Source organism: Pseudomonas sp. B6002 (assembly GCF_013385985.1).
In the GTDB taxonomy this organism is placed as follows: Bacteria; Pseudomonadota; Gammaproteobacteria; order Pseudomonadales; family Pseudomonadaceae; genus Aquipseudomonas.
This window is the reverse complement of record NZ_JACAOY010000012.1, coordinates 288,064-345,734: the sequence shown is the minus strand read 5'-3', so window position 1 is coordinate 345,734 and position 57,671 is coordinate 288,064. Positions and strand designations below refer to the sequence as shown.

General features: G+C 61.8%; 49 protein-coding genes and 2 pseudogenes (1 of these 51 running past the window's edge). 32 read left to right on the top strand and 19 right to left on the bottom strand.

What is annotated here, in order from left to right; translation table 11 throughout:
- Positions 1–617, top strand: the 3' portion of a protein-coding gene (gene typA, locus HX792_RS17645) for a translational GTPase TypA (protein ID WP_176997276.1). It extends 1,204 nt beyond the left edge of the window; 617 of the gene's 1,821 nt are visible here — the last part of the coding sequence; its start codon lies beyond the left edge, outside the window; the stop codon is at positions 615–617.
- Positions 618–803: 186 nt separating this feature from the next.
- On the opposite strand, the gene HX792_RS17640 is transcribed toward typA, so the two are convergent.
- On the bottom strand, positions 804–1,238 hold the full coding sequence (locus HX792_RS17640) for a YkgJ family cysteine cluster protein (protein WP_176997275.1): 435 nt from the start codon (positions 1,236–1,238) through the stop codon (positions 804–806).
- Between the two features lie 235 nt (positions 1,239–1,473).
- Here HX792_RS17640 and HX792_RS17635 point away from each other — a divergent pair, with 235 nt between their 5' ends.
- From HX792_RS17635 to HX792_RS17610, 6 genes are all read left to right on the top strand, one after another.
- The gene (locus HX792_RS17635; protein WP_176997274.1) at positions 1,474–3,924 is read left to right on the top strand and encodes a glycogen/starch/alpha-glucan phosphorylase; all 2,451 of its coding nucleotides are present in this window, start codon (positions 1,474–1,476) and stop codon (positions 3,922–3,924) included.
- A 154-nt stretch (positions 3,925–4,078) separates the two neighbouring features.
- Complete coding sequence (locus tag HX792_RS17630) at positions 4,079–7,609, top strand: DUF2339 domain-containing protein (RefSeq protein WP_176997273.1); 3,531 nt, start codon at positions 4,079–4,081, stop codon at positions 7,607–7,609.
- On the top strand, positions 7,609–8,964 hold the full coding sequence (locus HX792_RS17625; protein WP_176997272.1) for a DUF3999 domain-containing protein: 1,356 nt from the start codon (positions 7,609–7,611) through the stop codon (positions 8,962–8,964). The genes HX792_RS17630 and HX792_RS17625 overlap by 1 nt, the downstream gene beginning before the upstream one ends.
- Before the next feature lie 95 nt (positions 8,965–9,059).
- On the top strand, positions 9,060–10,070 hold the full coding sequence (locus HX792_RS17620) for a class 1 fructose-bisphosphatase (RefSeq protein WP_060754592.1): 1,011 nt from the start codon (positions 9,060–9,062) through the stop codon (positions 10,068–10,070).
- Positions 10,071–10,246: 176 nt separating this feature from the next.
- A complete protein-coding gene (locus HX792_RS17615) occupies positions 10,247–10,501 on the top strand; it encodes a hypothetical protein (protein WP_176997271.1) in 255 nt (84 codons plus the stop codon).
- 30 nt (positions 10,502–10,531) lie between these two features.
- Positions 10,532–11,101, top strand: a complete 570-nt coding sequence (locus HX792_RS17610) for a lipocalin family protein (protein ID WP_017734862.1) — start codon at positions 10,532–10,534, stop codon at positions 11,099–11,101.
- 130 nt (positions 11,102–11,231) lie between these two features.
- Here HX792_RS17610 and HX792_RS17605 read toward each other — a convergent pair whose 3' ends face one another.
- Positions 11,232–12,596 (bottom strand): formimidoylglutamate deiminase, encoded by a 1,365-nt coding sequence (locus tag HX792_RS17605; protein WP_176997270.1) that lies wholly within the window; start codon positions 12,594–12,596, stop codon positions 11,232–11,234.
- A gap of 147 nt (positions 12,597–12,743) precedes the next feature.
- Between HX792_RS17605 and hutC the strand changes: the two genes are divergently transcribed.
- The 22 genes and pseudogenes from hutC (at position 12,744) to HX792_RS17495 (ending at position 39,576) form a co-directional block, all read left to right on the top strand.
- Positions 12,744–13,454: a histidine utilization repressor gene (gene hutC / locus HX792_RS17600; protein ID WP_256349867.1), complete on the top strand. Its 711-nt coding sequence runs from the start codon at positions 12,744–12,746 to the stop codon at positions 13,452–13,454.
- On the top strand, positions 13,451–14,011 hold the full coding sequence (locus HX792_RS17595) for a HutD family protein (RefSeq protein ID WP_176997268.1): 561 nt from the start codon (positions 13,451–13,453) through the stop codon (positions 14,009–14,011). The genes hutC and HX792_RS17595 overlap by 4 nt, the downstream gene beginning before the upstream one ends.
- A 385-nt stretch (positions 14,012–14,396) precedes the next feature.
- On the top strand, positions 14,397–16,067 hold the full coding sequence (gene hutU / locus HX792_RS17590) for a urocanate hydratase (RefSeq protein ID WP_176997267.1): 1,671 nt from the start codon (positions 14,397–14,399) through the stop codon (positions 16,065–16,067).
- A 153-nt stretch (positions 16,068–16,220) separates the two neighbouring features.
- Positions 16,221–17,669 carry a cytosine permease gene (locus HX792_RS17585; RefSeq protein ID WP_176997266.1) on the top strand — a complete coding sequence of 483 codons (1,449 nt, stop codon included), beginning with the start codon at positions 16,221–16,223 and terminating at the stop codon, positions 17,667–17,669.
- A gap of 69 nt (positions 17,670–17,738) precedes the next feature.
- Positions 17,739–18,704: an ABC transporter substrate-binding protein gene (locus tag HX792_RS17580; protein ID WP_176997265.1), complete on the top strand. Its 966-nt coding sequence runs from the start codon at positions 17,739–17,741 to the stop codon at positions 18,702–18,704.
- Between the two features lie 72 nt (positions 18,705–18,776).
- Positions 18,777–19,628: a proline/glycine betaine ABC transporter permease gene (locus HX792_RS17575; RefSeq protein WP_176997264.1), complete on the top strand. Its 852-nt coding sequence runs from the start codon at positions 18,777–18,779 to the stop codon at positions 19,626–19,628.
- Positions 19,625–20,449 carry a glycine betaine/L-proline ABC transporter ATP-binding protein gene (locus tag HX792_RS17570; protein ID WP_050572407.1) on the top strand — a complete coding sequence of 275 codons (825 nt, stop codon included), beginning with the start codon at positions 19,625–19,627 and terminating at the stop codon, positions 20,447–20,449. The genes HX792_RS17575 and HX792_RS17570 overlap by 4 nt, the downstream gene beginning before the upstream one ends.
- Positions 20,450–20,655: 206 nt before the next feature.
- Positions 20,656–22,179, top strand: a complete 1,524-nt coding sequence (gene hutH / locus HX792_RS17565; protein ID WP_176997263.1) for a histidine ammonia-lyase — start codon at positions 20,656–20,658, stop codon at positions 22,177–22,179.
- A gap of 114 nt (positions 22,180–22,293) precedes the next feature.
- On the top strand, positions 22,294–23,832 hold the full coding sequence (gene hutH / locus HX792_RS17560; RefSeq protein ID WP_176997262.1) for a histidine ammonia-lyase: 1,539 nt from the start codon (positions 22,294–22,296) through the stop codon (positions 23,830–23,832).
- Between the two features lie 141 nt (positions 23,833–23,973).
- A complete protein-coding gene (locus HX792_RS17555) occupies positions 23,974–25,383 on the top strand; it encodes an amino acid permease (RefSeq protein WP_176997261.1) in 1,410 nt (469 codons plus the stop codon).
- A gap of 15 nt (positions 25,384–25,398) precedes the next feature.
- Positions 25,399–26,604: an imidazolonepropionase gene (hutI, locus tag HX792_RS17550; protein ID WP_176997260.1), complete on the top strand. Its 1,206-nt coding sequence runs from the start codon at positions 25,399–25,401 to the stop codon at positions 26,602–26,604.
- Between the two features lie 12 nt (positions 26,605–26,616).
- Positions 26,617–27,417, top strand: coding sequence for an N-formylglutamate deformylase (hutG, locus tag HX792_RS17545; protein ID WP_176997259.1), 801 nt, complete (start codon positions 26,617–26,619; stop codon positions 27,415–27,417).
- Positions 27,418–27,645: 228 nt separating this feature from the next.
- The gene (locus tag HX792_RS17540) at positions 27,646–28,581 is read left to right on the top strand and encodes a choline ABC transporter substrate-binding protein (RefSeq protein WP_176997258.1); all 936 of its coding nucleotides are present in this window, start codon (positions 27,646–27,648) and stop codon (positions 28,579–28,581) included.
- Between the two features lie 137 nt (positions 28,582–28,718).
- On the top strand, positions 28,719–29,654 hold the full coding sequence (locus HX792_RS17535) for an alpha/beta hydrolase (protein WP_176997257.1): 936 nt from the start codon (positions 28,719–28,721) through the stop codon (positions 29,652–29,654).
- A 103-nt stretch (positions 29,655–29,757) separates the two neighbouring features.
- Entirely contained in the window at positions 29,758–30,729 is a 972-nt protein-coding gene (gene pip / locus HX792_RS17530) for a prolyl aminopeptidase (RefSeq protein ID WP_176997256.1), read from the top strand.
- Positions 30,726–31,163, top strand: coding sequence for a D-aminoacyl-tRNA deacylase (dtd, locus tag HX792_RS17525; protein ID WP_078740275.1), 438 nt, complete (start codon positions 30,726–30,728; stop codon positions 31,161–31,163). The genes pip and dtd overlap by 4 nt, the downstream gene beginning before the upstream one ends.
- Positions 31,164–31,487: 324 nt before the next feature.
- Positions 31,488–33,176, top strand: a complete 1,689-nt coding sequence (locus HX792_RS17520) for a glucan biosynthesis protein G (RefSeq protein ID WP_218172715.1) — start codon at positions 31,488–31,490, stop codon at positions 33,174–33,176.
- Positions 33,169–35,741: pseudogene (gene mdoH / locus HX792_RS17515) on the top strand (glucans biosynthesis glucosyltransferase MdoH); the annotation flags it as partial. The gene HX792_RS17520 and the pseudogene mdoH, both read left to right, overlap by 8 nt.
- Positions 35,742–35,925: 184 nt before the next feature.
- The gene (locus HX792_RS17510; protein WP_176997253.1) at positions 35,926–36,726 is read left to right on the top strand and encodes a transporter substrate-binding domain-containing protein; all 801 of its coding nucleotides are present in this window, start codon (positions 35,926–35,928) and stop codon (positions 36,724–36,726) included.
- 219 nt (positions 36,727–36,945) lie between these two features.
- Positions 36,946–37,743: a transporter substrate-binding domain-containing protein gene (locus tag HX792_RS17505; protein ID WP_060767882.1), complete on the top strand. Its 798-nt coding sequence runs from the start codon at positions 36,946–36,948 to the stop codon at positions 37,741–37,743.
- 146 nt (positions 37,744–37,889) lie between these two features.
- The gene (locus HX792_RS17500) at positions 37,890–38,849 is read left to right on the top strand and encodes an amino acid ABC transporter permease (RefSeq protein ID WP_176997252.1); all 960 of its coding nucleotides are present in this window, start codon (positions 37,890–37,892) and stop codon (positions 38,847–38,849) included.
- A complete protein-coding gene (locus HX792_RS17495) occupies positions 38,842–39,576 on the top strand; it encodes an amino acid ABC transporter ATP-binding protein (RefSeq protein ID WP_176997251.1) in 735 nt (244 codons plus the stop codon). The genes HX792_RS17500 and HX792_RS17495 overlap by 8 nt, the downstream gene beginning before the upstream one ends.
- A gap of 3 nt (positions 39,577–39,579) precedes the next feature.
- Here HX792_RS17495 and HX792_RS17490 read toward each other — a convergent pair whose 3' ends face one another.
- The 12 genes and pseudogenes from HX792_RS17490 to ubiE all read right to left on the bottom strand — a co-directional run bounded on the left by HX792_RS17490 (position 39,580) and on the right by ubiE (position 49,748).
- Positions 39,580–41,487, bottom strand: coding sequence for a methyl-accepting chemotaxis protein (locus HX792_RS17490; RefSeq protein ID WP_176997250.1), 1,908 nt, complete (start codon positions 41,485–41,487; stop codon positions 39,580–39,582).
- A gap of 147 nt (positions 41,488–41,634) precedes the next feature.
- Positions 41,635–42,348, bottom strand: coding sequence for a methyl-accepting chemotaxis protein (locus HX792_RS30665; RefSeq protein WP_371319366.1), 714 nt, complete (start codon positions 42,346–42,348; stop codon positions 41,635–41,637).
- Between the two features lie 144 nt (positions 42,349–42,492).
- Positions 42,493–43,551, bottom strand: a pseudogene (locus tag HX792_RS30660) (methyl-accepting chemotaxis protein); the annotation flags it as partial.
- Positions 43,552–43,752: 201 nt separating this feature from the next.
- Positions 43,753–44,460: a 16S rRNA (uracil(1498)-N(3))-methyltransferase gene (locus tag HX792_RS17480; RefSeq protein ID WP_176997248.1), complete on the bottom strand. Its 708-nt coding sequence runs from the start codon at positions 44,458–44,460 to the stop codon at positions 43,753–43,755.
- Positions 44,457–45,248: a twin-arginine translocase subunit TatC gene (gene tatC, locus HX792_RS17475; RefSeq protein ID WP_176997247.1), complete on the bottom strand. Its 792-nt coding sequence runs from the start codon at positions 45,246–45,248 to the stop codon at positions 44,457–44,459. The genes HX792_RS17480 and tatC overlap by 4 nt, the downstream gene beginning before the upstream one ends.
- Positions 45,245–45,670, bottom strand: coding sequence for a Sec-independent protein translocase protein TatB (gene tatB / locus HX792_RS17470; protein ID WP_176997246.1), 426 nt, complete (start codon positions 45,668–45,670; stop codon positions 45,245–45,247). The genes tatC and tatB overlap by 4 nt, the downstream gene beginning before the upstream one ends.
- A gap of 10 nt (positions 45,671–45,680) precedes the next feature.
- Positions 45,681–45,959: a twin-arginine translocase TatA/TatE family subunit gene (locus HX792_RS17465; RefSeq protein ID WP_105695034.1), complete on the bottom strand. Its 279-nt coding sequence runs from the start codon at positions 45,957–45,959 to the stop codon at positions 45,681–45,683.
- Positions 45,960–45,984: 25 nt separating this feature from the next.
- Positions 45,985–46,317 (bottom strand): phosphoribosyl-ATP diphosphatase, encoded by a 333-nt coding sequence (locus tag HX792_RS17460; protein ID WP_003209299.1) that lies wholly within the window; start codon positions 46,315–46,317, stop codon positions 45,985–45,987.
- Positions 46,318–46,319: 2 nt separating this feature from the next.
- The gene (hisI, locus tag HX792_RS17455; protein WP_176997245.1) at positions 46,320–46,712 is read right to left on the bottom strand and encodes a phosphoribosyl-AMP cyclohydrolase; all 393 of its coding nucleotides are present in this window, start codon (positions 46,710–46,712) and stop codon (positions 46,320–46,322) included.
- Positions 46,713–46,753: 41 nt separating this feature from the next.
- On the bottom strand, positions 46,754–48,358 hold the full coding sequence (gene ubiB / locus HX792_RS17450; protein ID WP_176997244.1) for a ubiquinone biosynthesis regulatory protein kinase UbiB: 1,605 nt from the start codon (positions 48,356–48,358) through the stop codon (positions 46,754–46,756).
- Positions 48,355–48,978: an SCP2 domain-containing protein gene (locus tag HX792_RS17445; protein ID WP_176997243.1), complete on the bottom strand. Its 624-nt coding sequence runs from the start codon at positions 48,976–48,978 to the stop codon at positions 48,355–48,357. The genes ubiB and HX792_RS17445 overlap by 4 nt, the downstream gene beginning before the upstream one ends.
- On the bottom strand, positions 48,978–49,748 hold the full coding sequence (gene ubiE / locus HX792_RS17440; protein WP_003171186.1) for a bifunctional demethylmenaquinone methyltransferase/2-methoxy-6-polyprenyl-1,4-benzoquinol methylase UbiE: 771 nt from the start codon (positions 49,746–49,748) through the stop codon (positions 48,978–48,980). Before ubiE ends, HX792_RS17445 begins: the two co-directional genes overlap by 1 nt.
- A 145-nt stretch (positions 49,749–49,893) precedes the next feature.
- Here ubiE and HX792_RS17435 point away from each other — a divergent pair, with 145 nt between their 5' ends.
- The 3 genes from HX792_RS17435 to HX792_RS17425 all read left to right on the top strand — a co-directional run bounded on the left by HX792_RS17435 (position 49,894) and on the right by HX792_RS17425 (position 51,699).
- Positions 49,894–50,169: a polyhydroxyalkanoic acid system family protein gene (locus HX792_RS17435; protein WP_176997242.1), complete on the top strand. Its 276-nt coding sequence runs from the start codon at positions 49,894–49,896 to the stop codon at positions 50,167–50,169.
- A 105-nt stretch (positions 50,170–50,274) separates the two neighbouring features.
- Positions 50,275–50,697: a phasin family protein gene (locus tag HX792_RS17430; RefSeq protein WP_176997241.1), complete on the top strand. Its 423-nt coding sequence runs from the start codon at positions 50,275–50,277 to the stop codon at positions 50,695–50,697.
- A gap of 12 nt (positions 50,698–50,709) precedes the next feature.
- Positions 50,710–51,699: a phasin family protein gene (locus HX792_RS17425; protein ID WP_176997240.1), complete on the top strand. Its 990-nt coding sequence runs from the start codon at positions 50,710–50,712 to the stop codon at positions 51,697–51,699.
- Positions 51,700–51,887: 188 nt separating this feature from the next.
- Here the strand turns inward: HX792_RS17425 and HX792_RS17420 are convergent, their stop codons facing one another.
- The 5 genes from HX792_RS17420 to HX792_RS17400 form a co-directional block, all read right to left on the bottom strand.
- Positions 51,888–52,508 (bottom strand): TetR/AcrR family transcriptional regulator, encoded by a 621-nt coding sequence (locus HX792_RS17420; protein ID WP_176997239.1) that lies wholly within the window; start codon positions 52,506–52,508, stop codon positions 51,888–51,890.
- A 27-nt stretch (positions 52,509–52,535) separates the two neighbouring features.
- On the bottom strand, positions 52,536–54,218 hold the full coding sequence (gene phaC, locus HX792_RS17415; protein WP_176997238.1) for a class II poly(R)-hydroxyalkanoic acid synthase: 1,683 nt from the start codon (positions 54,216–54,218) through the stop codon (positions 52,536–52,538).
- Between the two features lie 89 nt (positions 54,219–54,307).
- Complete coding sequence (gene phaZ / locus HX792_RS17410; RefSeq protein WP_025858688.1) at positions 54,308–55,153, bottom strand: poly(3-hydroxyalkanoate) depolymerase; 846 nt, start codon at positions 55,151–55,153, stop codon at positions 54,308–54,310.
- A 165-nt stretch (positions 55,154–55,318) separates the two neighbouring features.
- Entirely contained in the window at positions 55,319–56,998 is a 1,680-nt protein-coding gene (phaC, locus tag HX792_RS17405; RefSeq protein WP_176997237.1) for a class II poly(R)-hydroxyalkanoic acid synthase, read from the bottom strand.
- Between the two features lie 248 nt (positions 56,999–57,246).
- Complete coding sequence (locus HX792_RS17400; protein ID WP_101265685.1) at positions 57,247–57,624, bottom strand: gamma-butyrobetaine hydroxylase-like domain-containing protein; 378 nt, start codon at positions 57,622–57,624, stop codon at positions 57,247–57,249.
- Positions 57,625–57,671 lie beyond the last annotated feature (47 nt).

The following is a 57,671-nucleotide window of genomic DNA, read 5'->3' as shown; positions in this document are numbered from 1 at the left end:
ACGTCACCATCGACACCCCGGAAGAATCCCAGGGCAAGGTGATGGAAGAGATGGGTCTGCGTAAAGGCGACCTGACCAACATGGTGCCGGATGGCAAAGGCCGTGTACGTCTGGAATACAACATCCCTGCTCGTGGTCTGATCGGTTTCCGTAACCAGTTCCTGACCCTGACCAACGGTGCTGGCATCCTGACCTCGATCTTCGATCGCTACGACACCATGAAGTCCGGCGACATGTCCGGCCGTCAGAACGGTGTTCTGGTATCGGTAGAAACCGGCAAGGCACTGACCTACTCCCTGGAAACCCTCCAGGCGCGTGGCAAGCTGTTCGTTGAACACGGTCAAGAGATCTACAACGGCCAGATCGTTGGTCTGAACAGCCGTGACAACGACATGGGCGTCAACCCAACCAAAGGCAAGAAGCTCGACAACATGCGTGCTTCGGGTAAAGACGAAACCATCGCCCTGGTTCCACCTGTTCGCTTCACCCTGGAACAGGCTCTGGAATTCATCCAGGACGACGAGCTGTGCGAAGTGACACCTAAGTCGATCCGCCTGCGTAAGAAGATCCTGGACGAAGGCGAGCGTACCCGCGCTGCCAAGAAAGCCAAGAACTGAGTTAACTCAGGCTGAATGAAAAACGCCCCCGGTCGAAAGGCCGGGGGCGTTTTTTTATGCCTGTGATGAGTGTGTTGTTTGTACCGGCCTCATCGCGGGCAAGCCCGCTCCCACAGGGGAATGCATTCCAAGTGTGGGAGCTGGCTTGCCTGCGATGGGGGCCGCACAGTCGCCAAAGACGTTGGATCAGAATTTATCGAGTGTGCGCAAATTGGTCTCGCGCACCACTTCTTTCGGCTTGTACGCGCAATACCCCGGGCGTGGCCCGATTTTCGGGTGGTTGCGGCACGTGTCCGGGCGCTTGTCATAAATAGTGCAGAAGCGCGTCTTACGATCCAGGTACAGGCAATCGTTGTTGCTCATGCGCTGCAGGGTAAAGATCTCGGACTTGGAATTGAAACGCTCGACGATGCCTTCCTTCTGCAAACGCTTGGCGATGTTCTTCGGCGGGTCGCCACGCTCGAACTCATCGACGATGCCAATGCGGATCAGGTCTTTGATCTTCACTTCCACCGGCAGCGTGCAGCAGCTGGACACGCAGCCCCCACACATGTGGGCGGAGTATTTCTGCCAAGTCTCGAGACGGTCGAGTTCCGCGGCGGCGATCAGTTGAGGCTTCATCAGGGTTCCAAGGTGGGGCGTTATCCGGGCGCGCGATCATACCGGGATTGGTGGTTTTTTGAACAATATTTTGCGGATTTCCGCTGCAAGGCGGCGCGAACGGTGATCGGGCACGAGCCCTGCATCTAAAACCCCAAAGGTAAATGCGTTAAAAAAGTGCCGAACCAGAGCGTCTACCGTCTGTCAGACCGACTAGGCTCTAGCCACTCCTTCTATCTCGCCCGAGGTCGCACCGATGTCTCAGGAACCGCTTGCACGAGAAGCAGAGGTAGCCGCATTTCGCGATGCCGTCTTGACCAAACTCACCTACGCGGTGGGCAAGGACCCGGATCACGCCTTCGACCACGACTGGTTCGAAGCCATTGCCCTGGCCGCGCGCGACCAGATGGTCGACCACTGGATGAACCATACGCGGCATATCTACCGCAAAGGTCAGAAGCGGGTTTATTACCTTTCCCTGGAATTTCTTATCGGCCGCCTGCTCTACGACAGCCTGAGCAACCTGGGTGTGCTGGAAATCGCGCGCGACGCCCTGTCCGAGTTGGGCGTGGACCTGGAGCGCATTCGCTTGCTGGAGCCCGACGCGGCGCTCGGCAACGGTGGCCTCGGCCGCCTGGCGGCGTGCTTCATGGAAAGCATGTCGACCCTGGGCATTGCCGGCCACGGTTATGGCATTCGCTATGAGCATGGTTTGTTCCGCCAGGCGATTGTCGATGGCTGGCAACAGGAGCAGACCGAGCGCTGGCTGGATTTCGGCAACCCGTGGGAGTTCGAGCGGGCCGAGGTGATCTACCCGATCGGCTTTGGCGGCAGTGTCGAGACCAAGGCCGACGCCTCGGGCAAGATGATCCAGGTGTGGACGCCCAACGAGACCGTGCGCGCCGTGGCCTACGATACCCCGGTGGTCGGCTGGCGCGGCGCCAGCGTCAACACCTTGCGCCTGTGGCGTGCCCGGGCCGTGGAAGACCTGCACCTGGAACGCTTCAACGCCGGCGACCACCTGGGCGCCGTCGCCGAAGTGGCCCGCGCCGAAAGCATCTCCCGGGTGCTTTACCCGGCCGACAGCACCGAAGCAGGGCAGGAACTGCGCCTGCGCCAGGAATACTTCTTCGTCGCCGCTTCCCTGCAAGACCTGCTGCGCCGCCACAAAAACATGCACGGTTCGGTGCTGAGCCTGGGCGAGCACGCCGCGATCCAGCTCAACGACACCCACCCGTCCATCGCCGTGGCCGAGTTGATGCGTCAACTGGTGGACCTGCACGACATCCCGTGGGAGGCCGCGTGGGACGTCACCGTTGAAACCCTTTCGTACACCAACCACACGCTGCTGCCCGAAGCCCTGGAAACCTGGCCGGTCGGCTTGATGGAGCGCATGCTGCCCCGGCACATGCAGATCATCTACCTGATCAACGCGCAGCACATCGACTCGCTGCGCGCCAAGGGCATCCACGACTTTGACGTGCTGCGCGCCGTGTCGCTGATCGAAGAAGACAACGGCCGCCGCGTGCGCATGGGCAACCTGGCGTTTCTTGGCTCCCATAGCGTCAACGGCGTATCTGGGTTGCACACCCAGTTGATGCGCAGCACGGTGTTCTCCGAACTGCACAAGCTGTACCCGGAGCGCATCAACAACAAAACCAACGGCATCACCTTCCGCCGTTGGCTGTACCAGGCCAACCCCAAGCTCACCGACATGCTGGTGGAAGCGTTGGGCCCGGATATCCTCGACAAACCCGAGCAGCGCCTGGTGGAGCTGGAACCGTTCGCCGAAAAGCAGGCGTTCCGCAAAGCTTTCGCCGAGCAGCGCCTGCACAGCAAGCGTGCCCTGGCGGACATCATCCACGAGCGTTTGGGCATTTCCGTCAATCCGGCGGCGATGTTCGACGTGCAGGTCAAGCGTATCCACGAGTACAAACGCCAGCTGCTCAACCTGCTGCACACCGTGGCGCTGTACCAGGCCATCCGTGCCGAGCCCGGCACCGACTGGGTGCCACGGGTGAAGATTTTTGCCGGCAAGGCTGCGGCCAGTTATCACCAGGCCAAGTTGATCATCAAGCTGACCAACGACATCGCCCGCACCGTCAACAACGACCCGACCGTGCGCGGGTTGCTCAAGGTGGTGTTCCTGCCCAACTACAACGTCAGCCTGGCGGAAAGCATCATCCCTGCCGCCGACTTGTCGGAGCAGATCTCCACCGCAGGCTTTGAGGCCTCGGGCACCAGCAACATGAAGTTCGGCCTCAACGGCGCGCTGACCATCGGCACCATGGACGGCGCCAACGTGGAGATGCACGAGCGCGTCGGTGCCGAGCACATGTTCATCTTCGGCCTGAGCGCCCAGCAGGTGGAGGCGCGCAAACATGCCGGCGAGTTCAACGCCGGGCCGGACATCGCCGCCTCCCATCGCCTCAATGATGTGCTGCAGGCGATTCGGGGTGGAGTGTTCTCGCCGGATGATCCGGGCCGCTACGTGGGCTTGATCGACGGGCTGATCGACTACGACCGCTTCCTGGTGTGTGCCGACTTCGATTCTTATTGGGACGCCCAGGCACGGGTCGAGGCGCATTGGCACGACTCCAAGGCCTGGTGGCGTTCGGCGGTGTTGAATACGGCGCGGATGGGGTGGTTCAGCTCGGACCGCACGATCCGCGAATACGCAACCGAGATCTGGAAAGCCCTCGACTAACCACCGAGTCCCCCTGTGGGAGCGGGCTTGCCCGCGATAGCGCAGTGTCAGTTTGCAGATTTGTCGACTGGCACACCGCAATCGCGGGCAAGCCCGCTCCCACATTGGTCTTGCGTCGATATACTAGGCCTCGGTTTGCTTAGGGATATCGACCATGCAATGGATTTTCATGCTGATTGGCCTGGCACTCGGCTGGACACTCGATGAGTCGTTCACCGATGCCGGTTTTGGTGCGCTGCTGGGGTTGGGGATCGGCCAGGCGATTCGCTTGTCGATGCTGTCGTCCCAGGCAGACCAGCAGGCGCGTCAGCTGGAAACCACGCAGAAGGCGCTGATCGCATTGGGCGAACGCCTGCGGCTACTGGAAGTGCCTGCCCCGGCGAGCAGCATTGCTGCCGAGCCCGTCGCCCCTGAACCCGAACCTCAACCCACCCCTGTCGCCGAGGCGCCCGAGCTTGTCTGGGAGTTGCCGGCCGAACTGGCACCCGTCGCGATGGTTGCCGAGCCCATCCAACCGCTGCCGGATGACGTCTGGGCACCCGCTCCCGCCCCACGCCCTGCAGAGCCCGTGCCCCCCCGTGGCCCCAACCTGATCGACCGCGCCATCAGCGGTGCGCGCAATTGGCTGTTCGGTGGCAACACCGTGCTGCGGGTTGGCGTGGTGCTGTTGTTCCTCGGCCTGGCCTTCCTGCTGCGCTACGCCACCGAAGGCATGGTGGTGCCGATCGAGTTGCGCTATGCCGGTGTTGCTGCCGCCGCCGTTGGCCTGTTGGGCCTGGGCTGGTGGCTGCGCCTGCGCAACAGCAATTACGGGTTGATGCTGCAAGGCACCGGGATCGCGGTGCTGTACCTGACGGTGTTTGCCGCGATGCGCTTGCACCCGCTCATCGACCCGGGCGCCGCGCTGGGCCTACTGGTGGCGGTGACGGTGTTCTCGGCGATCCTGGCGATTACCCAGGACGCGCTGGGCCTGGCCTGCGCGGCGGCGCTGGGCGGGTTTGCGGCGCCAATCCTCACCTCTACCGGCGCCGGCAACCATGTGGCGCTGTTCAGTTATTTCGCGTTGCTCAATGCCGGCATCCTGGCCATCGCCTGGTTCAAGGCCTGGCGCCTGCTCAACCTGATCGGCTTTGTCGGCACCTTCGGCATCGGCTTTGCGTGGGGCATGCGTTCCTACACGCCGGAACTGTTGTGGAGCACCGAACCGTTCCTGATTCTGTTTTTCCTGATGTACCTGGCCATCGGCCTGCTGTTCGCCCGGCGTAAGTTGCTGGAGATGAGCGACGCGCCCGAGGACGACAGCCGTGGCGCCCTGCTGCGCTGGTCGGCGGCCAAGGGTGACTATGTGGACGGCAGCCTGTTGTTTGGCCCGCCGCTGGTGGGCTTTGGCTTGCAGTTTGCGCTGGTGCAGCACCTGGAATTCGCAGCGGCGTTCAGTGCCCTCGGCCTGGGCATTATCTACATGGCCCTGGCTCGCATGCTCAGTGGCGGGCGCGCCTTGCTGCTGGCGGAGACCTGCCTGGCTCTGGGCGTGATCTTCGCCAGCCTGGCGATTCCCCTGGGCCTGGATGCGCGCTGGACCGCTGCAGCGTGGGCCGTGGAAGGCGCCGGGATTCTCTGGCTGGGTGTGCGCCAACAGCGGCCGTTGGCGCGGGCCTTCGGCTTGCTGCTGCAACTGGGCTCTGCTGTCGCCTTCCTCAGCGAGTTGCGCATGGGTGAGCACAGCCTGCTCGACGGCGCGCCGTTGGGCGCGCTGCTGCTGGGCGCGGCGCTGCTGTTCAGTTTCGATCAACTGCGCAAAGCCTCCACCGAGCAAGCGTCGGAGTGGGAGCGCCAAGGCTTGCCGGTGCTGGCGAGCCTGGGCCTGGGTTTCCTTTACTTGCTGGCACCGTTGCTGTTGCACACCCAAGGCACCGCCATCAGTTGGGCGCTCGCCGGCCTGGTGACATTGTTTGTCGGCCTGCGCATCGGCTCGCGCACCTTCCTGTTCACCGCGTTTGCCGTGCAGTTGCTGGGCGGCGCGTTGTTCCTGCTGCGCTTGCAGGGTGGCGATGGCGCGGCGGTGTTCAGCGCGGGTTGGGGCGGTTTGCTGACAGCATCGCTGATCGGCCTGGCCTTGGTCGGCGGCATGCTGCTGGCGGCGCGTGACGACATGGTACGCGGCGATGTGCGCTTGCTGCGCGGGCTCTCGGTGGTGTTGCTGGCGGGGTTGGTGCTGATCAACCTCGCGGTGCTGTTCGTGCTGCCGTGGGAAAGCGCCAGCGGTGTGTGGGCGGCCAGTGGGTTGTTGATCATCTGGCTGAGCCTGTACCTGCAACAGCGCGTCAGCTTTGTGTTCGGCTTGCTGCTGCAAGTGGTCGGCGGTGCTTCGTTCCTGCTCTCGGTGCCGCAACTGCTGGGGCCGCTGACGAGCGAAGGTTTGCGTCCGCTGGCCCACAGTGGTTTCTGGACACCGATGGTGCTGGGCCTGGCGGCGCTCGTGGGGGCCTGGCGCCTGCAACGCGAACCCCATGCGCCGGTGTTTGACGTACTGAAACTGCAACGGCTGTCTGACTTGCTGCTGGTGTGGGGCGCAGGCTGGTGGACACTGGCGCTGAGCGGCGAAGTGCTGCGGTTTGTCCCGCTGGAACTGCAAGGCGCGTTCCTGCTGGGTATCGCGGCAGTCAGCGTAGCGATCTGGGGGGTGCTGGCCGAGCGTTTGCGCTGGGCGTCGCTGGGCATGCTGTGCACGTTGCTGATGCCAGCTGCCGCCGTGGTGCTGCTGGTGTCTGCCCATGCCTACTATCACCCGGCTGCGCAGTTTGGTTGGCTGGCTTGGTTCGCCGTATTTGTGGTGCATTTCATTTCGCTGCGGCGCCTGGCGGCCGTCGTGCCGGGCAAGGTGCTGAGCGTGGCCCACGTGTTGGGCTGCTGGATGCTCATCGGTGTGCTGGCGCTGGAGCTGCGTTACGGTCTGCTGTCTCTGTCGGCCGAATACAACGCCTGGCGCTGGTTGGGCTGGGCGATCCTGCCAAGCCTGTACCTGGTACTGGCGGCCGCACCACGCAGTTGGCCGTGGCCGGTGTCGGCCTACCCGCGTGAATACCGTGTGCTGGCGGCATTGCCGCTGGCGGTGCTGATGCTCGGCTGGTTCTGGCTGGCAAACACCTTCAGCGATGGCGTGGCCAAGCCGCTGCCCTATGTGCCGTTGCTCAACCCGCTGGACCTGGGCCTGTTGTTTGCGCTGTTGGGTGTGTACCTGTGGTCACGCAGCGTGGCGCCGCAACGCGGGCCGAGGGTGGAACTGATCGCCCAGGGCGTTGCCGGTATTTCGTTGTTTGCGTTCTTTACGGCCCTGGTGATGCGCACCGCTCATCATTGGGGCGGTGTGCCGTTCCAGTTGGATATGTTGCTCGAATCCATGCTGGTGCAGGCCGGCCTGTCGATCGTGTGGACCCTGATCGCCCTCGGCCTGATGATCGGCGGCCACCTGCGTCATCGTCGCGAAGTGTGGCTGATCGGCGCGGCCTTGATTGCGCTGGTGGTGGCCAAGCTGTTCTTTGTCGAGCTGAGCAACCGGGGCGGCCTGGCGCGGATTGTGTCGTTTATCGGCGTGGGCGGGTTGCTGCTGGTGGTGGGCTACTTTGCGCCGCTGCCTCCTAAACGTGCCGAACCTGTGATTGAAACCGAAGGAGCGTCTTCTTGATGGGCAAGTTGAGTCTGGGGGGGTTGGCGGTATGGATGGTGTGCGCGGCGGCGGTTGCCCAGGAAGGGCCGGCCGATTTCACCACGCACGTGCCGCTGGCGGTGAGCGGCAATGGCCCCTGGTATCGCCTGGAGCTGCCGCTGGCGGTGCAGTTGAGCGCACGCCAGGCCGATCTCAGCGATGTGCGGGTGTTCAACGCGGCGGGCGAGGCCCAGGCGTATGCGTTGTCCCGTCAATCGTCACAGCACACCGAAAGCCGCACGGTGACCGACGTGAAGTGGTTTCCGCTGTACGCCGCCGATACCCAACAGGCGTTGCCGGGCGTGGTGATGAAGGCCACCACCGAAGGCACCCTGGTGGAGATCAAGCCGGCCACCGAGCCCAAGCCCGGCAAGCAGGTGCTGCGCGGCTGGGTGTTGGACGCCAGTGCGATCAAGGCGCCGTTGCAGCAACTGAGCCTGGATTGGAGCCGGGAGCAGGACGGGTTTCAGCGTTTCAGCATCGAAGCCAGCGACGACTTGCAGCACTGGGCGTCGTGGGGCGACGGCCAGGTGGCGCGCCTGTCGTTTGCCGACGAACGGGTCGAGCAGCATGACGTCAGTTTGCCGGGACAGTCGGCGCGTTATCTGCGATTGGTCTGGCAGGGGCAGACTGCGCCGGTGCTGACGTCGGCCAAGCTGACCAGCGCCACCCGCAGCAGCCTGCCAATGCCATTGGTGTGGTCGCAGCCGTTGTCGGGCACGCGGCTCAAGGCCGGGGAGTACAGTTGGCAGCTGCCGACGGGGCTGAGTGTCGAGCGCCTGCGCATCGAGTTGAAACAGCCCAACACGCTGGCGCCGGTGACACTGGCGGGGCGGCGCGACGCCAATCAAGCCTGGCAGCCCCTGAGCAATGGCCTGCTGTATCGCCTTACCCAGAATGGCCAGGAGGTGGTGCAGGATGAGTTGCCGTTGCCGGGCCAGGCTGTGACCGAACTCAAGTTGCAGGTGGACGAGCGCGGTGGCGGCCTGGGCGTCGACGCACCGGCCGTGCGCTTTGCCGTGCGCTCCACGCAGCTGGTGTTTCTGGCGCGGGGTGAGCCGCCGTTCACCCTGGCGCTGGGCAATGGCGCCGTGAAGGCGGCGAACCTGCCGCTGTCCACCCTGATTCCCGACTACAGCGCCGAGCGCCTGAAGACCCTGGGGCAGGCCACGACCGTGGGCGATGGGGTGGTCAGTGCGCCGGTTGCGGCGGTGTCGCCCCCAGTCGGTGCCGACTGGAAGAAGCTGGGCCTGTGGGCTGTACTTCTGCTCGGCGTGGCGGCGCTGGGAGGCATGGCCTACAGTCTGTTGCGCAAGCCCGTGGCCAAACCGTGAACTCTATTGGTGTTAAATCCTCTGATGAGAGGAAATAAGCCCCGACTCGCGTTAAACTGCGCGGGTTTTTAGCCCCCCATTCTCCGGAGCCTTACATGTCCCGCGTTACCTTGAGTCGCTATTTGATTGAGCAGACCCGCAGCAACAACACGCCTGCCGATCTGCGCTTCCTTATCGAAGTGGTGGCGCGTGCTTGCAAGGAAATCAGCCACGCCGTGTCCAAAGGCGCACTGGGTGGTGTCCTGGGCAGCATGGGCACTGAAAACGTGCAGGGCGAAGTGCAGAAGAAGTTAGACGTGCTGTCCAACGAGATTCTGCTCGAAGCCAACGAATGGGGCGGTCACCTGGCCGGCATGGCGTCCGAAGAAATGGACAACGCCTACCAGATCCCGGGTAAATACCCGAAAGGCGCCTACCTGTTGGTATTCGACCCACTGGACGGTTCGTCCAACATCGACATCAACGCGCCGGTCGGCACCATCTTCTCGGTACTGCGTTGCCCGAACGAATACCTGAGCCAGAACGAAGCCCTGAACGAAAAGGCCTTCCTGCAGCCAGGCACCGAGCAGGTCGCTGCCGGCTACGCGATCTACGGCCCGCAGACCATGCTGGTGCTAACCCTGGGCGACGGCGTCAAAGGCTTCACCCTGGACCGTGAAATGGGCAGCTTCGTGCTGACCCACGAAGACATCTCCATTCCTGCTTCCACCCAGGAATTTGCCATCAACATGTCCAACCAGCGCCACTGGGAAGCCCCGGTACAGCGCTACGTGAATGAGTTGATGGAAGGCGAGGAAGGCCCGTTGAAGAAGAACTTCAACATGCGCTGGGTCGCTGCGATGGTGGCCGACGTGCACCGTATCCTGACCCGGGGTGGCCTGTTCATGTACCCACGTGACAGCCGCGAGCCGTCCAAGCCGGGCAAGCTGCGCTTGATGTATGAAGCCAACCCGATGTCCTTCCTGGTTGAGCAAGCGGGCGGCGCGTCCACCGACGGCCACCAGCGTATCCTCGACATCCAGCCTGAAGGCCTGCACCAGCGTGTGGCGGTGTTCCTGGGTTCGAAGGAAGAAGTTGAGCGCGTGACCGCTTACCACAAGCAGTAAGTGGCGGCGACCGGTCATCCGCGTTGTTGTGAGCCGGATCACCCTTGAAGAAGCCCCGAAACGTTTCAGCGTTTCGGGGCTTTTTTTGTTTTTGCTCATCGGGAACCAGACACCCCTTTTCCCTTCTAAGCTTCTGGCAGATACCCACGCTGCTTCGTCTCTCCAGGAGTTATCCCATGTCGTTACGCCGTCTCGCCCTGCTGACTTTTTGCGTGCTTTTGGCCGCTTGCAGCAAGGTCAACCAGGAAAATTACGCGAAGCTGTCGGCTGGCATGGCCAAGGCTGAGGTGGAGTCGTTGCTGGGCAAGCCTGCCGATTGTTCCGGCGCACTGGGCATGTCCAGCTGCACGTGGGGCGATAAAAACAGCTTTATCAGCGTGCAATACGCCGGTGACAAAGTTCTGATGTTTTCCGGGCAAGGCCTGAAGTAAACCGGGGCGCGAGCCTGCGGGAGAAAAAGAATGATGCGTTTTGTTTTATACCTTTGTGCCAGCCTGTTTTTGGCGGGCTGCGCCAGCCATTCTGGCGACGATCTGCAACCCAAGACAGCGAGCAACGTCAACCTCAAGCGTTACCAGGGCACCTGGTATGAGTTGGCTCGATTGCCGATGTACTTCCAGCGCAACTGCGCCCAGTCCGAAGCCCGTTACACGCTGTTGCCCGATGGCGACATGTCGGTGTTCAACCGCTGCCTGACGACCGAATGGAAGTGGGAAGAAGCCAAAGGCACGGCCACGCCGCAAGTACCGGGCAAGACCGACAAGCTCTGGGTGGAATTCAATAACTGGTTCACGTCGTTGCTGCCAGGCGTCGCCAAGGGCGACTACTGGGTGCTGTACGTCAGTGATGACTACAAGACCGCGATTGTGGGCAGCCCGAGCCGGCGCTATATGTGGATCCTGTCGCGCACGCCAACTGTGAATGCCGACACCCGCGAGGACCTGCTGAGCAGGGCGCGACAGCAGGGGTACGACACCACACGTTTGATCTGGCGCACGTCGGATAAGCAGATGGCCAAGACCTCGCAATAAACCTGAATCAACGCCGATCAAAAAATGTGGGAGCTGGCTTGCCTGCGATAGCATCACCGCGGTGTAACTGATACACCGCGGTGCCTGTATCGCAGGCAAGCCAGCTCCCACATTTGTTATGTGTCGCCAGTTAACCGAGCAAATCCTTCAAAACCTGGGTAAACGCCCGGCTGCTGTCTTCTTCGCCCGCATGCCGCCCATCGCGCACCACCCACTTGCCGTTCACCAGCACATCCCGCACCTGCCGGTCGCCCCCGGCGAACAGCCAGCGATTGAGAATCCCGTCCTCTGTCGCCGTCGCCAGATACGGATCACTGCCGTCCAGCACAATCCAATCCGCACGTTTACCCACCTCCAGGCGACCAATCGGCTGCCCCAATGCTTGAGCGCCACCGTCCAGCGCAGCATCAAACAGCGTGCGGCCGACCATCGGCTGATCACTGCGATACAACCGGTTGCGCCGCTGATCGCGCAGGCGCTGGCCGTATTCCAGCCACCGCAATTCTTCCACCACGCTCAGCGAGACATGGCTGTCGGAACCGATGCCCATGCGCCCGCCCTGCGCGAGGAAATCCACGGCCGGGAAAATGCCGTCACCCAGGTTGGCTTCGGTCGTCAGGCACAAACCGGCAATCGCACGGCTCTTGGCCATGCGCGTCACTTCTTCGGCATCGGCGTGGGTGGCGTGCACCAGGCACCAGCGCTCATCGACCTCGACGTTGTCATACAGCCACTGCAGAGGTCGCTTGCCGCTCCAGGCCAGGCAGTCGTCGACTTCCTTCTGCTGTTCGGCGATGTGGATATGCACCGGGCAGGCTTTGTCGCTGGCCGCCAGTACTTCGCTGATCTGCTGGGGCGTGACGGCGCGCAGGGAGTGAAAGCACAGGCCCAACTGCTGGGCCGGTTGTGCGGCGAGGATAGGCTTCAAGCGAGCCTGCAGGTCCAGGTAGTGTTCAGTGCTGTTGATAAAGCGCCGCTGGCCCTCATTCGGCACCTGGCCCCCAAACCCGGAATGGGTGTAAAGCACCGGCAACAACGTGAGGCCAATCCCGCTGCTGGCCGCCGCCAGGCTGATCTGGCGCGACAGCTCGGTGCGGTCGGCGTACGGCTGGCCGCTGACGTCATGGTGTACATAGTGGAATTCGGCGACCGAGGTGTAGCCGGCCTTGAGCATCTCGATGTACAGCTGACGTGCGATGACCTGCAATTGGTCCGGGCTGATTTTGCCGACCATCCGGTACATCAGGTCGCGCCAGGTCCAGAAACTGTCATTCGGGTTGCCGGCCACTTCGGCCAAACCGGCCATGGCGCGCTGGAATGCATGGGAGTGCAAGTTCGGCATGCCCGCCAACAACGGGCCTCTCAGCCGTTCGGCGCCCTCTGCGCTGGCATTGGCCTCAACCTTAGTCAGCAGGCCATCGGCGCTGACTTCAAGACGTACATCATTGGCCCATCCATTAGGCAGCAGCGCGCGTTCGGCAAAGAAAGCGGACATGATCAAGGCACCCCGGTCGTGTGTTTATTTGTATATACATATACAGACGTTTGCCTGCTCGGTAAACTCCGGCAATCTATGCATCTTTTCCCCCTGCAAGGATTCCCTGTGCCGACTCCGCCCGCCAACTCTTCGCTGGCTGCCCACATGGACGAAAGTCCGGCGCCCTTGTATGCCCGCGTCAAACAGATGATCAGCCAGCAGATTCTCACCGGCAACTGGCCGCCCCATTACCGCGTGCCGTCCGAGAGCGAGCTGGTCAGCGAACTGGGCTTCAGCCGCATGACCATCAACCGTGCCCTGCGCGAGCTCACCGCCGAAGGGTTGCTGGTGCGCATGCAAGGCGTCGGCACATTCGTCGCCGAGCCCAAGAGCCAGTCAGCGCTGTTTGAAGTGCACAACATTGCCGATGAGATCGCCTCCCGCGGTCATCGGCACACTTGCCAGGTCATCCATCTGGGCGAAGAGGCTGCGGGCTCCGAGCGCGCCGTTGCCTTGGAGATGCGTGAAGGCGGGCGCGTATTCCACTCGCTGATCGTGCACTTCGAAAACGATATTCCCGTGCAAATCGAAGACCGTTTCGTCAACGCTCTGGTCGCGCCGGAATACCTGCAGCAGGATTTCACCCAGCAAACCCCTTACGCCTATTTGAACCAGGTGGCGCCGCTCACCGAAGGCGAGCACGTGGTTGAAGCGATCCTCGCAGACGCCGCCGAGTGCAAGCTGCTGCAGATCGAACCGAGTGAGCCCTGCCTGTTGATCCGCCGACGCACCTGGTCGGGCCGCCAGCCGGTGACCGCCGCGCGTTTGATCCACCCCGGTTCCCGTCATAGCCTGGAAGGACGTTTCAGTAAATGAGTGCAGTGAAAGTCTGGCGCGCCACCGATTACGTGCGCATGCCGTGGAAAAACGGCGGTGGCAGCACCGAAGAAATCACCCGTGACGCAGGCGCAGGTCTCGATGGCTTTGGCTGGCGCCTGTCGATTGCCGACATTGGCGAGTCGGGCGGGTTCTCGACCTTCGCTGGTTACCAGCGCGTCATCACCGTGATCCAGGGTGCTGGCATGGTGTTGACGGTCGACGGTGAGGAGCAGCGCGGTTTGTTACCGCTGCAACCGTTCGCGTTCAAAGGTGACAGCCAAGTGTCTTGCCGCCTGATTACCGGGCCGATTCGCGACTTCAACCTGATCTACTCGCCCCAGCGTTACCACGCGCGGTTGCAGTGGGTGGACGGCGTGCAGCAATTCTTTACGACCGCGCAGACTGTGCTGGTGTTCAGTGTGGCGGATGAAGTGAAGGTGCTGGACCACAAGCTCGGTCACCACGACTGCCTGCAAGTGGACGGTAACACCGGCTTGCTGGATATCTCCGTAGCCGGCCGCAGCTGCATCATCGAACTGACCCCACGCGATTAACCCTGTAGGAGCCGGCTTGCCGGCGAAGCGGTCTATCTGAAACACCGTCATCGCCGGCAAGCCGGCTCCTACAGTGGTTTTGTGGTGTAGATAAAATCTGTTTCCAACCCTCGCACCAATTTGTTACCGAATGCCCCAGCGTGGCGCAAAACCACGCCGACACGCCAAACCTCTCTCGCTGTAAAAACCCTCCGTAAGAAATTTCATCAAGCCCCGAAGCCTTAATTTCCAAGGCTCGCGCGTACTTTCCAAAAAAATCTCGACAACCCCCTCGCCAAGTTGGCCGCTTGATTGCATATGCTTGTATGTACAAGTAAAGATGTGTGCGTAAGACTCTCCTTCGCACCATCCATGTTCGCGCATCGATCGCCGAGGAGTTCTTGTTGTGACCAAGCCTACAAAATACCGTGACGTCGAAATCCGTGCCGCCCACGGTAACAAGCTCACTGCCAAAAGCTGGCTGACTGAAGCGCCGCTGCGCATGCTGATGAACAACCTCGACCCGCAAGTGGCCGAGAACCCGAAAGAATTGGTGGTGTACGGCGGTATCGGCCGTGCGGCGCGCAACTGGGAGTGCTACGACCAGATCGTCGAGAGCCTCACTAACCTGAACGACGACGAAACCCTGCTGGTGCAATCCGGCAAGCCGGTTGGCGTGTTCAAGACCCACAGCAACGCTCCGCGTGTACTGATCGCCAACTCCAACCTGGTACCGCACTGGGCCAGCTGGGAACACTTCAACGAACTGGATGCCAAGGGCCTGGCCATGTACGGCCAGATGACCGCCGGCAGCTGGATCTACATCGGCAGCCAAGGCATCGTCCAGGGCACCTACGAAACCTTCGTCGAAGCCGGCCGCCAACACTACAACAGCGACCTGACCGGCCGCTGGGTCCTCACCGCCGGCCTCGGCGGCATGGGCGGCGCCCAGCCTCTGGCCGCTACTTTGGCTGGCGCCTGCTCGCTGAACATTGAATGCCAGCAGGTCAGCATCGACTTCCGCCTGAACAGCCGTTATGTCGACGAACAAGCCACCGACCTCGACGACGCCCTGGCTCGCATCGCCAAATACACCAAGGAAGGCAAGGCCATCTCCATCGCCCTGCTGGGTAACGCGGCGGAAATCCTGCCGGAACTGGTCAAGCGTGGCGTGCGCCCAGACATGGTCACCGACCAGACCAGCGCCCACGACCCACTCAACGGCTACCTGCCAGCCGGCTGGACCTGGGACGAATACCGCGCCCGCGCCAAGACCGAGCCGGCTGCCGTGATCAAGGCCGCCAAGCAGTCGATGGCCGTGCACGTCAAAGCCATGCTGGAATTCCAGAAACAAGGCATCCCGACCTTCGACTACGGCAACAACATCCGCCAGATGGCCCAGGAAGAGGGCGTGGAAAATGCCTTCGACTTCCCGGGTTTCGTACCGGCCTACATCCGCCCACTGTTCTGCCGTGGCATTGGCCCGTTCCGTTGGGCGGCGCTGTCGGGCGACCCGCAAGACATCTACAAGACCGACGCCAAAGTCAAAGAGCTGATCCCGGACGACGCCCACCTGCACAACTGGCTGGACATGGCGCGCGAGCGCATCAGCTTCCAGGGCCTGCCGGCGCGTATCTGCTGGGTCGGCCTGGGCCAACGCGCCAAGCTGGGCCTGGCGTTCAACGAAATGGTACGCAGCGGCGAGCTGTCGGCGCCGGTGGTGATCGGCCGCGACCACCTCGACTCCGGCTCGGTCTCCAGCCCGAACCGTGAAACCGAAGCCATGCAGGACGGTTCCGACGCCGTGTCCGACTGGCCACTGCTCAACGCCTTGCTCAACACCGCGAGCGGCGCGACCTGGGTGTCGCTGCACCACGGTGGCGGCGTCGGCATGGGCTTCTCCCAGCACTCCGGCATGGTCATCGTCTGCGACGGTACCGACGAAGCCGCCGAGCGTATCGCCCGCGTGCTGCACAACGACCCGGCCACCGGCGTGATGCGCCACGCAGACGCCGGCTACCAGATCGCGATCGACTGCGCCAAAGAACAGGGCCTCAACCTCCCAATGATCAAGTAACTCAATGTGGGAGCGGGCTTGTGTGGGAGCTGGCTTGCCTGCGATGGCATCACATCGGTTTGACTGACAGACCGAGTCGCCTGCATCGCAGGCAAGCCAGCTCCTACAAGAACAGCAATGCACACAAAAACAATCCATCAGAGGTTGAACAACATGGCTGCAAATGACACCACCCCGTTGATCGAAAGGCGCTCGATCGACTACATCCCGGAAGCGGAAAGACATGGTCGTCTATTGAGCCAGTTCACCCTGTGGCTGGGTGCCAACCTGCAGATCACCGCGATTGTCACCGGGGCCCTGGCCGTGGTGCTGGGCGGTGATGTGTTCTGGTCGTTGATCGGTCTGTTGATCGGCCAACTGCTGGGCGGTGGCGTGATGGCGTTGCATGCGGCACAAGGCCCGCAACTGGGCTTGCCGCAGATGATTTCCAGCCGTGTGCAGTTTGGTGTGTATGGGGCGGTGATCCCGCTGGTGCTGGTGTGCCTGATGTACATCGGCTTCTCGGCCAGCGGTTCGTTGCTGGCGGGGCAGGCGGTGGCGCAGTTGCTGCACGTGGAAGACTGGGTCGGCATCGTGTTGTTCGCCGGGTTGATCATGGTGTTCACCATTTTCGGCTACCGCGTCATCCACGGCATCGGCCGCGTGGCCAGCGTGCTGGGCGTGATTGCGTTCGTGTACCTGTTCTACAAACTGTTGGCGGGTAACGACGTGGCGGCGTTGCTGGGCAACAAGCACTTTTCCCTGAGCAGTTTCCTGTTGGCGATTTCGTTGTCGGCGTCCTGGCAGATCGCGTTCGGCCCGTATGTGGCGGACTACTCGCGCTATTTGCCGCGCAGCACCAGCGCGTCGAAAACCTTCTGGGCCGTTGGTCTGGGTTCGGTGATCGGAGCGCAGGCGTCGATGGTGTTTGGTGTGTTCGCGGCAGCCCTGGCCGGCGCGCAATTCGCTCACCACGAAGTCTCGTTTATCGTCGGCCTGGGCGGCACCGGCATTGTCGCGGCGCTGCTGTATTTCAGCATCGCCTTCGGCAAGGTCACCGTGACCACCCTCAACGCCTACGGCAGCTTCATGTCCATCGCGACGATCATCAGCGGCTTTCGTGGCAGCCGGCACATCTCCAGTGCGGTACGCCTGCTGTACATCTTCCTGATGGTCTCGATTGCCGCCGCGCTGGCACTTTTGGGAAAAGACTCATTCCTCAAGGATTTCTCCGCGTTCATCCTGTTCCTGCTGGCGTTTTTCACGCCCTGGAGTGCAATCAACCTGGTGGACTTCTACTGCATCACCAAAGAGCGCTATGACATTCCTGCGTTGTCCAATCCCAACGGTCGCTACGGCCGCTGGAACCTGATGGGCATCAGCATCTATGTGTTCGGCGTGCTGATCCAGATGCCGTTCATCTCGACGCACTTCTACACCGGCCCCCTCGTCGCCAGCCTCGGCGACACCGATATCTCCTGGATCATCGGCTTGGTGGTGCCCGCTGCACTGTATTACTGGGCCGCCAAAAAGTGGCACAGCGCAATTCCTGAACACCTGATCCTGCCAGCAGAGCAGGGCGCTGCACCAACGACGACAAACGGGCTGGCGGTACAAGCCTGATGGGACGTGGACAGGGCAGGATGCCTACTGACTGCCGTAATCCATTTCAAGATTGGGAGCGTCACAACAATGAAGATGAATAAAACCCTGTTGGCCACTGTGTTCTCTGCGGGCGTGTTGGCCAGTGCTGGCGCCCAGGCGGCCGGCTGGTGCGAATCCGGCAAGCCGGTGAAGTTCGCCGGCCTTAACTGGGAAAGCGGCATGTTGCTCACCGATATCCTGCAAACCGTGCTGGAAAAAGGCTACGACTGCAAAACCGACAGCCTGCCGGGCAACTCCATCACTATGGAAAACGCCCTGAGCAGCAACGACATCCAGGTCTTCGCCGAAGAATGGGTGGGCCGCAGTGAAGTCTGGAACAAGGCCGAGAAGGCCGGCAAAGTCGTGGGCGTCGGTGCTCCGGTGGTCGGTGCGATCGAAGGCTGGTACGTGCCGCGCTATGTGATCGAGGGCGATGCCAAGCGCAAGCTGGAGCCCAAGGCGCCGGACCTGAAAAACATCGCCGACCTGGCCAAGTACGCCTCGGTGTTCAAGGACCAGGAAGAGCCGTCCAAGGGGCGTTTCTACAACTGCCCGGCCGGCTGGACCTGCGAGCTGGACAACAGCGAAATGCTGAAAAGCTACGGCCTGGAAAATTCCTACACCAACTTCCGCCCAGGCACTGGCCCGGCGCTGGATGCGGCGGTGCTGTCGAGCTACAAGCGTGGCGAGCCGATCCTGTTCTACTACTGGTCGCCGACGCCGCTGATGGGCCAGGTCGACCTGGTCAAGCTGGAAGAAAAGCCCGGCGTGGATAAAAGCGTGAGCATCAAGGTCGGCCTGTCCAAGACCTTCCACGAGCAGGCGCCAGAGCTGGTGGCCGTGCTGGAAAAGGTCAACCTGCCCATCGACCTGCTGAACCAGAACCTCGGTCGCATGGCCAAAGAGCGAATTGAATCGCCAAAACTGGCGAAAATTTTCCTCAAGGAACATCCTGAAGTCTGGCACGCATGGGTGAGCGACGACGCAGCCAAGAAAATCGACGCGGCCTTGTAGGTCAAGTGTGCCCGGCTACCCTGAGGGGCTGGCCGGGCACTTGGCCACAACCCACTGGATCGAGAGCACGATATGTTTCCTGAGAGTTTTACGTTTTCCATTGCCGACTGGGTCAACAGTTGGGTGGATTCACTGGTCACCAACTACGGCGATGTGTTCCGGCACATCTCCGACACCCTGCTGTGGGCCATCGTCAACCTGGAAGGCTTGCTGCGCGCAGCACCGTGGTGGCTGATGCTGGCCATCGTTGCCGGCGTTGCCTGGCATGCCACCCGCAAGGTGGTGACCACGGCGGTGATCGTCGGTTTGTTGTTCCTGGTGGGCGCGGTTGGCCTGTGGGACAAGCTGATGCAGACCCTGGCCTTGATGATGGTCGCCACGGTGATCTCGGTGCTGATCGGTATCCCGCTGGGCATTCTGTCGGCGCGCAGCAATCGCCTGCGTTCGGTGCTGATGCCGTTGCTCGACATCATGCAGACCATGCCGAGCTTCGTGTACCTGATCCCGGTGTTGATGCTGTTCGGCCTGGGCAAAGTCCCTGCGATCTTCGCCACGGTGATCTACGCCGCACCGCCGCTGATTCGCCTGACCGACTTGGGCATTCGCCAGGTCGACGGCGAAGTCATGGAAGCCATCAACGCCTTCGGTGCCAACCGCTGGCAGCAACTGTTCGGCGTGCAACTGCCGCTGGCGTTGCCGAGCATCATGGCCGGTATCAACCAGACCACCATGATGGCGCTGTCGATGGTGGTGATCGCCTCGATGATCGGCGCCCGTGGCTTGGGTGAAGACGTGCTGGTCGGCATCCAGACCCTCAACGTCGGTCGCGGCCTCGAAGCCGGGCTGGCGATCGTGATTCTCGCAGTGGTCATCGACCGCATTACCCAGGCCTATGGTCGTCCACGGCATGAGGCGAGCAAATGACTACTGTCAGCAAAATTGAAGTTAAAAACGTCTTCAAGATCTTCGGCGCCCGTTCCAAGGACGCGCTGTCGCTGATCGGCCAAGGCAAGACCAAGGACCAGGTGCTGGCCGAGACCGGCTGTGTGGTCGGCGTGAACGATTTGTCCCTGAGCATCGGCACCGGTGAGATCTTCGTGATCATGGGCCTGTCGGGTTCCGGCAAATCTACCTTGGTGCGCCACTTCAACCGCCTGATCGACCCCACCAGCGGTGCGATCCTGGTGGACGGCGAAGACATCCTGCAACTGGACATGGAAGCCCTGCGCCAATTCCGTCGGCACAAGATCAGCATGGTGTTCCAGAGCTTCGGCCTGTTGCCCCACAAGAGCGTGCTCGACAACGTCGCCTACGGCTTGAAAGTGCGTGGCGAAACCAAGCAGGTCTGCGCCGAGCGCGCGCTGCACTGGATCGAAACCGTGGGCCTGAAGGGCTACGAAAACAAATACCCGCACCAGCTCTCTGGCGGCATGCGCCAGCGCGTTGGCCTGGCCCGCGCCTTGGCGGCCGACACCGACATCATCCTGATGGACGAAGCCTTCAGCGCCCTCGACCCGCTGATCCGCGCCGAGATGCAGGACCAGTTGCTCGAGCTGCAAAAGACCCTGCACAAGACCATCGTGTTCATCACCCACGACCTCGACGAGGCCGTACGCATCGGCAACCGCATTGCGATCCTCAAGGATGGCAAGCTGATCCAGGTCGGCACACCGCGAGAGATCCTGCACTCGCCGGCGGATGAGTATGTGGACCGGTTCGTACAGCGGCGGGCGGCGGTGGTCTGATCCGGATTGTGTGGTGAGTTGGCTGGCGCCATCGCAGGCAAGCCAGCTCCCACCTTGGAATGCATTCCCCTGTGGGAGCTGGCTTGCCTGCGATTGAGGCCAACAGCCTCACCACAGTTGCCCTGCATGAACCCGATCAACTGTGGGAGCAGTCTTGCCCGCGAAGAGGCCGGTAAGGCTGCACAAGAATTGAAGAAGGTATAAAGATGTCCCAGCCAACAAAAATCACCATCGCGGATACGCCATTGCGCTGGCAGGACGTGGTCGCCGTCGCCCGTCACGGCGCCGTCCTCGAACTCTCGGGCCAGGCCTGGGCACGCATCGATAATGCACAAGCCATCGTGCAACGCATCGTCACCAGCGGCGAACGCGCCTACGGCGTGAACACCGGCCTGGGCGCGCTGTGCAATGTGTCGCTCAAGGGCGAGCAGCTCAGCCAACTGTCGCGCAATACGCTGCTGAGCCACGCCTGCGGCGTCGGCCCGGTGCTCAGTGACGAGCAGACCCGCGCAATCATCTGCGCCGCCATCATCAACTACAGCCACGGCAAATCCGGCCTGCACCCGCAGGTGGTGCATTCGCTGCTGGCGCTGCTCAACCACGGCATCACGCCGCAAGTGCCGTCCCAGGGTTCGGTGGGTTACCTGACCCACATGGCCCATGTCGGCGTGGCCTTGCTGGGCGTCGGCAATGTGAGTTACCGGGGCAAGATCGTTTCGGCGCAAGAGGCATTAAGCGCAGAAGGTTTGCACCCTGTGGTGCTCGGCGCCAAAGACGGCTTGTGCCTGGTCAACGGTACCCCGTGCATGACCGGCCTGAGCTGCCTGGCCCTGGCCGATGCTCACCATTTGCTGCAATGGGCCGACGTGATCGGCGCCATGAGTTTCGAGGCCCAGCGCGGGCAGATCGACGCCTTCGATGAAGAAATCATTGCGCTCAAGCCACACCCTGGCATGCAGCAAGTGGGCATCAACCTGCGCGCCTTGCTCGACGGCAGCGAAGTGATCGCCAGCAGCAAAGGCCTCCGCACCCAGGACGCCTTGAGCATCCGTTCGATCCCGCAGATTCACGGCGCCGCGCGTGATCAAGTGGAGCACGCCACCCGCCAGGTCGAGACCGAACTCAACAGCGCCACCGACAACCCGCTGGTGCTCGGCACGCCGGACAACTACCGCGTGGTGTCCCAGGCCAACCCCCACGGGCAGTCCGTGGCGCTGGCCGCCGACATGCTCGCCATCGCCATGGCCGAGATCGGCTCCGTGGCCGAGCGCCGCCTGGACCGCCTGATCAACCCGCACGTCAGTGGCTTGCCGGCGTTCCTGGTGAGCAACCCCGGGGTCAACTCCGGGATGATGATCGTGCAGTACGTCGCCGCCTCCCTGTGCGGGCAAAACCGCCAGCTGGCGCAACCGGCGGTACTCGACAACTTCGTCACCTCGGGCCTGCAGGAAGACCACCTGAGCATGGGCACCAATGCCGCGCTCAAGCTGCACCAGGTGTTGGCCAACGTGACGCAGATCCTCGCCATCGAGTACCTGCTGGCGGCCCAGGCGTTCGAGTTCCTGAAGGACCAGCGTTTCGGCGCCGGCACTGACAGCGCCTGGCGATTGCTGCGTGAAGGGGTGCCAGCGTATGAGCAGGACCGTTGGCTTGCGCCGGACATCGCCACCGCCGCCGCCTTGCTCAAGGACGCCGCGTTGCTGCAGCGCACCTTGCCGAATTTGCACTGACGTTTTTCCAACAATAACCAGCGTGCCAAGCCGCGAGTCGCTCTAAAAGAGGGCCGCGGCGGATAACGGAAGCATCCGGAGCGACTGGTAGTTAACAACACTCTCAAAAGGAGCATGAATGTGACTGCGCTAAACCTGATTCCAGGCCAACTGAGCCTCGCCCAACTGCGGGCCATCTACCAGCAGCCGGTAACCCTCAGTCTGGATGACAGCGCCACGGCGCAGATCGACGCCAGTGTGGCCTGCGTGGAGCAGATTCTCGCCGAGAACCGCACCGCCTACGGCATCAACACCGGTTTCGGCCTGCTGGCCTCGACCCGCATCGCCAGCGAAGACCTGGAAAACCTCCAGCGTTCCCTGGTGCTGTCCCACGCCGCCGGCGTCGGTGAGCCGATCAGCGATGCGCTGGTGCGGCTGGTCATGGTGCTCAAGGTCAACAGCCTCAGCCGTGGGTTCTCCGGGATTCGCCGCCAGGTAATCGACGCGCTGATCGCGCTGATCAATGCCGAGGTGTACCCGCATATACCTCTGAAAGGTTCGGTCGGTGCCTCCGGCGACCTGGCGCCCTTGGCGCACATGTCCCTGGTGCTGCTGGGCGAAGGCAAGGCGCGCTACAAAGGCGAATGGCTGGAAGCCACCGAAGCGCTGAAAGTCGCCGGCCTCACGCCGCTGACCCTCGCCGCCAAAGAAGGCCTGGCGCTGCTCAATGGCACCCAGGTGTCCACCGCTTACGCACTGCGCGGGTTGTTCGAAGGCGAAGACCTGTTCGCTGGCGCCCTGGCGTGCGGCGCGCTCACCGTGGAAGCGGTGCTGGGTTCGCGCTCGCCGTTCGACGCACGCATTCATGCTGCGCGTGGTCAGCGTGGGCAGATCGATGCAGCGGCCGCCTATCGCGACCTGCTCGGCGACAGCAGCCAGGTGTCGCAGTCGCACCAGAACTGCGACAAGGTGCAAGACCCGTACTCCCTGCGTTGCCAGCCACAAGTCATGGGCGCGTGCCTGACCCAGTTCCGCCAGGCCGCTGAAGTGCTGGTGGTCGAAGCCAACGCCGTGTCGGATAACCCGCTGGTGTTTGCCGCCGAAGGCGACGTGATCTCCGGTGGTAACTTCCACGCCGAACCCGTGGCCATGGCCGCGGACAACATGGCCCTGGCCATCGCCGAAATCGGTTCCCTGAGCGAGCGCCGTATCTCGCTGATGATGGACAAGCACATGTCGCAACTGCCGCCGTTTTTGGTGGGCAATGGCGGGGTGAACTCCGGCTTCATGATCGCCCAGGTGACCGCTGCCGCGCTCGCCAGCGAGAACAAGGCACTGGCCCACCCGCACAGTGTGGACAGTCTGCCGACGTCGGCCAACCAGGAAGACCACGTGTCGATGGCCCCGGCTGCGGGCAAGCGCCTGTGGGAAATGGCCGAGAACACCCGTGGCGTGTTGGCGGTTGAATGGCTGGCCGCGTGCCAGGGCCTGGACCTGCGTGACGGCCTCAAGACCTCGGCCAAGCTTGAGAAAGCGCGCGGCATCCTGCGCGACAAAGTGGCGTTCTATGAAAAAGACCGTTTCTTCGCCCCGGACATCAACGCCGCCAGCGAACTGCTCGCCAGCCGCTGCCTGAATGAACTGGTGCCGGCCAAGCTGCTGCCAAGTTTGTAAGGCGCAACAACTCCTGTAGGAGCCGGCTTGCCGGCGATAGCGGTCTATCTGACACGCCGCCATCGCTGGCAAGCCAGCTCCTACAGTGATTGGCGTCAGGCTCTGAATTTTTCTCAGGATAAGAATAATTAGGGACGAGAAATGCTCCAGCAAGAAAAGGGTTTGAAACGCGGGCTAAGTGCCCGACATATTCGCTTCATGGCACTCGGTTCCGCGATCGGCACCGGGCTGTTCTACGGCTCCGCCTCCGCCATCCAGATGGCCGGCCCGGCCGTGCTGCTCGCCTACCTGATCGGTGGCGCCGCGGTGTTCATGGTGATGCGCGCCCTCGGCGAGATGGCCGTGCACAACCCGGTGGCTGGCTCCTTCGGCCAGTACGCCAGCACCTACCTGGGCCCCATGGCCGGCTTCATCCTCGGCTGGACCTACGCGTTTGAGATGATCATCGTCTGCCTGGCTGACGTCACCGCGTTCGGCATCTACATGGGCTTCTGGTTTCCCGAAGTCGCGCGTTGGGTCTGGGTGCTCGGCATCGTGTTTTTGATCGGCGGCCTGAACCTGTGCAACGTCAAAGTGTTTGGCGAAATGGAGTTCTGGCTGTCGCTGCTCAAGGTCGGCGCCATCGTCGCGATGATCCTTGGCGGTTTCGGCATCATGCTGTTCGGCATCCACTCGGCGGGTGAAACCCAGGCCAGTGGCCTCAGCAACCTGTGGGCCCACGGTGGCTTCATGCCTAACGGCGTCGGCGGCCTGATCGCCTCGTTCGCGGTGGTGATGTTTGCCTTTGGTGGCATCGAGATCATCGGTATCACCGCCGGCGAGGCCAAAGACCCGCAACGTGTGATCCCCAAGGCGATCAACGCCGTGCCGCTGCGCATTCTGTTGTTCTACGTGCTGACCTTGTTCGTGCTGATGGCCATCTACCCATGGCCGCAGATCGGCAGCCAGGGCAGCCCGTTCGTGCAGATCTTCAGCAACCTAGGGATTGGCTCGGCGGCGACCATCCTCAATATCGTGGTGATCTCGGCGGCCGTGTCGGCCATCAACAGCGACATCTTCGGCGCCGGCCGCATGATGTATGGCCTGGCCCAACAAGGGCAGGCACCCAAGGGGTTTGCGCAGCTGTCCAAACAGGGCGTGCCGTGGATGACCGTAGTGGTCATGGGCGCAGCGCTGCTGGGCGGCGTGGTGCTCAACTACCTGATCCCGGAAAACGTGTTCCTGCTGATCGCCTCGATTGCCACCTTCGCCACCGTGTGGGTGTGGTTGATGATCCTGTTCACCCAGGTCGCCATGCGCCGCTCCATGACAGAGGAGCAGGTCGCCGAGCTGAAATTCCCGGTGCCGTTCTGGCCCTATGCGCCGGCCGCCGCCATCGTGTTCATGCTGTTCGTGTTTGGTGTGCTGGGTTACTTCCCGGACACCCAGGCTGCCTTGCTGGTCGGCGCCGTATGGATCGTGCTGCTGGTCGTGGCCTACCTGCTGTGGGTCAAGCCTGCGGCCGGGCAAGCGGCCAAGGTCCATCACGACCCGGCTTTGTCTCATCGTTAATCTAGGGAGGCGTTGATGAAAACGCTTTGGCAACACTGCCACGTCGCAACCATGGCCCAGGGCAAGTACTCGATCATTGAGGATGCCGCCATGGTCACAGCCGGTTCGCTCATCGAGTGGATCGGCCCCCGCAGCCAAGTGCCCACGGCGGATTACGCCCAGGTGCATGACCTGCAAGGCGCGTGGGTCACCCCCGGGCTGATCGACTGCCACACCCACACGGTGTTCGGTGGCAATCGCAGTGGCGAGTTCGAGCAACGCCTCGAAGGCGTCAGCTACGCCGAGATCGCAGCCAAGGGTGGCGGCATTGCCAGCACTGTACGCGCCACCCGCGCCGCGACCGAGGATGAACTGTTTGCCAGCGCTGAAAAACGCCTGCGCAGCCTGCTGCGTGACGGCGTGACCACGGTAGAGATCAAGTCCGGCTACGGCCTGGACCTGGCCAACGAACGCAAGATGCTGCGCGTAGCCCGTCGCCTCGGTGACGTGCTCCCGGTCAGCGTGCGAGCCACGTGCCTGGCGGCCCATGCGTTGCCACCGGAGTACAAGGACCGCGCTGACGACTACATCGACCACATCTGCACCGAGATGCTGCCCGCCCTGGCGGCGGAAGGGCTGGTGGACGCGGTGGATGCGTTCTGCGAATACCTGGCGTTTTCCACCGAGCAGGTGGAGCGTGTGTTCAAGGTGGCCCAGCAGCTCGGCCTGCCGGTGAAGCTGCACGCCGAGCAACTGTCGTCGCTGCACGGCTCCAGCCTGGCGGCGCGTTACCACGCGCTGTCGGCGGATCATCTGGAGTTCATGACTGAAGAAGATGCCATCGCCATGGCCGCATCCGGCACCGTCGCGGTCCTGTTGCCGGGGGCTTTCTACTTTCTGCGCGAAACCCAATTGCCGCCGATGGACGCTCTGCGCAAGCACGCTGTGAAAATCGCCATCGCCAGCGACCTCAACCCTGGCACCTCGCCGGCGTTGTCAGTGCGCTTGATGCTGAACATGGCCTGCACCCTGTTCCGCATGACCCCGGAAGAAGCCTTGGCCGGCGCCACCACTCATGCGGCGACCGCGCTGGGTATGGGCGATACCCATGGTTCCCTGGAAGTGGGCAAGGTGGCCGATTTTGTCGCCTGGCAGATTGATCGCCCCGCTGACCTGGCCTACTGGCTGGGTGGCGAGCTGGATAAACGCGTCGTGCGCCATGGCGTCGACGTCACTGTATGAAGGAGTGCTGCTGTGGATAAGGTTCTGACGTTCAAAAAAGGCCGTGTGCCGCTGCTGATCAGCATGCCCCACGCCGGCCTGCGCCTCACGCCTGCGGTCGAAGCCGGGTTGATCCCCGAGGCCCAAAGCCTGCCGGACACCGACTGGCACATCCCTACACTGTACGACTTCGCCGAAGCACTGGGCGCCAGCACCCTGGCGGCGGAGTATTCGCGCTTCGTGATCGACCTGAACCGGCCGTCGGACGACAAGCCGCTCTATGCCGGCGCCACGACCGGGCTGTACCCGGCGACGCTGTTCGATGGTGTGCCATTGTTCCTTGAGGGACAGGTGCCGTCCGAAGAAGAGCGCGTGACCTACCTGCAAAAGATCTGGGGGCCGTACCACCGCACGCTGCAGGAAGAACTCGCGCGCCTCAAAGCCGAGTTCGGCTACGCCTTGCTGTTCGATGCGCACTCGATCCGCTCGGTGATCCCGCACCTGTTCGACGGCAAGTTGCCGGACTTCAACCTCGGCACCTTCAACGGCGCCGCATGCGACCCGGAACTGGCCAGCCAGTTGGAAGGCATCTGCGCCCAGCACGCGCAGTACACACATGTGCTCAATGGGCGTTTCAAGGGCGGGCATATCACCCGGCATTACGGCAACCCGGCGCAGGATATTCATGCGGTTCAGTTGGAGCTGTGTCAGAGCACGTATATGGAAGAGGTTGAGCCGTTCCGGTATCGGCCGGACCTGGCGGAGCCGGCGCAGGTGGTGTTGAAGCAGTTGCTGGAAGGGTTGTTGGCCTGGGGGCAGAAGCGTTACGGCTGATATCGCCATCGCAGGCAAGCCAGCTCCCACATTTTTGACCCTATTCTCATGTTGAAACTCGGTCAAAGGTGGGAGCTGGCTTGCCTGCGATGAGGCCCTCACGGTCGCCTCTGTGCAACTGCCGGTCGCCACAGGTCGTGTTTATCGAGATCCCGCTGGGTAAGGTTGTGGATACGGCGCACCAGACGCCACTCCCCACAATAAAAGCTGCCGAGTGAGACCTCATCCATGAAAAGACTGTTGTTGACCCTCACCTGCGCCGTGCTGATCAGCGCCAACGCCATGGCCGCCGAGCCGGCCTCCTGCAAAAGCATCCGCATGGGCGTGGTCAGCTGGACTGACGTGATCGCCACCTCGGGCATGGCCGACGTGCTGCTCAATGGCCTGGGCTACGACAGCAAGCAGACCAGCGCGGTGCAGCAGATCATCTTTGCCGGCATTCGCGACAAGCGCCTGGATATCTTCCTCGGCTACTGGAAACCGGCGATGGACAACAACATCGCGCCGTTCCTGGCCGCCAAGCAAGTCAAAGTCTTCGACAAACCCAGCCTGGCCGATGCCCAGGCCACCCTGGCCGTGCCGCAGTACGTGGCCGACGCAGGCCTGAAGACCTTTGCCGACATCGCCCGCTTCAAGGACAAACTGGGTGGCAAGATCTACGGGATCGAGCCCGGTAGCGGCGCTAACACCGATATCCAGAAGATGATCGACACCAACCACTTCGGCCTCGGCGGTTTCAAACTGGTGGCTTCCGGTGAAGCCGGCATGCTGGCGGCGGTGCAGCGGGCGGTGAACCGCAAGGAGTTCGTGGTGTTCGTCGGCTGGACCCCGCACCCGATGAACATCAACATGAAAATGGCCTACCTCACCGGCAGTGAAGACGTGTTCGGCGCCGATGAAGGCCGCGCCACCGTGTCCACCGTCACCGCGCCGGATTTTGCCGAGCGCTGCCCGAATGCCAACCGCCTGCTGGAAAACCTCACCTTCACCGCCGCCCAGGAAAGCCAGCTGATGGTGCCGATCATGGAGCGCCAATCGCCGCAGGATGTGGCCAAGCAATGGTTGCGTGATCATCCTGAGGATTTGCAGCGCTGGCTGGCCGGCGTTCAAGCGTTTGATGGCGGTGATGGCGCGGCGGCGGTACGGGCCAGCCTGAAACCCTGAACCCCACACCGGACAACCTGTAGGAGCTGGCTTGCCAGCGATGGCGGTCTATCAGGCAATGATTAGTTGCCTGGCAAACAGCTATCGCCGGCAAGCCGGCTCCTACATTTGACCTCAATGGTCAGGGAGACTGATGCATGGCTGAATACCCTGTTTCTTCGCAGATGCGCACCTTCATCACCCAAACCGAATCCTTCACCCGCGACGACTCATCCCTGGCCGGCTTGCGCCAGAACTACGACCGCATGTGCCGCGCATTCACCCCGCCACGGCCACAAGGCCTGTTCATTGAGGACTTCTGCCTCGGCGGTGTCGGCGTACGCATCTACCAGCCTGAGGCACCCGCACCTACCGACGGCTGGCCCTGCCTCCTTTATATGCACGGCGGCGGCTGGGCCGTCGGTGGCCTGGATTCCCACGATTTCATCTGCTTCGAACTGGCGACGGCCCTGCACGTGCTGGTGATCGCCATCGATTACCGGCTGGCGCCTGAACATCCGTTTCCGGCCGCCTACGAGGATTGCCGGGCCGTGTGGCAAGCGATCCAGGCTGGGGAGGCGACACGCCGCATTAACCTGCAGCGCCTGGCAGTGATGGGCGACAGTGCCGGCGGCAACCTGGCGGCGGCGTTGTGCCTGGGCTTGCGCGATGACGGCCAGCCGCTGCCCTGCGCCCAAGTGCTGATTTATCCAGGATTAGGCGGCCCGGCTGATTTGCCGTCGCGCCGTGATTGCAGGGATGCGCCCCTGCTCAGCAGCGCCGACACCGAGTCTTACCTGGCGCTTTACCTGCAGGGGACCGGTCAGCCCACGCCCTACGCCATGCCACTGCTGGCCAAAGATTTCGGCGGGCTGCCCAAGGCGTTGATCGCCGTGGCCCAGTTCGACCCGTTGCGCGATGACGGCATGCTGTATGCCGAGCGTTTGCAAGGGGCAGGGGGGCAGGCGGTGTTGTATCCCGGCAAGGGATTGGTCCACGGCTGCTTGCGCGCGCGTGGGCAGGTGCCGGAAGTGGATCAGCTCTACGACTACTTGTTGTATTACCTGAGGAGCGAAGGGCTGACACAGGTCTAAGTGCTCAAGGACATGCTCATTGCACAATTCGGGTTTATAGTGCCAGACGGCAAAATAATAGACGTCCCCCCAGGGATGAACCCGACACCCTACGGAGCGCGCAATGCAGACTTGGTACCCGCAGATCAAACCCTACGCCCGGCACGATCTGGCCGTCGATGACATCCACACCCTGTACGTCGATGAAAGTGGCTCCCCCGAAGGCTTGCCCGTCGTATTCATCCATGGTGGCCCTGGCTCCGGTTGCGACGCAAACAGCCGCTGCTACTTCGACCCGAACCTTTATCACATTGTCACCTTTGACCAGCGTGGCTGCGGGCGCTCCACCCCCCGCGCCAACCTGGAAAACAACACCACCTGGGACCTGGTCGCCGACATGGAGCGCATCCGAGAGCACCTGGGCATCGACAAATGGGTGCTGTTTGGCGGTTCCTGGGGCTCGACCCTGGCCCTGGCCTACGCGCAAACCCACCCGGAGCGCGTGCTTGGCCTGATCGTGCGCGGCATTTTCCTCGCCAGGCCCCAAGACATTGAGTGGTTCTACCAGACCGGTGCCAGCCGCATGTTCCCGGACTACTGGCAGGACTACCTGGCGCCGATCCCGCAGGATGAGCGGCACGACCTGCTCGGCGCCTACCACAAGCGCCTGATCGGCAACGACCAGATCGCCCAGATGCACGCGGCCAAGGCGTGGTCGACCTGGGAAGGTCGCATGCTGGGCCTGTGCCCGAACCAGGCGCAGGTGGAGCGTTTTGCCGAGCCCCAGCGTGCGCTGTCCATCGCACGCATCGAGTGCCACTACTTCACCAACAACTCCTTCCTGGAGCCGAACCAGCTGATTCGCGACATGCACAAGATCGCCCATCTGCCTGGCGTCATCATCCACGGGCGCTACGATATGATCTGCGCGCTGGATAACGCCTGGGAATTGCACCAGGCCTGGCCCAACAGTGAGCTGCAGGTGATCCGCGAGGCCGGCCATGCCGCGTCCGAGCCGGGCATCACCGATGCGCTGGTGCGCGCCACCGGCGAAATGGCAAGGCGCCTGCTTGATCTGCCGCCAGAAGAAGCATGAAGGGTTTGTTACAAAGGGTGCGCGGCGCCCGGGTCGAAGTCGCGGGCGAAGTGGTTGGGGCAATCGACCAGGGTTTACTGGTGCTGGTGGCCGTGGAGCCGAGCGATACACCCGAGAGCGCCGACAAACTTCTGCACAAGCTGCTTAACTATCGGGTGTTCAGCGATGACGAGGGCAAGATGAACCTGTCCTTGAAGGACATCGGCGGCGGTTTGCTGCTGGTGTCGCAGTTCACCCTGGCGGCGGATACCAAGAGCGGGCTACGGCCGAGCTTCTCCACGGCGGCCCCTCCGGCCCTGGGAGCAGCGCTTTTTGATCACCTGCTGTTACAAGCGCAACAATTGCATGGCAAGGTGGCGTCGGGGCGTTTTGGCGCTGATATGCAGGTGCATTTGGTCAATGATGGCCCTGTGACCTTCCTCTTGCAGACGTGAATGTATTAAAAACGACTTTTAATGCCTAAAAACGCAGGGTTTCGCTACAAATACTTCGTTGTCCCTGATGCGTTGTTTCGCGGGCTACTAGATAATCGCGCGCTACGGGGATCAGCGTTGTTTGGTCCATTTTTGACTTAGGTAGAGACTTGTCCGACAACCAATGGGGAATCATTTTGCCCCAGGGGAGTCGGAACAATGCTCGCCAACCTGGCATATAGATAGCTGGCCGTTGGTTTTTTGATCTGTTTTCGGCGAGGGTTGCTCGTGATTGTTAGTCCCTGTAATGCACCAAAATTGTCTGCCAAACGGTTACGAAACGCACTGGTGACGGGCTCCGCCCTGTTTTGCCTGTTCGGCGCGGGTCAACTGTGGGCATTCAGTCTGGACGATGTGTCGGCCAAGGCAAAAGAGCTGGCCGGGCAGAAATACGAAGCTCCGCGCAGCAATCTGCCGAACGAATTCCGCGAAATGAAATTCGCTGACTACCAGAAGATTCGTTTCCGCAACGAAAAAGCCGAGTGGGCCGATCAGAACACGCCGTTCAAGCTGTCCTTCTATCACCAGGGCATGCACTTCGACACGCCGGTGAAGATCAACGAAGTCACTGCCGACAGCGTCCAGGAAATCAAGTACGACCCGACTCGTTTCGATTTCGGCGACGTGAAGTTCGACCCTAAAGCCACCGAGCAGCTGGGTTACGCGGGCTTCCGTGTGCTGTACCCGATCAACAAGGCCGACAAGCAAGACGAAATCATGACCATGCTCGGCGCCAGCTACTTCCGCGTCGTGGGCAAGGGCCAATCCTATGGCCTGTCCGCCCGTGGCATGGCGATCGACACTGCATTGCCGTCCGGCGAAGAATTCCCGCGCTTCACCGAGTTCTGGATCGAACGTCCGAAACCGGGTGAGAAACAGCTGGTGATCTTCGCCCTGCTGGATTCGCCACGGGCCACCGGCGCTTATCGCCTGACCCTGCGCCCTGGCACTGACACCATCGTCGACGTCAAATCCCAGATGTACCTGCGCGACAAGGTCAGCAAGCTGGGCGTTGCCCCGTTGACCAGCATGTACCTGTTCGGCGCGAACCAGCCGTCCAAGGTCCTCAACTACCGTCGCGAGCTGCATGACTCCAGCGGCCTGTCGATCCATGCCGGCAACGGCGAGTGGATCTGGCGCCCACTGAACAACCCTAAACACCTGTCGGTCAGCAACTTCAGCGTTGAAAACCCGCGTGGTTTCGGCCTGCTGCAACGTGGCCGCGACTTCAGCCACTATGAAGACCTGGACGACAACTACGACAAGCGCCCAAGCGCCTGGATCGAGCCTGAGGGCGACTGGGGCAAAGGCACCGTCAACCTGGTAGAGATTCCGACCGCCGACGAAACCAACGACAACATCGTTGCGTTCTGGAGCCCGGCCGAGTTGCCGGAAGTCGGCAAGCCGCTGGATGTCAGCTATCGCCTGCACTGGACCATGGACGAAAAATCGCTGCACCCGGCCGACAGCGCCTGGGTCAAGCAGACCCTGCGTTCCACCGGTGACGTGAAACAATCCAACCTGATCCGCCAGCCTGACGGCAGCGTGGCCTACCTGGTGGACTTCGAGGGCCCGTCCCTCAAGGCCTTGCCATCGGACGCCCCGGTGCGCAGCCAGGTCAGCGTGGGTGAAAACGCCGAAGTCGTTGAAAACAGCGTGCGCTACAACGAGCACACCAAAGGCTGGCGCCTGACCCTGCGCATGAAGATCAAGGACGCCGGCAAGCCTACCGAGATGCGTGCGGCCCTGGTCCAGGACATCGTGAAGCCGGAACCTGAGAAGGTGTCGACCCAAGTGCTCAAGGCCGACAAGGTCCTGGCCAAGCAACACGAGAAACAGGCCAAGAAAGACGCCAAAGATGCAAAAGACAAGGAAGCCAAGCAGCCAGAAGCTGCCCCAGCCACACCGGAGCCGGAAAAGACCGAACAAGTCCTGACCGAGACCTGGAGCTATCAGTTGCCTGCCGATGAGTAATTCTCAAGCCACGCCAGAGACGCTGTCTGAGTACCTGGCGCACCTCCCGATGACCGCTGAGCAGCGCGCCGAACTGGCGGGCTGCACGTCCTTCAGCGAGTTGCATGAACGCCTGTCGTCGTCGACGTTCGACGCCCCGACCGATGCCGCCCAGGCCTCGGTCGGCCGTCGGTTGACCCTCAACACCGCCGAAGAGCTGCAAGACGCTGAAATGCTTGCGCTCGACGCCGGTGGCCGGGTGTGCCTGAAGGCCACGCCGCCGATCCGTCGGACCAAGGTCGTGCCCGAGCCGTGGCGCACCAACATCCTGGTGCGCGGCTGGCGCCGGCTGACCGGTCGTACCAACCCGCCAAAACCGCCGAAAGACGAGCGCGTGCTGCCGGCTGCACGCTGGCGCACCGTGGGTTCGATCCGTCGCTACATCCTGCTGATCCTGATGCTCGGCCAGACCATCGTGGCCGGCTGGTACATGAAAGGCATCATGCCGTACCAGGGCTGGTCGCTGGTCGACTTCGACGAAATTCGCAACCAGACCCTGCTGCAAACCGCCACCCAGGTGCTGCCTTACGCCCTGCAAACCAGCATTCTGATCATGTTCGGGATTCTGTTCTGCTGGGTGTCGGCCGGTTTCTGGACCGCGCTGATGGGCTTCCTGGAACTGCTGACCGGTCACGATAAATACCGCATCTCCGGTAAAAGTGCCGGTGACGAGCCGATTCCGAAAGACGCCCGTACCGCGTTGGTGATGCCGATCTGCAACGAAGACGTGCCCCGGGTATTCGCCGGTTTGCGTGCAACCTTCGAATCGGTGGCCGCCACAGGCGACCTGGACCGCTTCGACTTCTTCGTGCTCAGTGACAGTAACGACGCCGATATCTGTATCGCCGAACAGCAAGCCTGGCTCGACGTGTGCCGTGAAGCCGGTGGCTTCGGCAAGATTTTCTATCGCCGCCGTCGCCGCCGTGTGAAGCGCAAGAGCGGCAACCTCGATGACTTCTGCCGTCGTTGGGGCGGTGAATACAAGTACATGGTGGTGCTCGACGCCGACAGCGTGATGAGCGGCGAATGCCTCACCAGCCTGGTGCGCCTGATGGAAGCCACGCCGGATGCCGGGATTATCCAGACCGCGCCGCGTGCGTCGGGCATGGACACCCTGTATGCGCGCATGCAGCAGTTTGCCACCCGTGTGTATGGCCCGCTGTTCACTGCCGGCCTGCACTTCTGGCAACTGGGTGAATCCCATTACTGGGGTCACAACGCAATCATCCGCATGAAGCCGTTCATCGAGCACTGCGCCCTGGCGCCATTGCCGGGCAAGGGTGCGTTTGCCGGTGCGATCCTTTCCCACGACTTCGTTGAAGCCGCGCTGATGCGCCGTGCTGGCTGGGGCGTGTGGATTGCCTACGACCTGCCGGGCAGCTACGAAGAACTGCCGCCGAACCTGCTGGACGAACTCAAGCGTGACCGTCGCTGGTGCCACGGCAACTTGATGAACTTCCGCCTGTTCCTGGTAAAAGGCATGCACCCGGTACACCGTGCGGTGTTCCTGACCGGCGTGATGTCCTACCTGTCGGCACCGTTGTGGTTCTTCTTCCTGGTGTTGTCCACCGCGCTGCTGGCGGTGAACACCTTGATGGAGCCGCAGTACTTCATGGCGCCGCGCCAGTTGTACCCGCTGTGGCCACAATGGCACCCGGACAAGGCAGTGGCGCTGTTCTCCACCACCATCGTGCTGCTGTTCCTGCCCAAGTTGCTGAGCATCATCCTGATCTGGGCCAAGGGCGCCAAAGAGTTCGGCGGCAAGTTCAAGGTCACCCTGTCGATGCTGCTGGAGATGCTGTTCTCCATGCTGCTGGCGCCGGTGCGAATGATCTTCCACACCCGTTTCGTACTCGCCGCGTTCCTCGGCTGGGCCGCCACCTGGAACTCGCCGCAGCGTGACGACGACTCCACTCCGTGGGGCGAGGCGGTCAAGCGCCACGGCCCGCAGACCGTGCTGGGCTTCCTCTGGGCGTTGCTGGTGGTGTGGTTGAACCCGAGCTTCCTGTGGTGGCTGATCCCGATCGTCGGTTCGCTGATGCTGTCGATCCCGGTGTCGGTGATTTCCAGCCGAGTCAAGCTGGGCCTCAAGTCCCGCGACGAGAGCCTGTTCCTGATTCCTGAGGAATACAACCCGCCACAAGCCTTGCTGTCGACCGAGAAGTACACCCACGAGAACCGTTGGCATGCGCTCAATGACGGTTTCATTCGTTCGGTGGTCGACCCGCAGCAGAACGCCCTGGCCTGTGCCTTGGCGACTTCGCGTCACCGCGAGGCGGAGCCGATCGAGTACCTGCGCCAGGAGCGTGTTCGTCACGCGTTGAAAGTCGGCCCGGCCGGCCTCAACAACGGTGAACGCCTGGCCTTGCTCAGCGACCCGGTCGCCCTGGCTCGCCTGCACGAGCAGGTCTGGAGCGAAGGGCATGCCGAGTGGCTGGGTGCATGGCGCCAGTCGATCAAGGCTGATCCGCACGCGCCGTTGCTGCCGTTGCAGCCGCAGTCGTCCCAGGCCCAACCGGCCTGATTCAGACGCCCCCGAGGTTGTTCTCGGGGGCGCCTCGAACGCTGGTCCTACAGCGTTTTCCGCCGCTTCCTTTCGGCGCTAACTCCTTGTTATTTCGAAACAAAAGTCCAAGGTGCTGGGCGTATTGCCGTGCCTGTGGCTGGGTTAGGATCGCCCCCGAAATTTGATTCGGTGACAGGGGGATTCATGATCAACAGGTATTGTTCGGCATGGCTGATCGGCGCTATTGCGCTGATTCAGGTTAGCCTGGGGCAGGCAGGCGCCATCGATGATGCCGTTCGGCGCGGTGTGCTGAAAGTCGGTACCTCACCTACCTACATGCCTTTCGAAATGACCGATAAACACGGGCAGATCGTGGGTTTCGAGATCGACTTGCTCCAGGCCATGAGCCAGGCGCTGGGCGTAGAGCTTGAGTTGGTGGCCGTACCTTATGGCGACCTGCTGCCGGGGTTGGCGGCGAAGAAGTTCGACCTGATCGGCAGCGGCATGACCGTTACCCAGGAGCGCAACCTGAAGCTGAACTTCAGCGACTCCTTTATCGTGGTGGGCCAGACTGTGCTGCTGCACCCCAGCCTTGCCGGCCGGGTCGGCAGCGTGGAAGACCTGGATGAAGCCGGTTATCGCATCGCTGTCAGCGAAGGCACCACGGGGGAGTTGGCGGCGCGGCGATTTCTGGGGGCTGCACAAGTGACCCGTTTTGCAAACCCGCAAGACGGGGTCAGCCAGGTGGTGGAGGGCAAGGCTGATGCTTTTATCCACGACGCCCCCTACAACCTGATCGCGCTGGCCAGGCCGGAAAACAGTACGCTGTTGTCCCTCGAACAGCCCTTTACCTTCGAGCCGCTGGCCTTTGGCTTGAAGAAAGGCGATTACGACAGCGTCAACTGGATCAACCATTTCCTCAATCAGATCGCCCAGGATGGCACCTACGATCGGTTGCACGACAAGTGGTTCAGGGACACCGACTGGATGGTGGAAATCGACTGAAGTCATAACTACTTACACATCAATTGCTTGCCTGCGTGACTCGCCGACGTGTCTACACCTGCGCTGTGCTGCACCGTTGTGGGGCTTTTCCGACATACGCGGATAACAAATACCCGTGAAACCTTTGTGACGGCCATCGAGTGGGTTAGGATCGCACCCCGAAATGGTGCAGCCCTTTTTATGCGCCGACCTTACAAGAATCGTTCAGGGGACTTGATGATGAAAAAGTATCTTTCGATGCTGATGCTCGGCGTCACCGCACTGGTTGCCGCCACTGCGGCCCAGGCCGGCGCCATCGATGATGCGGTCAAGCGCGGCACGCTGAAAGTCGGCATGGACCCGACCTACATGCCGTTCGAAATGACAGACAAGCGCGGTGAAATCATCGGCTTCGAAGTCGACATCCTCAAGGCCATGGCCAAGTCCATGGGCGTCAAGCTGGAACTGGTGTCCACCGGTTACGACGGCATCATCCCGGCCTTCCTGACCGGCAAGTTCGACATGATCGGCAGCGGCATGACCCTGACTCAGGAGCGCAACCTGCGCCTGAACTTCAGTGAACCCTTCATCGTGGTGGGCCAGACCCTGCTGATCCGCAAGGACCTGGAAGGCACCATCAAGTCCTACAAAGACCTGAACGACGAGAAGTACCGCCTGACCTCCAAGCTGGGCACCACCGGTGAAATGGTCGCCAAGAAGCTGATCTCCAAGGCCAAGTACCACGGCTACGACAACGAACAGGAAGGTGTGCTGGACGTGGTCAACGGCAAGGCCGACGCCTTCGTGTATGACGCGCCTTACAACGTGGTTGCCGAGAAGAAGGTCGGTAACGGCAAGTTGGTGTTCCTTGAAGAACCCTTCACCTTCGAACCCCTGGCGTTCGGCCTGAAAAAAGGCGATTACGACAGCATCAACTTCATCAACAACTTCCTGCACCAGATCCGCAACGACGGCACCTACGATCGCATCCATGACAAGTGGTTCAAGAGCTCCGAGTGGCTCAAGGACATGGAATAACGCTTAAGACCGAGTTGCCTGTATCGCAGGCAAGCCAGCTCCCACAGTTGACGGTGTTCGCAAATCAAAATGTGGGAGCGGCGGTGCGACGACTCGACTTGCTCGCGATGGCGGCCTCACAGGCAACACACATCCCGGAACGTGAAATGAAACAGAAAAAAGCCCAATGGCCCTGGCACCTGCTCACCGTGGTCGTGCTGGTCGGCCTGGCTGGCGCCTTGTACTACGCCACCTCGTTGATGTCCTACGAGTGGCGCTGGAACCGCGTACCGCAGTACTTCGCCTACCAGGCTGAAACGTCCCAACGCGCTGCCGACATCTCCACGGTGGTCGAGTTGGTACGCAAAGGCGACGTCGCCGAAGTCACCCTGCGCAACGACGCGGGCGCCGAGCAGAAGCTGATCGTTGCCGACAACAGCCTGCAAGTGGCTCGCGGCGATGACGTGGCCGAAGGCGATGTCGTCGGCGTGACCCGGCAGTGGGCGTTGGGGCCGTTGATGTGGGGCTTGTGGACCACGCTGTGGTTGTCGGTGGTGTCCGGCATTCTGGGCCTGGTGATCGGCTTGGCGACCGGCCTGTGCCGCTTGTCCAGCAACCCAACGTTGCGCGATCTGTCGACGATCTACGTCGAACTGGTGCGGGGTACGCCGCTGCTGGTGCAGATCTTCATTTTCTATTTCTTTATCGGCACGGTGCTCAACCTGTCCCGGGAGTTTGCCGGCATCGCGGCGCTGTCGCTGTTCACCGGTGCCTATGTGGCGGAAATCGTCCGGGCCGGCGTGCAGTCCATCACCCGTGGCCAGAACGAAGCCGCCCGTTCCCTGGGCCTGAGTGCCAGCCAGTCGATGCGCCATGTGGTGTTGCCGCAAGCCTTTAAGCGCGTGCTGCCACCCTTGGCCGGGCAGTTCATTAGCCTGGTGAAAGACACTTCGCTGGTGTCGGTGATCGCGATTACCGAACTGCTCAAGAGTGGCCGCGAAGTGATCACCACCTCGTTTTCGCCGTTTGAAATCCTGTTCTGTGTGGCAGGCCTGTACCTGCTGATCAACCTGCCGCTGTCGAAAATGGCCAGCCGGCTTGAGCGGAGGCTCGCGCAAAGTGATTGAAGTCCGCGATCTGGTAAAAGTCTTCGACACCCGTGGGCAGGTGGTGCGCGCGGTGGACAACGTGACCACCCAGGTGGCCAAGGGCGAAGTGCTGGTGGTGATCGGCCCGTCGGGTTCCGGCAAGTCCACCTTCCTGCGCTGCCTCAATGGCCTGGAAGAATTCGACTCGGGCTCGGTGAGCATCGACGGCCTGCAACTGGCCGACCCGAAGACCGATGTGAATGCCTACCGCCGCGAAGTCGGCATGGTGTTCCAGCATTTCAACCTGTTCCCCCACATGACCGTGCTGGAAAACCTGTGCCTGGCGCAAAAGGTCGTGCGCAAGCGCAGCAAGAAAGAACGCGAAGCCAAGGCGCTGGCCCTGCTGGAAAAGGTCGGTATCGCGCAAAAGGCCAACGAATTTCCGTCGCGCCTCTCCGGCGGTCAGCAACAACGGGTGGCAATTGCCCGGGCCCTGGCGGTGGACCCCAAGGTGATGCTGTTTGACGAACCCACCTCGGCGCTGGACCCGGAAATGGTCGGTGAAGTCCTGGACGTGATGAAGACCCTGGCCCTGGAGGGCATGACCATGGTCTGCGTCACCCACGAAATGGGCTTCGCCCGCGAAGTGGCTGACCGGGTGCTGTTCTTCGATCACGGCAAGCTGCTCGAGGACGCCGCCCCGGCCGAGTTTTTCGACGCGCCGAAAGACCCACGCGCCCAGGCATTTTTGCGCCAGGTGTTGTGATCTTCAGAGCCTGAACTTGCCGACCAGGGTCTGCAGGTCCAGGCTCAATTTTGTCAGCTGAGCACTGGCTGTCGCGGTTTCCTCACTGGCGGCGGCTGCCTGTTCCGACACGTGCTTGACCTTCAATACGCTGCGATTGATCTCCTCTGCCACCAGGCTTTGCTCTTCGGCGGCAGCGGCGATCTGCGGGTTCATGTCCTGGATGACCGACACCGTACGGGCGATGGCTGCCAGCGCCTCCCCTGCATCACGGGTCAGGCCTACACTGTTGTCAGTCAGGCTGCGGCTGCTGCTGATCATGTCGGCGACTTGCTGGGTACCGGCGTGCAGGCTTTGGATCAACCCTTCGATTTCTTCGGCGGATTCCTGGGTGCGTTGGGCCAGGCTGCGCACTTCGTCGGCGACCACGGCAAACCCTTCGCCGGCCCGACCTGCACGCGCTGCTTCGATGGCTGCATTCAAGGCCAACAGGTTGGTCTGCTGGGACACGGACTTGATCACGTCCAGCACGCTGCCGATCTTCTGGCTTTCCTGCTGCAACGCGAGCATTGCCTGGCTCGAGCGCGTCATTTCGCTGGCTAACTGGCCGATTTGCTCTATGGCCAGGGTCACCACCTTATCGCCGGTGCTGGCTAGTTGGTCAGCCTCGGTTGCCGCCGCCGACGCCTGTTCGGCATGCCGGGCGACTTCCTGAGCAGTGGCGAGCATTTCGTTCATCGCCGTGGCGACCTGATCGGTTTCATCTCTCTGGTGGCTGATGCCGGCACGCGCCTGCTCGGCCGCCGTCGACAACTGCGTGGCAGCACTGGCGACTTGCTGGGCACTGCCGCCTATGCCACTGATCAGGTTGCGCAGGTTCTGGGTCATCTGGGCGATGCTTTGCTGCAGTTGGCCCAGTTCGTCACGGCGTTCGACCCGGGTGGTGTGGCTCAGATCGCCATTGGCGATGCGGTTGGCAGTGGCGAGGGTTTTTCGTAGCGGTACTACGATTTGCCGGGCGATCCACCACGCGGCAACGCTACCCAGCACCAAGGCCGCGAGGGTGATGCCTACCAGCAGCGTACGTTTCCGGCGTGCTTCATCGTCACCCTTGAGCACTTGGTCCTGGCTCAATTGCTCGCTTTGCTCAAGCAGTCTGTTGAGTTGTTGCTCGAAGCGGTTTTGCACTGTTTCGGTGTTCAGCTGGGCGTCCTTGAGTGCCGTAAGTTGAGTGCGATACGCCGCCAGGTCTTCCTTGAGCACGCTGGAGTCGACGGGAAGCGCGGTCACCGCAGCCAGCGCCGTTTCCAGTGCATCGAGTGTCTGGCTGATGCTCTGTGCGTAGGCTTGCAACGAGTCGGCGGACCAGGCCGGGCGTTGAGTGCGGTTCTCGGCCTGGCTGATGGCTTGACGCAGGTTTTCGATGGCCTCCAAGGCGTTCTGGTCGTGTTGGTCAGGCAATTCGCTGGCCAGTTGGGCCAGTGTGTCGCCCGCCTGGAGCGCGGTTTTTTGCACCGGAGTGCGCGTGCTCTCCCGGTGTTCGATCAAGGGTGGCAATTGTGCCAGCGCCGCTTTGAATGCATTCACCAGTTGGGTCGCTTGTTGCGCACGCGACAGGTCGTCCGGGTCTTTCAATCGGCTGGAGAGGTAGGCCAGTTGCTGCTCGATCTCTTCGATCTGGGTGCTCATCTTGCCCAGGCTGGCCGTGTCAGTGAGGGTGCGATACACAATACGATCAGCTCGCATGGCCTGCGCTACAACGGTCAGCTTGCCCAGCACCGTCAGGTTGCCTGAGCGGTCCAGCGCAGCACTCAACGCCTGCCAACCGGTGACCGCAATGATAAGGCTGAGGATCAGCACCTGGCCAAAGCCCAGGGCCAGTTTGAGCGTGACACTGGCATTGCCCAGCAGGCGGGTCAGCCGACGAAACATGGGGAGCCTCCGAATCAGAGAAAGCGTTCAGTGCTGACGCTAATTCGATTCAAAGGCGAGCGGGGACATGGCGGGATGATAAGCGTGTAGGAGATTTCACAAGTTGCTGGCGCGCGGCGACCGGAGGCGGTCGCCGCGCACAGAGGGTCAGACGCGAAAACGCCCGACCAGGGTTTGCAGGTAGATGCCCAGGCGCGCCAGCTCGGCGCTCGATGCCGCGGTTTCCTCGCTGGCCGACGAAGTCTGCTCAGACACATCACGTACATTCAGCACACTGCGGTTGATCTCTTCGGCCACCGCGCTTTGTTGCTCGGCAGCCGTAGCAATCTGCGAGTTCATCGCCTGGATGGTCGAGACCGTGCGCGTGATATTGCCCAGCGCATCGCCGGCACGGCGGGTCAGCTCGACGCTGCTGTCAGTGAGACCACGGCTGTTGTCCATGATCGTCGCCACCTGCTGGGTGCCGTTTTGCAGGCCGACGATCAGCTCTTCGATCTCTTCGGTGGATTTCTGGGTGCGTTGCGCCAGGCTGCGCACTTCATCAGCCACCACGGCGAAGCCACGCCCGGCCTCACCGGCACGTGCCGCTTCAATCGCTGCGTTGAGGGCCAGCAGGTTGGTTTGCTGGGCCACCGACTTGATCACGTCGAGCACGCTGCCGATCTTGTCGCTTTCACGTTTCAGGTCGCCCATCGCGACTGTGGAGTTGCCCACCTCGGTGGCCAGGCGTTCGATCTGGGCGATGGCTTCGCCGACCACCTTGTCGCCTTCACGGGCCTGCTGGTCGGCGGCCACGGCAGCTTCGGAGGCTTCCTCGGCGTTACGCGCCACTTCTTGCACGGTAGCGGCCATTTCGTTCATGGCGGTGGCCACCTGGTCGGTCTCGACCTTCTGGCTGTTGACCCCGGCGCTGGTCTGTTCCGTCACGGCCGACAGTTGCTCGGCGGCGCTGGCGATCTGAGTGACACCGTCGCTGATGCCGCCGATCAACTCGCGCAGGCCCACAGTCATGCTCTGCATGGCGCGTTGCAGCTGGCCCAGTTCGTCCTGGCGCAGCGAGTCGAGGTTGTGGCTCAGGTCGCCGGAGGCGACGCGCTCGGCGACCTTGAGGGTCTGGTTCAGCGGGATGACGATCTGGCGGGTGATGGCCCAGGCGGCGACCAGGCCGAAGATCAGTGCCAGGGCGGTCGCCAACAGCAACAGGTTCTTGGCCTGCGCAGCATCGGTATCGCGCACCACGGTTTGAGAGACGGTGAGTTTGTCGCTGTTGCCCAACAGGATATCGCCCTGGGCGGTCATGATGACCAGGGCGGCTGCACTGGCGGTTTGAGAGTCACGGTATTGGCTGACGGCGGCACGGTAGGCCTGCAACGACACGCTGGCCTCCTGCAGGTTGGCCTGGTACTGCTCTGGCAGTTGGCCTTGCAGCTCGGTGATTTTCTTCAGGGCGTTGTCGATGGCGTCGAGTGCGGGCTGTTCAGCGTCGGTCTTGCCGCTGTAGGTGTAGCCGCGCACCTGGAAGCGCGATTGCTGGATCAGCTTGCTCAGGTCGACCACGCTATTGAACTGGGTGACGCTGTCGCCTTGCAGCAGGGCTTTTTCAATTTCGTTGATCTTGGCCACGGCGTTGTCGGCGGTGTCGCCGAGCTTGCTGCGCGCCCCTTCACGCTTGAGGCCGGCCTGCACCATGGCGCCGAAGGCTTTTTTGTATTGGTTGAGGGCGTCCAGTTGCTGTTCGACCAGGGCCTTGTCGTCGGGTTGCTCGATCAGGGTTTCGGCGGTTTTCAGGCCGCTGTCCAGCTTGGCTATCAGGTCGTTGACGGCGCCCGTGCCTTGTTCGCCGCGACGGGTCTCGAAGTCCAGGCGCGCCAGGCGCAGGTCCTTGGTCAGGCCGTTGAGGCTGGAGATAAAGCCCAGCTTATCGCCGCGACTGGTCACATCGCCCAGGCCGGTCCAGCCGGTGAAGGTGATCAACAGCGTCAGGATCAACACCAAGCCAAAGCCAATGGCCAGCTTTCGATTGACGCTCACATTCCCCAGTTTTTCGGCTAACCAACGATACATGCTGCGATCTCCTTTGGAACAAGGCTTGGACTTATTCAAAGGTTATCGGCTGCGCAGGAAGATTCTGTAGCGACACTGATCCCCTGTGGGAGCGGGCTTGCCCGCGATAGCATCAACCGGGTTTGCCTGAGATACCGAGGTGTCTGCATCGCAGGCAAGCCAGCTCCCACACAAGCCGGCTCCTACAGGGGGTTGAAGTGGTTAGAAGAGGCGGGCGAGCAGGGCGGTGACGGCGGTTTCAACGCGCAGGATGCGTGCACCAAGCTGTACCGGCTGCAGGCCGGCCTTGGCCAGCAGGTCGACTTCGTAGGGGATCCAGCCGCCTTCCGGGCCGATGGCCAGGGTGACCGGCTCGTCCAGCCCACGCGGGCACGCCGGGTAATCGCCCGGGTGGCCGATCAGCCCCAGGGTGCCTTCGGCCATGGCCGGCAGGCGGTCCTCGACGAACGGTTTGAAGCGCTTTTCGATGATGATTTCGGGCAGCACCGTGTCGCGTGCCTGTTCCAGGCCGAGGATCAGTTGCTCACGGATCGCCTCAGGCTCCAGGAACGGGGTCTGCCAGAAACTCTTCTCGACCCGATAGCTGTTGAGCAGCACCACTTTGGGCACGCCCATGGCGGCCACGGTTTGCAGCACCCGACGCAGCATCTTCGGGCGCGGCAGGGCCAGCAGCAGGGTCAAGGGCAGTTTGGCGGGCGGCGGCTGGTCGAAGCTCACGTGCAGTTCGGCTTCGCCGGCGTCCAGGCGCAGCAACTGGGCATTGCCCATCAACCCGCCAATACGGCCGACGCGCAGGCTGTCGCCGACGGCCGCACGGTGGACGTCCTGCATGTGCACCAGGCGCCGGTCACGCAGCACCACACGGTCGGCCGCAATGAAGTCGGCCTCTTCCAGTAACAGCAGGTTCACGGCTGGGTCGCTGGCGGCTGGTCGTCGTCGGCGGGCTGGTCATCCGGGTGATCGCCACGCTTGCTGATCAGGCTGCCGAACAGAATGCCGATCTCGAACAACATCCACATCGGCACGGCCAGCAACGTCTGCGAGAAGATGTCCGGCGGCGTGAGGATCATGCCGACCACGAAGCAGCCGATGATCACGTACGGGCGGATCTTCTTCAGGTACTTGACGTCGACCACGCCGATCCACACCAGCAGCACCACGGCCACCGGGATTTCGAAGGCCACGCCAAAGGCGAAGAACAGCGTCATCACGAAGTCGAGGTAGCTGGTGATGTCGGTCATCATCTCCACGCCGGCCGGGGTGGCCGCGGCGAAGAACTTGAAGATCAGCGGGAACACCAGGAAATAGGCGAACGCCATGCCGGTGTAGAACAGCAGGATGCTCGACACCAGCAGCGGCACCGCGATGCGCTTCTCATGCTTGTACAGGCCCGGCGCGATAAAGCCCCAGATCTGGTGCAGGATCACCGGGATCGCCAGGAACAGCGAGACCATCATCGTCAGCTTCAACGGCGTGAGGAACGGCGAGGACACGTCGGTGGCGATCATCGTCGCGCCGGCCGGCAGGTACTGGCGCAAAGGCGTAGAGACGAAGGTGTAGATCTGCTGGGTAAAGGCGAACAGCCCGGCAAAGATGATGAAGATCGCCGCTACGCAGCGCAGCAGGCGGGTACGCAGCTCGGTGAGGTGCGAAACCAGCGGCATGTGCTGGTCGTTTTCCGGTTTATCAGCGCTCATGGGGCTCGCGGCGGCAATGTAGGGTCATGGGGAGCGGGCGACGCAACGGGCGCCGGCGCAGGCTCTGTGGGGCTGTGGACGGCCGGGGCGGGTTCCGCCACGGGTGGCACCTGGGCCACGGGCGGCGGCGCGATGCTCTGCTCGGCCACAGGTTCGGCCGGCTTGGCAGGCTCCTGCACCGGGGAGAGGATCTTGCGCGCTTCCTGCTCCAACGAAAGGATGTGCTCGTTGTGCAGTTGGCGACGAATCTCGTCGGCGCCGATTTCCCGTTCAACTTCCTGTTTGATGGCGTTGAAACTGCGTTTCAGGCGCCCGATCCACAGGCCGGCCGTGCGCGCGGCACCGGGCAGGCGTTCCGGCCCCAGTACCAGCAGGGCAACAAGGCCGACGAGGAGCAGTTCAGAGAAGCTGATACCAAACATTAGTCAGTGCTCACGAGTCTTTGCGGGTCGGCTCTTCGACTTTCTCAGCCTGCACGTCGAAGGTACGACGCTCGGTGATCGGCTGGGCGGCCTGCGGGTGCACAGGCTGGGCTGGCGGCACAGGGTTGGCCACCGGGTCGGCCGGCTTTTCGTCATCGTTCATGGCTTTGCGGAAGCCCTTGATCGATTCGCCCACGTCAGTGCCCAGGTTCTTGAGTTTCTTGGTGCCGAACACCAGTACCACCACCACCAGAATGACGATCCAGTGTTTCCAGTCAAAAATGCCCATGCTGCAATTCCTCTGTAAAAGTTATTCAGGCGGACGGGCGCGAGGCCTTTTCGGCATGCCCGGACAAGCCGAAGCGACGGTCCAGTTCATCCAGCACAGCCTGCGGATGCTGCCCCAGTTGGGCGAGCATGACCAGGCTGTGGAACCACAAATCAGCGGTTTCGTAGATCACATCGCTGCAGTCGCCGCTGATTTGCGCGTCCTTGGCGGCGATGATGGTCTCGACGGATTCTTCGCCGAGTTTTTCCAGGATCTTGTTCAAGCCCTTGTGGTACAGGCTGGCGACATAGGAGCTGTCGGCGTCCGCGCCTTTGCGGTCTTCCAGCACCTGGGCCACGCGGTTCAGGGTATCGCTCATGTTCAGTGTCCTGCCGAGTAAATGGCGTGCGGGTCTTTGAGCACCGGCTCTACAACCTTCCATTCGCCGTTTTCGAACACGCGATAGAAGCAGCTGTGACGGCCAGTGTGGCAAGCGATGTCGCCGATCTGCTCGACCATCAGGATCACCACGTCGGCATCGCAGTCCAGGCGCATCTCGTGCAGGGTCTGCACGTGCCCGGACTCTTCGCCCTTGCGCCACAGTTTGCCACGCGAGCGTGACCAGTAGATGGCGCGCCGCTCGGCGGCGGTGAGGCTCAGGGCCTCGCGGTTCATCCAGGCCATCATCAGCACGCGCCCGGTCTTGTAGTCCTGGGCAATGGCCGGCACCAGGCCGTCACTGTCCCACTTGATCTCGTCCAGCCAGTCTTTCATGTTCGGCTCCGGTAATTTGCGACAGTGTATAACCGGATTGGCTATCGACGCACGATCAGATAAACACCCACGGCGACCATGATGCCGGCCAGCCAGTGGCCCAACTCATTCAACGGCCCGCCGAGGGCGAGTATCACGCCGCCGACCAGGTGCGCGGCGCCCAGCAAGCGCAGGAACCAGTCGTCCTTGCGCTTCTTCCAGGGCGGTGCCGGGTCCTTGGCGTGGGGCTGGGACATGCGCTCCAGCAGGTCGCGGGTCATGTTGGCCAGGTGCGGCAGTTGTTCCATCTGGCTGTGCAGGTTGCCCAGCACGGTTTTCGGGCTCATGCGCTCGCGCATCCAGCGTTCCAGGAACGGCTGGGCGGTGTTCCACAGGTCGAGGTCCGGGTACAGCTGGCGGCCCAGGCCTTCGATATTCAGCAGGGTTTTTTGCAGCAGTACCAGCTGCGGCTGCACTTCCATGTTGAAGCGCCGCGCGGTCTGGAACAGGCGCATCAGCACCTGGCCAAAGGAAATATCTTTTAACGGTTTTTCAAAAATCGGCTCGCACACGGTACGGATCGCCGCTTCGAATTCGTTGAGCTTGGTTTCGGCCGGCACCCAACCCGAATCGATGTGCAACTGCGCCACGCGGCGGTAATCGCGCTTGAAGAAGGCGAACAGGTTGCGGGCCAGGTAGTCCTGGTCTTCCGGGGTCAGGCTGCCGACGATGCCGCAGTCGATCGCAATGTACTGCGGGCTCCACGGGTTCACGGTGCTGACGAAGATGTTGCCCGGGTGCATGTCGGCGTGGAAGAAACTGTCGCGGAACACCTGGGTGAAGAAGATCTCCACGCCGCGCTCGGCAAGCATCTTCATGTCGGTGCGCTGGTCCGCCAGGGTGGCGAGGTCGGTGACCTGCACGCCGTAGATGCGCTCCATCACCAGCACTTTGGGGCGGCACCAGTCCCAATACACCTGGGGCACGTACAGCAGCGGCGAACCTTCGAAGTTGCGCTTGAGCTGGCTGGCGTTGGCGGCTTCGCGCAGCAGGTCGAGTTCGTCGTAGATGGTTTTTTCGTAGTCGGCGACCACGTCCACCGGGTGCAGCAAGCGCGCATCGGCGCTGAAGCGCTCAGCGGCGCGGGCGAGGATGAACAGCCACGCCAGGTCCTGGCCGATGATCGGCTTGAGGCCCGGGCGGATCACCTTCACCACCACTTCTTCGCCGGTCTTCAACTGGGCGGCGTGGACCTGCGCCACGGAGGCCGAGGCCAGCGGGTCGACATCGAAGCGGCTGAAGACGTCGCTGATCTTCTTGCCCAGTTGTTCTTCGATCAACTTCATCGAATGCTGGGAATCGAACGGCGGCACGCGGTCCTGCAACAGCATCAGCTCGTCGGCGATGTCTTCGGGCAACAGGTCGCGACGGGTCGAGAGGATCTGCCCGAACTTGATGAAGATCGGCCCCAGGTCCTGCAATGCCAGGCGCAGGCGCGCACCGCGGCTCAGCTCCAGCGGCTTGCGCGGGAACCAACGCCACGGCAGCACATAGCGCACTGCCAGCAGGAACCACGGCAGGGGCAGGGCGAACAGCAGGTCATCGAGGCGGTAGCGGATTACGACGCGCTGGATACGAAACAGACGGCGGACGGCGAGCAGCTTCATGCGTTATCGCTTGGATCAAGGGAACGGCTCAGGCGCTCGAAGCGGGCCTCGAGGCGTTCCAGGTCGATTTTGGCCTTGTCGAGTTCACGAAAGCGCGCTTGCGCTTCCCGTTCTCCGACCAGGGTGCGCGATTCTTCGCTCAGGTATTCGGCGAGGTTCTGGTTGAGGCTGGCGAACCCTTGCTGGTACCAGCGCGTGCGGCTGCGCAGGTGCCCGCTGATCAACTGGGTGGCCACGGGGCCGATCCAGCGCGAGAGTTCGTATTCCCAGTCCAGTTCCAGGTCTTGCAGCACGGCGGCCAGGTCCATCAGCACCGAACTGTCACCTTCGAGCTCCACCTCGGCGCTGTGCAGGATGGCGGTCTTGTTGCGGCTCAGGGCCAGGTGCAACAGGCTCGATGCCGGCGCACGCAGGGTGCAGTCGGCGTCGGCAGCCCAATCGCTGGCGAGCAGCAGGCCTTCATCGCTGGGCAGGATAAACAGCTGCAAGGCGGGGCTGCGGCAGTCGACGGCAATGATCTTGCCGTTCAAGTGCGCGAGCCGCGCCAGGGCGGTGCTGTCCAGGCGCAGCACACGGTTGATACCGTGCTCGACGCTGGCGAGAAGGCCCGCGAACAGCATCAGGGCTTGATGCCGCGGTGCAGGGCGACGATGCCCGAGGTCATGTTGTGGTAGGTCACGCGGTCGAAGCCGGCTTCTACCATCATCGACTTCAGGGTTTCCTGGTCGGGGTGCATGCGGATCGATTCGGCCAGGTAGCGGTAGCTCTCGGCGTCATTGGTGATCAGCTTGCCCATCAACGGCATGAAGGCGAAGGAGTAGGTGTCGTAGACCTTGGACATCAGCGCGTTGGTCGGCTTGGAGAACTCCAGCACCAACAGGCGGCCACCCGGCTTGAGCACGCGCAGCATCGAGCGGATCGCGTCTTCCTTGTGGGTCACGTTGCGCAGGCCGAAGGCAATGGTCACGCAGTCGAAATGGTTGTCCGGGAACGGCAGCTTCTCAGCGTCGGCCTGGACGAACTCGATATTGCCGGCCACGCCTTTATCCAGCAGGCGGTCGCGACCGACCTTGAGCATCGAGCCGTTGATGTCCGCCAGCACGACCTGACCGGTCGGGCCCACCAGCTTGGAAAACTTGGCGGCCAGGTCGCCCGTACCACCGGCGATGTCCAGCACGCGGTTACCGGTGCGCACGCCCGACAGCTCGATGGTGAAGCGCTTCCACAGGCGGTGCATGCCGCCCGACAGCACGTCGTTCATCAGGTCGTACTTGGCGGCTACGGAGTGGAACACCTCAGCGACTTTTTCCGCTTTTTGGCTTTCCGGAACGTTCTTGAAGCCGAAGTGAGTGGTGGGTTCGGCATCGCTGCCTTTGCGCTGATCAGTCATATCGCTGTCACCAAAAGAGAATGCGGGACATGATAATCCCCGCGACCTGCTTTGTCTTGGCAAGGCTGAAGGTAAGATAGGCGGTCACCGAGACCTTTTGCCGCATGGAAGGTATCCATACCGTTATAAAAGAGGAGTCATTGCAATGGCCCGTATTACCGTTGAGCGTGCACATTCCCTGGGTAAAGAAGGCGCGCGGGCAAAAGCCGACAAGTTGGCGAGCAAACTCAAGGAGCAATATGGCCTGGAGTCCACGTGGTCTGGCGATACCTTGAACCTCAAGCGTTCAGGCGTTAAAGGCACCGTGTCGGTGGCCGAGGATTCCCTGCGTATTGATGTGGAGCTGGGGCTGTTGATGTCGGCCATGAGTGGCACTATCAAGTCCGAAATCGAGAAAGCCCTGGATAAGGCACTGGCCTGATCCGGATCTACTTAGGGTGCCGATTCTAATTTTTCTGCCTACTTTGTGCCCAAGCCCTCAACTCCTGCGGGCCGTTCCTCAACCCTTTTCTGCGTGAGGTGTGCCATGGCCAAAGTTGTTTTGAAGAAAAAAATCGACGTTCAGTCCACCGCCCTGAGTGACGTTAAAAGCTATGCCCGCAAGATCTGGCTGGCAGGGCTTGGCGCCTATGCCAAGGTCGGCAGCGAAGGCAGCGAGTACTTCAAAGAGCTGGTCAAGAAAGGTCAACATGTTGAAAGTAAAGGCAAAAAAGTTGTAGTTGAACAACTTGATGCCGCCAACAGTCAGATTGACCAAGTAAAGAGTAATGTCTCCAGCGTCAAAGGCCTGGTTGAAGTTCAACTGGATAAAGTTGAAAAAGCTTTTGACATACGCGTTGCAAGTGCCTTGAATCGGATCGGCATTGCGTCTAAACATGACGTGGAGACACTCTCTGCTAAGCTCGAAGAGCTGACGACATTGCTAGAACGTGTCGCGCGTAAACACTAAGGAGACATCGGGATGGCTGTTAAAAAGACTACTCAGAAAGAAGGCAGCTCGTGGGTCGGGGAAGTTGAAAAATATTCCCGTAAGATCTGGCTTGCTGGTTTAGGCGTGTACTCGAAGGCTAGCATTGGTGAAGGCAAAAAACTCTTCGAGTCTTTGGTCAAGGACGGTGAGAAAGCCGAGAAGTTGACCAAAAGCACAGTGGGTAAAACAGTTGAAGCGGCCAAGGCAACTGCCGGTTCCGCCAAGTCGGGTATTTCTGACACCTGGGGCAAGTTGGAAGAAACTTTCGACAAGCGCCTCAACAGTGCGATTTCGAGACTGGGCGTACCCAGTAAGGCAGAGCTGAAGGCACTGCACAGCAAGGTCGACACGTTGACCAAGCAAATCGAAAAACTCACCGGCGCCAAAGTGGCCCCTGTGAAAACCGCTGCCGCCAAACCTGCTGCCAAACCGGCCGCTAAAACCGCAGCGGCCAAGCCTGCAGCGAAACCTGCAGCCAAGCCTCTGGTAAAAGCTGCTGCCAAACCGGCTGCAAAACCTGCGGCCAAGGCACCCGCCAAAGCCGCCGCTAAACCAGCTGCCAAGCCTGCGGCTAAAACAGCAGCGGCAAAACCGGCTGCCAAGCCTGCCGCTAAACCAGTGGCCGCTAAAACCGCTGCCAAACCGGCTGCTAAAACTGCCGCCAAGGCCGCCGCAAAACCAGCCGCCAAGCCAGCGGCTAAAACCGCAGCCGCTAAACCTGCTGCCAAGCCCGCTGCTGCGAAACCTGCAGCCAAACCGGCTGCTGCTAAACCTGCGGCCGCCAAGCCTGCGGCAAAACCAGCCGCCGCGAAGAAGCCTGCGGTAGCGAAAAAACCAGCAGCGGCCAAGCCTGTTGTTGCGGCCAAGCCAGCCACTCCGGCACCTGCCGCTTCAACAGCCAACTCGGTGTCCGCACCGACCCACGCTGCGACCACCCCGACTGCAACGCCGGTAACCCCGACGCCCTCCAGTCAGTCCTGATTTTCTCAGGGCACAAAAAACGCCCGGCCTGTAAAGGTCGGGCGTTTTTTTATGGAAGTCTCACCTATATCGCACTTCCAATGTGGGAGCGGGCTTGCCCGCGATGACGGAGTTTCAGTCACATAGATATTGGCTGATCTATTGCTATCGCGGGCAAGTCGAATCGTCGCACCGCCGCTCCCACAGTTTTAATCGATTTCATCCAGGTATTTGAGTGCGAATTTCTCGGTCGCCAGCCGCGCCGGCAGCAGCAAGTGCGGCGCCACCAGCATCACGATCTGGTAGACCACCACCCGTATCTCTCCTTCACGGTCGAGAATCCGCTGGTAGTCCAGCGAAAACAGCAGGGTCAATGTGATTTGCTCCACCAGTTGCCCCAGTGCCTGGGTGCCACTGACCAGTTGCCCCGAGGTCTTCAACCGTGCCAACAGCGACGCCAGCGTACGCTTGAGTGCCGTGAGCAGGTGGCGAATGCCTTTGGCCAGCTTCGGCAGGCGCCCGGCCAGGTTCGACAGGTCCTGGAACAGAAACCGGTAATGGGCCATGCGCTCGACAATCAGGTGCAGGAACAGCCAGTAATCCTCGGCCTCCAGCTGCGCGTCAGCGGGCGGATCGAGCAGGGGCGCCAGCTCGCATTGAAAGCGCTCGAACAGCCCGAGCACCAAAGGCTCCTTGCCATGGAAGTGGTAGTAGAGGTTGCCGGGGCTGATCCCCATTTCATTGGCCACCTCCATGGTCGACACGTTCGGCTCGCCCTTCTGGTTGAACAACTGCAGGGCACATTCAAGGATACGGTCGCGGGTCTTCATCCAGTCTTCTTAGTGTGATCGTTGAGTTCAGCGCACACGCACATAGGTGCCCGGCGCTGCTTCCATCGGTGGGTAGTTCTGGTTGCCCAGGGCGGTGAGGGTTTCGCGCTGCACGCCGGAGCGCTGTTGCACCCATTCCAGCCACTGTGGCCACCAACTGCCTTCGACGTGGTTGGCGTCGTAGTACCAGGCGCGGGGGTCGCTGCTCAGTTTGGGGTTCTCGACGTAGTTGGCCTTGGGGTTGCCCGGCGGGTTGAGGATGCTCTGGATATGCCCGCTGTTGGACAGCACGAAGCGCCGCTCGCCCCCCAGCAACTGGGTGGAGCGATACACCGCGTCCCACGGCGTGATGTGGTCGTTGATCCCGGCCACGCTGAAGCTGTCCACCGTGACCTTCTGCAAGTCGATAGGCGTGCCGCACACCTCCAGGCCACCGGGATGGCTCAGCGGGTTGTGCTTGAAGAAATCCAGCAGGTCGCCGTGCAATGCGGCGGGCAAGCGTGTGTTGTCGTTGTTCCAGTACAGGATGTCGAAGGCCGGGGGTTCCTTGCCCAGCAGGTAGTTGTTGATCCAGTAGTTCCAGATCAGGTCATTGGGGCGCATCCAGGCGAACACCTTGGCCATGTCGCGGCCGTCCAGCACGCCCTGTTGGTAGGAGCGGCGTTTGGCCGCCTCCAGGGTTTGCTCGTCGGCAAACAGCGTGGCGGGGCTGTCGATCTGGCTGTCGAGCAGGCTTACCAGGTAGCTGGCGCTGGAGATGCGCCGCAACTGGCGCTTGGCTTGCAGGTGGCCTTGCAGGGCGGCGATGGTCAGGCCACCGGCGCAGGCGCCCATCAGGTTGACCTCCCGTGCACCCGTGATGGCCCGGCAGACGTTGAGGGCTTCTTCCAGCGCCGCAACGTAAGTGGAAAGCCCCCATTCGCGATGGCGCACGTCCGGGTTGCGCCAGCTGACCATGAAGGTCTGCAGGCCGTTCTTGAGGGCGTACTGCACGAAGCTGTTGGCGGGGCTGAGGTCGAAAATGTAGTACTTGTTGATTTGCGGCGGCACCACCAGCAGCGGCTTGGCGTACTGCTTTTCGCTCATGGGCTTGTACTGGATCAGCTCCAGCAGCTCGTTGCGAAACACCACCGAGCCCGGGGTGGTGGCAACCGTCTTGCCCACTTCGAACGCGTGCTTGCTCACTTGGCGCGGCAGGCCATTGTTGTGCAGCAGGTCTTCGAACAGGTTGGTGACACCGCGCACCACGCTGTTGCCCCCGGAGTTGAGCAACTCCTTGACGGCCAGCGGGTTGAGCAGGGTGTTGGAAGGGGAGACGGCGTCGTTGAGCAGGGAGAAGGCAAAGTGTGCGCGGGCCCGGTCATCGGCGCTCAGCGAGCTGTCGTCGATCCAGTGGCGCGTCTGCTTTTGCCAGCTCAGGTAAGCCTGCAGGCTGCGCCGGTAGAGCGGGTTGAGCTTCCAGGTGGGGTCACTGAAGCGGCTGTCACTGGGGTTGGGCTCATGCACGGTCTCACCCAGCAGCACGCGACCCAGTTGGCCGCTCAGCGCCCAGGCATGACGAGCGGTATGCACCGGGTTGCGCAAGCCGTGGGCGGCAACACTGCGCAGCGTCGACAGCAAGTCCCGACCGCGCAGGCCGGTGATCGCGTTTTGCGCATTGATGAACACGGCAGGGGTGGGCGCCGGGTTCGTCACGGGTCTTTCTCGCATGAGCCAACACTCCTTCGTCAAGCCATCAAACAGGCACGCCAATTCAGAACCATAGTCGGTTCCTGGCAAGTTGCGCGGCGGTGTGGTCCTTACACCGCAGGTCGTGGATGAATCACCGCGCGCAGGCGCTCCTCCTCGAGAAATTTCATGATGATCGGCGCCACCGCTTCGGCCCGGGTGATCAAGAACAGGTGGCCATCGTCGATGATGTGCAACTGTGCGTTGGGAATGCGCCAGGCCAGCATGCGCATGTTGATCAGCGGGATCAGCGGGTCGTCATCCCCCGCCAGCACCAGGGTGGGTTGGCGGATCTTGTGCAGCCAGTGGATGCTGGTCCAGCCCAGCCCGGCGAACAGCTGCCAGTAGTAACCCAGCTTGCCCGCCGAGCGCACTTTGCTGGCGTGTTCGGCGGCCAGTTTCGAATCGCGGCGGAACGAGCCGCCGTAGATCATCGGGGCGATGCGCACCACGTGGGACGGCTGGATGTAACGGCGTGGGCTGGCCATCAGCCACAGCACCTTGGGTTTGCCCGGCACCATCACCGCACCCGCCGCCGTGGCCGCCAGGATCAGCTTCTTGCAACGCTCCGGGTAGTCGTAGGCGAACTGCTGCGCCAACGCGCCGCCCCAGGACACGCCCACCGCGTTCACCTGGCCATAGTCCAGGTAGTCGAGCATGCGTGCCGTGAGCTTGGCCAGGCCGGGAAAGCGATAGGGACGGTTGGGGGTGGAAGAGCCACCCACGCCGGGCACATCGAAGGCGATCACTTCCAGGTCCGGGTCCAGGGCCTGGACGAACGGAAACACCAGCTCAAGGTTGGCGCCGATGCCGTTGAAGATCAGCAAAGGCGTCAAATGAGGCTTGCCCGGGCGCACCGCCGTGCGGATGGTCTGGCCATCCAGGTCGATGGTACGAAAGATGAACGGTTGCGGCATGCTCAAGCCCTGTCAGGTGGTGCAAAGATCCAATGGACGATGCGGTCCATGTGGGAGCTGGCTTGCCTGCGATGGCATTCTTCCTGCCAGCCCATCAACAACTGGCCCACCGCTATCGCAGGCAAGCCAGCTCCCACAGGGGCTGCATTTCAACCAAACATCTGCTTATCGTTCGTGTACATAAGTACCCGGCGCTGCTTCAGCTGCGGCGTAGGTTTTATTTCCTAGCGAAGTCGGCGCCTTCTTCAACTTGCCTGCCCGATCCGCCTGCCACGCCTGCCAGTGCAACCACCAGGAATCGGTGTGCTTGGTCGCGTTCTCCTGCCATTCCAGTGCACTGCACGCCAGGCCATCACTGGTCTGGTAGCGCGCCTTGGGGTTGCCCGGAGGGTTGAGAATGCTCTGGATATGCCCGCTGCTCGACAGCACGAACTCCACCTTGCCGCCAAACAACTGCGCCGATTTGTAGCAGGACTGCCACGGCGTGATGTGGTCGTTGGTGCCGGCCAGTGAGTAGATATCGGCGGTGACCTGCTTGAGGTCGATCGGCGTGCCGCACACTTCCAGGGCGTTGGCGCGTACCAGGGGGTTGTTCTTGAACAGTTCGATCAGGTCGCCGTGGAACGCGGCCGGCAAGCGGGTGGTGTCGTTGTTCCAGAACAGGATGTCGAACACCGGCGGTTCGTTGCCCAGCAGGTAGTTGTTTACCCAATAGTTCCAGATCAGGTCGTTGGGGCGCATCCACGCGAACACCTTGGCCATGTCGCGGCCTTCCAGCACGCCGGCCTGGTAGGAGTGGCGCTTGGCGGCCTCAAGGGTTTGCTCGTCGACGAAAAGCGCCACCTGGGTGTCCAGGGTGGTGTCCAGCACGCTGACCATCAGGGTCAGGGCATTGACCTTCTTCTCCCCCAGCGCGGCATAGTGGCCGAGCAAAGCGGTGCAGGTGATGCCGCCCGAGCAAGCGCCGAGCATGTTGATGTCTTTGCTGCCGGTGATCGCAGTGACCACATCCACCGCTTCCTTGAGCGCCTCGATGTAGGTCGACAGGCCCCACTCGCGCTGGGCCTTGGTCGGGTTGCGCCAGCTCACGATAAAGGTCTGCTGGCCATTGCGCAGGCAGAAGCGCGCCAGGCTCTTGTCCGGGCTCAGGTCGAATACATAGAACTTGTTGATCTGCGGCGGCACTACCAGCAGGGGGCGCTCGTGCACCTGTTCGGTGATCGGCTTGTACTGGATCAGCTCCAGCACATCGTTGCGAAACACCACCGCGCCTTCGGTGGTGCCCAGGGTCTTGCCCACTTCAAAGGCGCCCATGTTGACCTGGCTCGGCATGCCGCCGTTGTGTACCAGGTCCTTGGCCAGGTGGGAGAGGCCATCGAGCAGGCTCTTGCCACCGGTTTCAAAGAAGCGTTTGACCGCCGCCGGGTTGGCCGCGCTGTTGGTAGGGGCCATGGCTTCGGTCATCAGGTTGATCACAAAGTGACCTCGGCTGATGTCCTGTTCCGACAGGTTGCTGTCGCCGATCCAGTCGTGCAGCTCCTTGCGCCACGCCAGGTAGGTCTGCAAATAACGTTTGTAGAGCGGGTTCTGGCTCCAGGCCGGGTCATGGAAACGACGGTCGTCGTGTTCCGGCACCAGCTGGGATTTGCCGAACATCACGTTCTTCAATTCGACGCCGAAGTGGGCGACGTGCTTGACGCTGTGCAACGGTTGCTTGATGGCTTGGGTCAGCACCATCTTCGCCGAGGCGAGCAAATCCTTTTTCCGTAACGCGATGATCGGGTTCAGCCCCAGGGTGTTTTCCGAGGCCTGGCGTTTCAAGTCATCGTTGTTCTTGTTACTCATCTACGACGCTCCATTGTCCGAAAGACGAGTACCGGGTACCGCTGTGCACCAGGTTTCGATACACAACACAAGCCAGGTACGCGACTCGGGTGACCGTTGATACCGCATCGTCAAATGCAGGGAACTTGCCAGTTCCATTGGTTACCCGAGTTTAATTTTTTTCGCAAGCGGGCCAGTCATTGGCCGCGCGACAGGGCATTCAAGCAGATGAAATTAGAAAATGCTCTCTAAAGAGCAAGAGGCGTGTGCTAGAGCATCAGCCGCACGACCGACTCGCTCGGGTCGCGGGTTTTTCCAGCGGCTTTGAGTTCGGCCAGGTAATCGGCCCACAGCGCGTCCTGACGCACGGCCAGCTGGTAAAGGTAGTCCCAGGTGAACAGCCCGCTGTCGTGTCCGTCGTCGAAGGTCAATTTCAGTGCGTACTGACCGGCCGGCTCTATCTTGGTCAACCGTACGTTGAGCTTGCCGAATTGCAGGATGGGTTTGCCGTGACCCTGGACCTCGGCGGAAGGCGAGTGGGTGCGCAGCAGTTCGGCGGAGAGTTGGTACACCTCGTCGGGCCCGTAGGTGAGGCCGAGGGTGTTGGAGGTTTTGTGCAGGTTTACGGCAGTGGGGAATTTGGTCATAGGAGATGATCCTGAAGAAACCGGCTCAAAAATGTGGGAGCTGGCTT

Coding starts and splice junctions, on each gene's coding strand:
- hisI (WP_176997245.1), bottom strand. CDS start 46,712: ATGAAAGACTGGCTGGACGAGATCAAGTGGGACAGTGACGGCCTGGTG.
- phaZ (WP_025858688.1), bottom strand. CDS start 55,153: ATGCCGCAACCGTTCATCTTTCGTACCATCGACCTGGATGGCCAGACC.
- tatC (WP_176997247.1), bottom strand. CDS start 45,248: ATGAGCGCTGATAAACCGGAAAACGACCAGCACATGCCGCTGGTTTCG.
- hutH (WP_176997262.1), top strand. CDS start 22,294: ATGAATGTGACTGCGCTAAACCTGATTCCAGGCCAACTGAGCCTCGCC.
- HX792_RS17425 (WP_176997240.1), top strand. CDS start 50,710: ATGGCTGTTAAAAAGACTACTCAGAAAGAAGGCAGCTCGTGGGTCGGG.
- hutH (WP_176997263.1), top strand. CDS start 20,656: ATGTCCCAGCCAACAAAAATCACCATCGCGGATACGCCATTGCGCTGG.
- HX792_RS17490 (WP_176997250.1), bottom strand. CDS start 41,487: ATGTTTCGTCGGCTGACCCGCCTGCTGGGCAATGCCAGTGTCACGCTC.
- HX792_RS17555 (WP_176997261.1), top strand. CDS start 23,974: ATGCTCCAGCAAGAAAAGGGTTTGAAACGCGGGCTAAGTGCCCGACAT.
- dtd (WP_078740275.1), top strand. CDS start 30,726: ATGAAGGGTTTGTTACAAAGGGTGCGCGGCGCCCGGGTCGAAGTCGCG.
- phaC (WP_176997237.1), bottom strand. CDS start 56,998: ATGAGTAACAAGAACAACGATGACTTGAAACGCCAGGCCTCGGAAAAC.
- HX792_RS30665 (WP_371319366.1), bottom strand. CDS start 42,348: ATGAACGAAATGGCCGCTACCGTGCAAGAAGTGGCGCGTAACGCCGAG.
- hutI (WP_176997260.1), top strand. CDS start 25,399: ATGAAAACGCTTTGGCAACACTGCCACGTCGCAACCATGGCCCAGGGC.
- HX792_RS17445 (WP_176997243.1), bottom strand. CDS start 48,978: ATGCTGTTCGCGGGCCTTCTCGCCAGCGTCGAGCACGGTATCAACCGT.
- HX792_RS17625 (WP_176997272.1), top strand. CDS start 7,609: ATGGGCAAGTTGAGTCTGGGGGGGTTGGCGGTATGGATGGTGTGCGCG.
- HX792_RS17435 (WP_176997242.1), top strand. CDS start 49,894: ATGGCCCGTATTACCGTTGAGCGTGCACATTCCCTGGGTAAAGAAGGC.
- HX792_RS17640 (WP_176997275.1), bottom strand. CDS start 1,238: ATGAAGCCTCAACTGATCGCCGCCGCGGAACTCGACCGTCTCGAGACT.
- HX792_RS17535 (WP_176997257.1), top strand. CDS start 28,719: ATGGCTGAATACCCTGTTTCTTCGCAGATGCGCACCTTCATCACCCAA.
- HX792_RS17460 (WP_003209299.1), bottom strand. CDS start 46,317: ATGAGCGATACCCTGAACCGCGTGGCCCAGGTGCTGGAAGACCGCAAA.
- HX792_RS17595 (WP_176997268.1), top strand. CDS start 13,451: ATGAGTGCAGTGAAAGTCTGGCGCGCCACCGATTACGTGCGCATGCCG.
- HX792_RS17580 (WP_176997265.1), top strand. CDS start 17,739: ATGAAGATGAATAAAACCCTGTTGGCCACTGTGTTCTCTGCGGGCGTG.
- HX792_RS17620 (WP_060754592.1), top strand. CDS start 9,060: ATGTCCCGCGTTACCTTGAGTCGCTATTTGATTGAGCAGACCCGCAGC.
- HX792_RS17610 (WP_017734862.1), top strand. CDS start 10,532: ATGATGCGTTTTGTTTTATACCTTTGTGCCAGCCTGTTTTTGGCGGGC.
- HX792_RS17585 (WP_176997266.1), top strand. CDS start 16,221: ATGGCTGCAAATGACACCACCCCGTTGATCGAAAGGCGCTCGATCGAC.
- ubiB (WP_176997244.1), bottom strand. CDS start 48,358: ATGAAGCTGCTCGCCGTCCGCCGTCTGTTTCGTATCCAGCGCGTCGTA.
- phaC (WP_176997238.1), bottom strand. CDS start 54,218: ATGCGAGAAAGACCCGTGACGAACCCGGCGCCCACCCCTGCCGTGTTC.
- HX792_RS17575 (WP_176997264.1), top strand. CDS start 18,777: ATGTTTCCTGAGAGTTTTACGTTTTCCATTGCCGACTGGGTCAACAGT.
- HX792_RS17615 (WP_176997271.1), top strand. CDS start 10,247: ATGTCGTTACGCCGTCTCGCCCTGCTGACTTTTTGCGTGCTTTTGGCC.
- HX792_RS17400 (WP_101265685.1), bottom strand. CDS start 57,624: ATGACCAAATTCCCCACTGCCGTAAACCTGCACAAAACCTCCAACACC.
- HX792_RS17570 (WP_050572407.1), top strand. CDS start 19,625: ATGACTACTGTCAGCAAAATTGAAGTTAAAAACGTCTTCAAGATCTTC.
- HX792_RS17430 (WP_176997241.1), top strand. CDS start 50,275: ATGGCCAAAGTTGTTTTGAAGAAAAAAATCGACGTTCAGTCCACCGCC.
- HX792_RS17635 (WP_176997274.1), top strand. CDS start 1,474: ATGTCTCAGGAACCGCTTGCACGAGAAGCAGAGGTAGCCGCATTTCGC.
- hutC (WP_256349867.1), top strand. CDS start 12,744: ATGGACGAAAGTCCGGCGCCCTTGTATGCCCGCGTCAAACAGATGATC.
- HX792_RS17505 (WP_060767882.1), top strand. CDS start 36,946: ATGAAAAAGTATCTTTCGATGCTGATGCTCGGCGTCACCGCACTGGTT.
- pip (WP_176997256.1), top strand. CDS start 29,758: ATGCAGACTTGGTACCCGCAGATCAAACCCTACGCCCGGCACGATCTG.
- HX792_RS17500 (WP_176997252.1), top strand. CDS start 37,890: ATGAAACAGAAAAAAGCCCAATGGCCCTGGCACCTGCTCACCGTGGTC.
- HX792_RS17510 (WP_176997253.1), top strand. CDS start 35,926: ATGATCAACAGGTATTGTTCGGCATGGCTGATCGGCGCTATTGCGCTG.
- tatB (WP_176997246.1), bottom strand. CDS start 45,670: ATGTTTGGTATCAGCTTCTCTGAACTGCTCCTCGTCGGCCTTGTTGCC.
- HX792_RS17420 (WP_176997239.1), bottom strand. CDS start 52,508: ATGAAGACCCGCGACCGTATCCTTGAATGTGCCCTGCAGTTGTTCAAC.
- HX792_RS17605 (WP_176997270.1), bottom strand. CDS start 12,596: ATGTCCGCTTTCTTTGCCGAACGCGCGCTGCTGCCTAATGGATGGGCC.
- HX792_RS17540 (WP_176997258.1), top strand. CDS start 27,646: ATGAAAAGACTGTTGTTGACCCTCACCTGCGCCGTGCTGATCAGCGCC.
- ubiE (WP_003171186.1), bottom strand. CDS start 49,748: ATGACTGATCAGCGCAAAGGCAGCGATGCCGAACCCACCACTCACTTC.
- HX792_RS17630 (WP_176997273.1), top strand. CDS start 4,079: ATGCAATGGATTTTCATGCTGATTGGCCTGGCACTCGGCTGGACACTC.
- HX792_RS17465 (WP_105695034.1), bottom strand. CDS start 45,959: ATGGGCATTTTTGACTGGAAACACTGGATCGTCATTCTGGTGGTGGTG.